The organism is Pseudomonas sp. SCPG-7, from assembly GCF_002156405.1.
Classification (GTDB): Bacteria; Pseudomonadota; Gammaproteobacteria; order Pseudomonadales; family Pseudomonadaceae; genus Aquipseudomonas; species Aquipseudomonas parakoreensis.
The window spans coordinates 1-57,671 of sequence record NZ_MVOO01000011.1 but is presented as its reverse complement, the minus strand read 5'-3'; the positions used below and the strand labels follow the sequence as shown (position 1 = coordinate 57,671).

Genomic DNA, 57,671 nt, shown 5'->3' with positions numbered 1-57,671 from the left:
CCCCGTGTCGATGCCGGATGAAATGCTGCACTCTCGTGTCACCCGATATCACTATCTGTCAGGCAACAGAACCGCGACAGAAACCTACCGCGATTTGTTCGCATCGAAACCCTTTTGCATTGGTGGCATCGTACCCAATCAGATCGAGAGGCTCGCCCACAGACTGCCGGGGCAATCGGAGAGCAATCTCGCAGAGCTGATCAGTAGCAATACCACTTTTCCTGCTTACCGGCCTTTTCTTGGGGTTAAGCAGGGTCCGGAGAACAACGTAGGTCCGCTGGGTTATGACGGGGTGGTACGGGTGCCCCGCAGAGAGGAGTCCACCCATGGCAAGGCTAAGCTTTGTCCTACCTGCGTTCAGGAGGATTTGATTGATCGGGGTTCTGCCTACTGGCATCGATCTCACCAAATACCCGGTGTTGCCGTCTGTTGGCGTCATGGCGACACATTGATCCATGCCTGCCCCGAGTGCTCTCGCCCGTTCTACCGAAAATTGAAGCTACTTCCCAATCTGACTGAGCCATGCGCATGCGGTTGGAGCCCCTTAAACAGCGCAGCGACTCACAAGGGCTCAAAACTGGAACAGAAAGTCGCCCTGTTCGCACACGATATCTTGCAACGCAATATTCCTCCGATAGGCAGTACGGTATTAAGTTCTTGCTACGTCCGCCAATGCAAGAAACGCGGATATATTTTCGGAAAAAATGCAGGTATCGCAAAACTATTCGACAGCATCCAAAGCGCTTACGGTGATGAGCTTTTGTCGCAGATTGATCCAGCCTATAACACCGGGAAACATGAGCAATGGATCCGGCTCAAATCAGACAAAGGTCAGCTAAATATGCCGCTCGCGAGGCATTTGATCATTGCTCTTCATTTGTTTTCCAGTGCAGATGACTTTGAAGAGGCTCTGAAGAATGAGTCTATTCTGCTGAGTGCCTCTGTTTCTCCGCGAGCGTCCAAAGTTGAAGAATCGCATCCTAGCCAAAAAACTAGGTATCGCCAAAAAATTGAGTTGCTTTTAGCGCTACGTAACGACGCCGATGTCGAGTACCTCTGGAAGAAGGCGTACAAACCTACGCAATGGATTCTAGAACATGATAACGCATGGTTAATGGCAAAACTCCGTGCACCTAAAAAAATTGCAGTTACGGTCGAAAAGTCTGTCGACTCAAGAGACGGCGCGTATGCGGCCCTTATCGAAGCGGGCGTAGATGAGCTATATAAAGTTACGAAAGATCCGAAGAGAGTGAATATTCGGAATTTGCAATCGCTACTCCCAGGTTCGTTACCTCATGAGCTGGATCTACGCAAGCAGAGGTTTCCCCTTACTTATCAACAGATAAAGATTCATCAAGAGTCAGTATGGCATTTCCGTCTAAGAACTTTGATATGGACTGTCTCTGAACTCATCCGGATGAAGCTCCCGGTGAATTACTCGACGGTAAGATTGACTTCAGCGGTAGCAAGCAAGGTTTTCCTGGTATTTTCCAGTTTCTTCGAGTGGGATCTGACAAGCCTGGAAAAAACCGGAGTCGACGCGGAGGCCTTGCTCAGATCTACCGGCGTATCGAGGAATTGGGAGGGGCCACCGGTTCCAATAAGCTATTGAGGTCATCTGTGTTCCGTCAGCGTCTGCCAACCTTTGGTGATAACAAAAATGCCATCTGGCTTGAAAGCGTAAACGCGGAGTAGGGTTCACCTTTCACATTAGTAACCTTCGCGGCAGCTTTCTGAAAGCTTTCACTTGTTACTCTTTAACTCAGAAAATTGAGCTTAGGAGAAAATCATGAAAGCAATGACAGCAGTGAAAGCGTTTTGCGCCGCTTCGGTTTTGACCTTATCTTCATTAGCCATGGCTGAAGGAGGCGGTGACCGCGTGTATGGTCGGATGATGCAAGAAAACCAACAGGCGATGGAGCAATATGCCTTAAGAAATGGTAAGGCCGTCCCTGAAGTTGTTCATTATGAATATGGTATGAACCTCGATATTCAGAAGGTGATCAGTGTCACACAGGCCAACAAAAACTGTAGTGTTGCGCCTTCGCGCATGACCTATGAAGATTCGGCGGGCAAGCTTAATACCGTGGAATACAAGATTATGGGTACCGACTGCCCACATGGGAGTTAGCCCCTTAAGGTCATGTCTACATCAAATCATTCATTTACGCTTTTTAAGCATGCTTGCTGGTCGCTGACATAGAAGTAATTTTCAGGTCACGCTGAAGTTATCTTTTGTATGAAATTATGTCTGTCGGCACGTAGAGGGAATCCCTATGTGCCGGTGGCTTTTTATAATGATAAAAATATTTCATAAAGAAACTCTGCCAAGCAAAAGCCTGGAGTGTTAAATGAACAATAAAAGCTTTTATGGTCTTTCTCTCATTGCCCTTGGCATGAGCATGGGGCAAGTTGCAGTGGCCGTTGAGCAAAAACCTGAGGGGTTCATTGAAGGGAGCTCCCTTAGTCTTCTCAATCGTAATCTCTACTTCAATCGTGACAATCGAAAGGGCCAGTCAAGTCCCACAGGCAATGGTTACGCTGAAGAATGGGCTCATGGGATTATCGGGCGATTTGAGTCTGGCTTCACCCAAGGCACCGTCGGGTTCGGCATAGATGCATTTGCAATGGTAGGACTCAAGCTTGATTCGGGTGATGGGCGCTCGGGGGCTCGAAGCTCAGTGGATGTCATGCCCTACAACAGCAAAGGCCAACCTGAAGACTCTTACTCAAAAGTAGGCGGAGCCGCGAAGGCTCGCTTTATGGATACGGTGGTCAAAGTAGGAGATGTCTTTCCATCCACGCCTGTCGTGGCATATGGCGATTCTCGACTGCTGCCAGAGAGCTTTAAGGGGGCAACGTTCACCAACACCACCATTAAAGACCTGACCATTCAGGGGGGGCGGCTGCATGCGATGAGCCAACCCAACTCCAGCAGCATGCGTGACGGCTTTTCGACTTTCTATGCCGGTGCTGTTGATGCTCCATGGATTGCTTACCTTGGGGGCGATTACACCGTTAATGAGCATGTTGGTGTGAGTCTTTACGCCAGCCAATTTAAGGATGTTTGGAGTCAGTATTACGCAGGCACTTCCCTGAGCTACCCGCTCTCAGAGAGCGTCGCGTTGATCGGTGGATTTAATTACTACCGCGCGGTCGACGAGGGTAAAAAACTCCTGGACAGCTTTGATAACAATATCTGGAGTGGCAAAGCCGGGGTTAAATTCGGCGTCCACACGGTGACCGTTGGCTATCAGCGCAGCAACGGCAATGACGACTTTGATTACCTGCGCCAATCGGACTCGATTTTTCTGGATAACTCCATCCAGTACAGCGACTTCAACTCACCGAAAGAGCAATCCTTGCAGCTTCGCTACGACCTGGATATGCAAGCGTTCGGCATCCCAGGCCTTAGCTTCATGACCCGCTACGCGAAGGGGTGGGACGCTGATTATTCCAACGCGAACAGCGTGTATATGCGTCGCGGAGCAGATGGAGCGCCATTGCAAGACCAAAAGCGTTGGGAGCGAGACATTGAGGCTAAGTACATCATCCAGTCAGGCTCTCTGAAGGACATGTCGCTGCGTGTTCGCCAAGCAACCACGCGTGCTACCGATTTCGAATCTGATTTGGATGAGGTCCGACTGATTGTCGAGTACCCACTGCAACTGCTTTAACGAGCGCTAACCTGCGGCACCAATTGTTCGACTACCAGGTACACCCCGTCTCCTTGTTTCTCCTTTGGTTTGGGAGGCGGCTTAGGCGCCCTAGTGGCGCCTTTTTTTGTGTGGATTGACATAAGTGCGGGACGTCCTGTTGTCAGTACCTGTGTTCGCCCCGCTTGGCAAACCTGCTGTCTAGGAGCTTTTGATCCGTTGACAGGCAATCTCCATTCATAACTGAGACTGAAGGTGCAGAGTCATCGTCGATATTCACTTCGACTGCGTGCGCATCGTTTAGCTGAGGGCGTTATAGAGTGGGGCTGGGGGGAACAGCAGGAGAGACGGCCAACAGTAGCTCATTGTCTTTGCGTGTTACTTGAGCGCGGAATGGACAGTATGTGTCCCGCTGCATGGCTATGTCGCTAACCACGCAGGGACAGGATTGAGGGGCCAGATTAGTTTCCGGGGTATTCAGCAATGACCTGGTCTGCGCCTGCTTTGGACAAACCGATTACCTGGTAAGCATCATGTTTTCCGTTGACTTCCATGCCCGGGGATCCAGCCGGCATGCCAGGAACGGCGATCCCGAGAAGGTCGTCACGTTTGCTCATCGCAATGATTTGCTCGGCGGGCACGTGACCTTCAACAAACTTTCCATTGATCATTGCTGTGTGGCAGGACGAGAGTCGTGGAGCAACACCGAGATCCTGCTTGACCGCGCTCATGTTGGTTTCTACATGATCAACGACGGTGAAGCCGTTAGCTTCAAGGTGCTGGATCCACTTCTTGCAGCATCCACAGTTAGCGTCACGATGGACGTCGATCGTCAGCGACTCTGCTGCATGACCAGCTGAACTGATAAACAGAGCCGCAAATGCAGCGAGGCGAAGTGCCCGACCGGGACGAAGAAAGTTATTTCGCATGGGTATGTTCCTTCCCATCAGCGTGGGTATGAGTTTTTGGCTGAGTGGCCGGAGTTGCAGGGGCGTCATGTGAAGCCTCCACAACCTGAGGATGGGCGTGTTCGGTACTTTCATCCTGAGAAGGCGCTTCGGCCGCCTCATGGGCATGAGCGCTGTTTCTCTCGCCATGATGGTCGCCTGCTTCGGCTATTTCTTCGCCTGTACCCGCATCATGATGCCCCGCGACAGCGCCTTTTTGGCCCTCATGCTGGCCTTCATGGTTATGCATTTTGCTCTCGCCGCCACCGTGTTGATGACCACCGCTGCTGGTTGCGAGAGCTTTGTATTGCTCTGCATCCATTGAAGGCAGCTGCTGGAGAAATGCGACCATTCCCCATATGTAGGGATCGGCCATGCTTTTACCCCAAGCGGGCATGCCTGTGGATTTGATTCCATGCTTGATGATCCAGAAAGCTGCGGCAGGGTTTCCATCAACGCCCAGTTTTGAAAGATTCGGAGGTGCGGGGTAAAGGCTATTACTTAACTCGGTTCCTTCAATACCCGGAGCGAGATGGCAACCGATGCACATAGAGTTGTAGTTGCCAGCACCTGCGCGGATTAGAGCTTCTTCGCTCAGGTCGGGGACTTTAATGTCGCGTGAGCGCACTTCGATCGAGCGATCCCGAGCGGTGGAAAGTAGCGCGTAAACGGGATCGGAGTGTGGTTCATCCGCCCCAACATTGATCACACCAAAATAAACCACGCCGGCACCTGTTATTGCGGCAACCACCCCGGCAGCAGTCAATGTTTTCAACGTTCTTTTCATGTCAGGCTCTTAAAACCACATCCGAATACCGGCGACAAATCGCGCCTCGTTCGCATGCTCTCCTTCATCGCTGGCCAGGTCTGCCGTATTGCCGTAGGAGCGGCTCCAGCTAACCCCAATGTAAGGGGCAAATTGGCGAACAATCTCATAACGCAATCGGAGCCCTACTTCGGTGTTTGCCAATCCAGACCCAATGCCGCGTTGAGGATCATTTTTTCCGTAAAAATTGGCTTCGGCCGTTGGCTGCAAGATCAGGCGATTGGTCAGCAGAATGTCGTAGTCGCCTTCCAATCTAGCAGCGGTTTGACCGTTCTCACCGATATAGGCAGTCGCTTCGGCTTCAAAGTTATAGAGGGCCATGCCCTGAATACCGAGCGCTCCCCAAGTTTGTGGTGATCCGGGCTTGAAGTCTTGTCGTACGCCGGTGACGACATCCCACCATGGACCGATGGAGTGCCCCCAAAGGGCTGAGAGTTCAGCGTTTTCCGTTACGCCATTGGTACGTTCGCCTTCCGAACGCAACCACAGTCGGTCAACGTCACCGCCGATCCATCCTTTTGCATCCCAGGCCAACGCACTACCGTTGTCAGCATCCTGGTACTCAAACTTATCCAGCAGCATGAAGGAGTTGACCTTCTTGTCGTGAACGCCATGACCAGCCACATCAGGGAACGCGGCTGCACGGTCAGCGTCGGTCAGTACAGGGATTGGAGTTCGGCTGGTGGTGGTAGCCCCTCCATCCATACTTTCCATACCGTCCATTGCTCCATTGTCCATGCTCATCTTGCTGTGATCCATTGCCCCCATCTTGCTATGGTCCATAGCTCCCATCGAGCCGCGATCCATCTTGGAGTGATCCATCTCTTCTGCCGCCTGGGCCATGAAAGAGAAAGCAGGACTGGTAGAGACTGCCAGTGCCATCAACGTTGGACGTAAAAACTTACTGGTCATGATCTCAATCTGCCTTTTTGGTTTTTTGGTCATGACCCATCGACTCATGGCTCATCTTGCTGTGATCCATTGATCCGTGATCGGGCTTTGATTCTTTTGTCGCAGTTGCAGGCTTGCTCGTTGGCTCCGCAGGAGTAGCAGGTGAATGAACACTACTATCCTCGACTGCCAGCGCCACGGACGAGAGTCCACCCATCAAGCCGACGGCAAAGAGGCAACCGACCAGCGATTTACGATTTAGGTATGTGCTCACAGATCGTCTCCTTTACTCATCAACCCGTACTTCACGGAACATGCCCATTTCCATATGGAAAAGCAGGTGGCAGTGATAGGCCCAGCGACCTAAGGCATCGGCGGTGACTCGATAGCTGCGCTTGGTACCTGGTGGCATGTCGATTGTGTGCTTGCGCACCATGAACTTGCCGTTTTCATCTTCAAGGTCGCTCCACATTCCGTGAAGGTGAATGGGGTGCGTCATCATGGTGTCGTTTACCAAGGTGATGCGAAGACGCTCCCCATACTTGAGACGAAGGGGCTCAGCGTCAGAAAATTTGATGCCGTTGAAGGACCAGGAAAACTTTTCCATGTGACCGGTCAGATGTAGCTCAATGGTGCGATTGGGCTCGCGGCCATCAGGGTCCTCGAAAGTGCTTTTCAGGTCTGAATAGGTGAGGACTCGACGACCATTGTTCCGCAAACCGATGCCTGGATCGTTTAGCTTTGGCGTCGGGGTCATGGCTTGCATATCAACCAAGGGGTTGTTGGTTTCGGAGGCTGGGTGAGTCTGCATTTCTCCACCCATACCGCCCATGCCAGCCATCTTGCTGTGGTCCATACCGGCCATGTTGGACATATCGCCTTTGTCCATGCCCGCCATCTTGCTATGGTCCATGCCAGCCATGTTGGCCATGTCGCCTTTGTCCATACCAGCCATCTTGCTGTGATCCATACCAGCCATGCTAGTCATATCACCGCCGTCCATGCCGGTCATCCCGGTCATGTCACTTTGGTCCATGCCCGCCATCTTGCTGTGATCCATGCCAGCCATGCCGGACATGTCGCCGCTGCCCATACCAGCCATGCTGCCATGGTCCATACCAGCCATACCGCCCATTCCCATGTCATCCATGGACAAAAGAGGCCTAGGGTCGATCGCAGGCACTTGTGCCTTTAATCCTTCGCGAACTGCGAGGGTTCCGCGTGCATACCCGGTTCTGTCCATAGACTGGGCGAAGATGGTGTAAGCCTCTTCACTGGCGGGCTCAACTATCACGTCATACGTTTCAGCTACGGCGATGCGGAATTCGTCGACGCTGACCGGTTTGACGTGTTGGCCGTCGGCGGCCACAACGGTCATTTTCAAGCCAGGAATTCGAACGTCGAAATAGCTCATCGCCGAGCCGTTAATAAAACGAAGGCGCAGCTTCTCACCTGGTTTGAAAATACCGGTCCAGTTACCGTTGGGCGCCTGGCCATTCATGAGGTAGGTGTAAGTATCTCCACTGACGTCTGCGAGGTCAGTGGGGTTCATTTTCATTTCTGCCCACATCTTTCGGTCGGCTACGGTAGATGACCAGCCTTGCTTGCTGACATCGTCGATGAAATCGCCAACGGTACGTTTGTGGTGGTTGTAGTAGTCAGATTGCTTCTTAAGCTTCGCCATGACGCGACTAGGATCTTCATCGGTCCAGTCAGTCAACATCACCACGTAGTCGCGGTTGTATTGAAAAGGTTCAGGTTCTTTCGAGTCGATAACGATTGGCCCGTAAACGCCTGCCTGCTCCTGTAAGCCCGAGTGGCTGTGATACCAATACGTACCGTTCTGATGGATCTTGAATTTGTACTCGTACATACCGTCGGGTGCGATGCCATGGAAGCTTAATCCGGGTACGCCGTCCATATTGGCCGGCAGGATGATCCCGTGCCAATGGATGGAAGTGTCCTGGTCCAAACGATTTTTCACACGCAGTGTGACTGTCTCTCCTTCGCGCCAACGCAGCAAGGGTCCTGGCAATGATCCATTGATGGTCATGGCCGTGCGCGGCGAGCCGGTGATGTTTACAGGGGTTTCACCAATAAACAGATCAAATTCGTTGCCGGTGAGGACGCTCGGCAAGCCTGGACTGGTCACTGCCCATACAGGAGTGCGCCACAGACCAAGGCCGCCAAGGATGCCACCGGCGGCCAGGCCTTTAACGAATGTCCGTCTAGAGGTTTTGGAATGCATGCCGTTTATTTCCAATCAGTCAAAAGGGAGCCGTTCAAAACAACCCGTGAGTTGGCAAGATGAGCTTCGCTTACCGTTAAAAAGACGAATTTTTACAGCAAGCGAGCTCAGAAATTGCCACATCTAAACCACCTTAGTGATTACATTTCTGTCAGGTTGGCCGCGTGCCTAATCGTTCAGCAGTTTTTATGATCCATCGCTTTCGCTTTGCTCTCAGCGACAGGCGGTTGAGAGCTCTGCGTTTGAGCTACCTGGTACGATTCCATCGAATTATTTTTGGCCAATTCCATACGTGCGAAAGTCCGATCACCACCGCCCTCAGCCATAGCCAAAGATGAAATGCTCAGAGCAGCGATGACGAACAAGGATTTGATAGTGTTCATTTGGGGTTTCCTCAGATCAGTACTGGCCGCCCCTGAATCCAATCGTGCATTGATTCGTAGCGGGTGAGCATTAGGCTCAATAGGACTATAAGGGTCTCCCGCTGTCGGGAAGCTTAGGCCAATATTACAGTTGCGTCAGGTTGTGATATTTCTCTTGAAGAACATCGTATTTAGTCCTTAAGGTCTCGGTCTTCCAGCGCGCATCGATATTACTCACCAATAATATCAACGGGCGAACCTTTGTAGGTTTTCGTTACTCAAGGTGACTATGTCTTTGAACCTCTATTGGTCGGAGATGTGAATCCGGAGGTATCGCGTAGTAAATAAGTGAGCTTGTTGAGGATTATTGCTTGAGTATTAGTTTCGAAAAAGCGGTCGGCGTAGCGGAAAGAGCTTTGAATCTTCGTAGCCAAAGAGCCGAAATCCTGAGTAACAACATCGCAAATGCTGATACGCCGAACTACAAGGCCCGAGATTTAGATTTTTCTACTGTGCTCGCCCGCGAAATAGAAAAAACACCTGCCACTCTATTTTCTTTGGAAACAACAAATGTAAAACACATTGCCGGAATAGAATCCGTAAGCGATATTTATGGAATTAGTTTGCTTTACAGTACACCGGCTCAACCTGCCATTGACCAAAATACTGTCGATCAGCAGGTTGAGGTCGCAAAGTACACAGAAAATGGAATACGTTTCGACGCCGCTTTTACTCGGTTGAATGGAGCATTCAAAGGTTTGCTCAAAGCTCTGCGAGGTGATTAGTAGCGCAGGGGCTTGCGAGCGGTAATTGTGGTCGACGCTGCTATGGTATCCCTGAATGTTCACCAAGTGGATCCCCCCTGCAACGGGCGTCTGACCAGGGGCAGCTGTCAGCGCTTCAAGCGCTGATCTGGCAAGGAAAACCTACCGCCTCGACAGCTTTACGAATCTGCTCTGGGCTTTCGCTGCTTTCAACTCTCACCTTACCGGCTGACCGATCCACGGAAACCGTAGCTTCGTTATCCATTGACTGAATCGCCTTGGTGATTTTGCTGACGCAACTGCCGCAACCAATGCCGGAAACATTTAAAACGAACATGGTTTTTTACCTCTCAAGCTGAGCGGTTTCTTTTCGCCGCACCAACAGCATCGACGTTGACACGATGGCAAGGTCAACAGTTATCTGTTTCGGGTTGTGACCGTCATTGTGATGGGTAGTTGGGCAGACTTGACCACTCGTTTGCATTTGACCTGACCAACCATTTGCAGCGTATTCGACTTTGGCCATCGCCGGCAGAGAACGGTTAGAGGCGGACATTACAGCTCCTCTCGCTCCTCGCTCGCACTTGAGGCCTCTTTTCTGCCAGGGACTGTAGATGCTCTCTCCGCTCTATGATCTTGCATAGGCATAGGGGGTATGCCTATCATGCGCAATACATAGGTAGGGGGGGTATCCCATGGGCCATATTGCAGCAAACAAAGAAAATCTTCTCAAACGCGTAAAACGCATAGCCGGACAAATCCAAGCCGTTGAACGAGCATTGGAATCGGATCTCGATTGCGCAAAAACATTACACCTTGTTGCTGCCACTCGCGGAGCAATCAACGGCTTAATGGAGGAAATCATCGAGGACCACGCGCGGGAGCATGTCGCGAACCCTGCGCTCAGCGAAGAAGAGCGTAACAGGGGCGTCGAAGAGCTTCTTGAAGCCATTCGCCGTTACGCTAAGTGAACGCATCTAGGTACACACTCATGAGCAACACCAACATCAATTACACACACGACCACGTGTTCCTTGGCTCAGCGCACGACGAAAATGCCAAGCGTACGCTTTGGGTTGTGGCACTGACGGTGCTGATGATGGTCGGCGAGATCACCGCCGGCTATATTACGGGTTCGATGGCGTTACTGGCCGATGGCTTCCACATGGCAACCCATGCCGGCGCATTAGGCATCGCGGCGGCCGCTTACGGATATGCAAAACGCCATGCTTCCAGCGAGCGCTACAGTTTCGGTACCGGAAAGGTTGGAGACTTGGGCGGATTCGCCTCGGCACTGGTTCTCGGTATGGTCTCCCTGGGAATTGGCATTGAGTCTGTCATGCGCCTCTTGCAGCCAACGGAAGTTCAGTTCGGCACCGCTACGCTCATCGCGATTACCGGTTTGATTGTCAACATTGTCAGTGCGTTGTTGCTGGGCCACGGGCACAGTCATGAGCACGACCATGATGATCATGCCCATGCCCATGCCCATGCCCATGCCCGTCACGGGAACGACAACAACCTGAAATCTGCGTACGTCCACGTTATCGCGGACGCGCTCACTTCAGTTCTGGCCATTGCGGCACTGCTCGCCGGGCGTTATCTCGGTTGGGTTTGGCTGGATCCGGTCATGGGTATCATCGGCGCCATTGTTATCGCGCGTTGGGCCTGGACCTTGATGGGGGGCACCGCAGGTGTGCTGCTGGATCAGACAGATGCGCACGTTGCCGAGGAAATCCGCGAACTGGTTGAGAAGCCGGGGGATGCCATCATCACTGACTTGCATGTCTGGCGGATTGGGCCGCAAGCCCATGCGGCCATCGTCAGCGTCGTTGGTAAGGCCACTGCGAACGCCGACAGCATTCGTGAACGTCTCAAGCCGGTTCACGAAGTCAGCCATCTGACGGTCGAGTTTCGACCGGCCTGATTCAGAGCCTGCCCTCCATTGTCTCCAAAGGAACCCGCAATGCCACCAGGGAAACGCGAACTGGCGCGGATAGAACGCCGGTTGATTACCAGGCTCACCGAAGCGTGTGAAACAGCAAAAGGTGAAATCAAAGGCTTTATCTGGCTCACCCATACCGCTGACCTCAACGCGCTGGCTGAAACCCTGAAGGTCATCTGGGTATTCGAAACCTTGGCGGATAGAAAGCTCGCCTTGTTTGACGCGAAGGCGCGCATCTTTGAGCTGACGGCTATCGCGTTGAAGGAGGCCGACATCGTCCTGACCCCTTCAGACCACAGCGTCCACTTCGACTCTGAGGAGGAGTGTCAGCGAACTCACGGAGGTTACTGGAACACCCGCCTGACTCAATACGTGTGTCCAAAGGTGGCTGACAATGGCTAAAGAAATCGAGAATCCCTGCATCTCAGTTTGTCAACTCAGTGGTGATCTGTGTATGAGCTGTGGGCGAAGCAAGGAAGACATCAGAAAATGGAAACGCATGAAGCGGCCTGAAAAAATGGCCGCTGTGCAAAGGGCGAGTGTGCGCTTGAAGGACTGAAGAAAACACATGGGTAGTCCCTTGCCCAGATTTACCGCTTTGGGTCGTTATGAGCCCCTCAGCTTTGATGTCTGGTTGGTCAAATTCTCAATCACAGATCAGTCAAATGCGAATGACTGGTCAGGTTCTATGCAAACGCATGGCAAGTGCGCTGCAATTTTGAAGTTCAGTCAATTCGGGTATTCCTCAGTCTCAATGCATTGAAAACTACAGATGCAGAACTGACGCTCATGGCTATGGCAGCGATCATTGGCGACAAGAGGTGTCCCGTCAGTGGATAGAGCAAGCCTGCGGCAAGGGGGATACCCATCGAGTTGTAAAGAAAGGCGAAACCCAAGTTTTGCCGCATGTTTTTTACTGTTGCGACCGAAAGAGCCCTTGCTCGCAAAATCCCCATCAGGTCGCCTTTTACTAGCGTGAGTTGCGCGCTATTCATCGCAACGTCAGTCCCTGTCCCCATGGCAATGCCCACATCTGCTCGCGCCAGGGCTGGTGCATCGTTGATACCGTCACCGGCCATGGCGACCTTCCGGCCGTTTTGCTGAAGGTCTGCGACCAGACGCTCCTTGTCCTGAGGTTTCACTTCACCGTGGACTTCTTCAATCCCCATCTCCCTGGCGACAGCCCGAGCGGTGGTGAGCCCGTCGCCAGTAGCCATGATGATTTTGATGTCATCAGCCTTGAGCTTGGTGACTGCTTCTTTGGAGGTCGGCTTAATCGGATCTGATACTGCCAACAACCCTGCCAATACCCCGTCGACTGCGAGGTAGATGATGCTGATGCCGTCAAGTCGCAACAACTCTGCACGCTTTTGTAGGGGCTTGGTGCTGACACCTGCGGCTTCCATCAACGCGGTGTTCCCCAGTTGGATCTTCTTGCCATCAACGATGCCACTGACCCCGATACCTGAACCAGACTCAAAGGATCCTGGCTTGGTGAGCTTAATGTTCTCGGTTCGGGCGTGATCGACGATTGCATGAGCCAAGGGATGTTCGCTGCCCTGATCAAGGCTGGCAGCAAGCTGAAGAACATCGTGGGGATTGAAACTGGGTGTGGCCTCCACACTGTGAAACACTGGCCGTCCCTCTGTCAGGGTGCCTGTCTTATCGACAATCAGTGTGTCGATCTTGCATAGGTTTTCGATGGCACTGGCATCCCTGAACAGCACGCCCATGCTGGCTGCTTTACCTGTCGAAACCATGATCGACATGGGCGTAGCAAGACCCAACGCACAGGGGCAAGCGATGATCAGCACGGCGACAGCGTTGATCAGACCAAACACCCAGCTGGGCTCAGGGCCAAAAAGCCCCCAACCAACAAATGTCAGTATCGCAATCGCGATAACACCCATCACAAAGTAGCCGGCAATCGAGTCGGCCATTCGTTGCATTGGTGCTTTGGATCGCTGAGCCCGAGCGACCATCTGTACGATCTGTGACAGCATGGTCTCGGCGCCGACCTTCTGCGCCTCCATTACTAAGCTCCCATGTGTATTGAGCGTGGCACCGATCAGACTATCTCCAGCTCTCTTCATTACCGGCACTGGTTCGCCAGTAAGCATGGACTCATCCACCGCACTTTCACCTTCCAGTACTGAGCCATCAACTGGAACCTTTTCACCGGGTCTGACCCGTAGATGGTCTCCAAGGTGGACATGGGTGAGAGGAATGTCTTCTTCCTGTCCATCGGTATTGATCCGGCGTGCTGTCTTGGGCGACAGGCCGAGAAGGGACTTGATGGCGGCGGAGGTTTGCGATCGTGCTTTGAGCTCAAGAATCTGCCCAAGCAAGGTGAGTGAGATGATGACCGCTGCGGCTTCGAAGTAGACGCCGATGCGTCCATCTTGCATGAAGGTGGCCGGAAAGCTTTGAGGTAAGAGCGTTGCCATGACGCTGTAAAGGTATGCTGCGGCGGTACCCAACCCAATCAGTGTCCACATATTTGGGCTGCGATTTCTAATAGATGCTATGCCTCTGACAAAAAAAGGCCAACCTGCCCACAAGGTCACCGGTGTCGCCAGAGCCAGCTCGATCCAGTTTTGGATCGGGCCATGGAAAAGTTGTAACGTGTGTCCCGCCATGGCGAGCAAGGTCACTATCACGGTTAATGGCAGCGACCACCAAAAGCGGCGGGCGAAATCCCGGAGTTCAGGATTTTCTTCTTCATCGAGCGCGGGTATGACCGGCTCTAATGTCATGCCACATTTAGGGCAGTTGCCGGGTCCGGGCTGGCGTATTTCCGGGTGCATCGGACAGGTAAACTCAGTGCCTGTTTGTACCGCAGGCTCTGGAGTGGTGACGCGGGACTCGGCGCTCGAAACATTACTGCTGAAGCGTTCAGGATCAGCTCGAAACTTCTCCTGGCATTTCAGGCTACAGAATTGATACTTCTGTCCCTGATAAGACTCACCAAATTTACTTGATGAAGTGACTGCCATTCCGCACACCGGGTCACGTAGATCATCGTCATTTAGCGGAGCAGCATGGGCGTGACTGTGGTCGTGGTGGCTCGATATGTTAGGCATGTCTATTTCCCTTCTTTGTCCTTGTGGGTTGCTGCCTGATCGCCATGGCTATGTCCGCCATGGCTATGTCCAAAAAAATGCATTAATGGACAGATCAACAGAATCAGATAAGGCCAAAATGGATAAACGTGGCTGAAATGCTCCCGCAACACGTAGAAGGCACCAATCGCAATGAGCATGATTAGGACAACGCCTGTTTTGCGCCTCCAATATGGTGCGGTGGTGTTTCCATCCAGGCGCTGATGGTTACTCATGATCTAAGCCTCACTGTGTACTCTGCAACAGAGCGTAGCCAACTCCTGTGTCGAAGCGGTGGGAGAAGCCGGCTTAGGCTTATTTCAGGTCAAACTGACCGACCATTCCCGATTGGTAATGTCCGGGCACTTTGCAGGCAAACTGAAGGCCTGTGCTGTTGTTGAAGGTCCAGATCAGCTCTTGGGTTGCGCCAGGCTCAATCAGGACGCTGTTCGGGTCGTTGTGCTCCATTCCGACCATCTTCATTCCACCCATGCTGTGGCTCATACCGCTCATCGTTTTTCCGGTACCGGTGGGGTTAAGCGTCCCGTTCTGGAACATGCTTGCCATTTCTTTTTGGTGTGCTGCATGAGCAGAGGCTTTGCCGATGTTGAACTCGTGCAGCAGCGAACCATCATTGCGAAGGACAAATCGAATGGTTTCACCAGGCTTAACGTCGATGCTTTCAGGTTTGAAGAAAATATCGCCCATCTCGACCTCCACCGTACGAGTAACCTGAGAGGCGACTCCAGGCTGGCCGATGTCCTCTTTCCCATGCCCTGCGCTGGCCATAGCCGTAGCACCGAAGAGGAGAGTGATTGCTGCGATGACAGGGGTAACGAGCTTAGCTTTCATAGTGACCTCGAGAGTAAGAGGAGTGGGAGCACTGGCTATGCTAAAGACATGGAGCTGCCAGTTAACTGACCTGAACACTACATTTCTGTCAGTTTTCAAAAAAGCACGGCGTCCAAATGACGCCGTATTTAACGTTACTGTTCAAAAAGCCCATTGGAAGCCGGTTTTCACTGATGATTCTCTGAAAGCATCAATTTGTGCTCGCGCTGCATTTGGTTCAAAACGTCATCGACGATTTTGTCGTGCTTTTCCATCCAGGCGAGGTGCTGCTGAGGAGACATTGAGGCGTCTGGATGATCTTTATGGAGTTGGCTCATGAGCTCTCCCAGCATCTTCATATGCTCAGTCATGTGGACATGACGCTGACCTTCAGGAGCGTTTTCAGCTTGTATCAGGACAGCTTCTGCCTTGTTGCGCAGACCCTCCATACGCTCTATAACCCGGTCTCCGCCACTTTCAGCCCATACAGAAGCTGAGACGAGTATTGAGCTCACAAAAAACAGAATTTTCAGGCGATTCATGGGGCAACTCCTTATGGAATTGTTTTCCGGCTCCTAAACGTTTCATGCTGAAGAGTCGGTCGAGCACTAGGAAGTACTCATGCTTGAACCCTAGACAGCGCTCGCTGACATCTACCTGAAGCCAATATTACTTTTCTGTCAGTTGCTGGTTGGCTGCCGGTTTTCGTTGCAGACTCCGCTTCATCACTATCAGAGAACGACCTCATGAGACTTCTTGTCGCTGAAGACGAACCAAAAATAGGTATCTATTTGCAGCAAGGACTCACCGAGGCGGGGTTCAATGTTGATCGTTTTACTAATGGAAAAGAGGCGCTTCAGCACGCTTTGAGCGAAGCGTATGACCTGTTGATTCTCGACGTCATGATGCCTGGATTGGATGGCTGGGAAGTTCTGCAGAAGGTTCGCGCTTCCGGGAAAGACGTCCCCGTACTCTTTCTCACAGCGAGAGACCGCGTTGAAGATCGAGTTAAAGGACTTGAACTCGGCGCAGATGACTACCTGATCAAACCCTTCGCATTTTCTGAATTGCTTGCTCGAGTCAGAACGTTGCTGCGTCGCGGTAACAGCGCGCCTTCGCAAACCTACATGAAATTGGCTGATCTGGAGGTGGACCTACTCAAGCGTCGGGCCATTCGTGCAGGTAAGCGCATCGACCTTACGGCCAAAGAGTTTGCGTTGCTTGAGCTGTTGCTGCGACGTCGTGGGGAGGTGCTGCCAAAGTCACTTATCGCTTCCCAGGTTTGGGATATGAACTTCGATAGCGACACCAACGTTATCGAGGTTGCGGTTAGACGGTTGAGGGCCAAGATAGATGACGACTTTGAGGTCAAGTTGATTCATACCTCGAGGGGAATGGGTTACATGCTAGACGCGCCTGATTCGGAGTCGGAATGAATCGGATGTCCCTGACAACTCGCATGAGTCTGATGTTCATGCTCGCGGTAACGGCCGTGCTTACGGTCGCCGGACTTAGTTTCAACAACCTCAGTCGGCATCACTTTAAGATGCTGGATCAGCAGGCATTGAACGAAAAGCTCCACTCGACCCAGAGAATTTTGTCCGGGTTGAACACCATCGATCAATTCAGCGAATTTAAGCCTGAGCTGGAAGCGCTGCTGGGTGCTCACCGGGATTTGACGGCCCTAATAATCGATGGTGAAGGCAAGCTGCTGTTCGCAGATCCCGGTCCGGTAGATATTCCGAAGGAGTTCCGCACAACCACAAACAACAACGTCTGGGAGTGGCGGGAGCAAGAGCAGATGTTCCGTGGCGTGACAGCACAAGCCGTTGTGACGGGGCAAGACAAGCCGTTGACAGTCATTTTGATCTTTGACGTTACTCAGCATATGTCCTTTTTCGAGACGCTTGAGCGCTGGTTTTGGATAGGGCTGGTAATTAGCGCGCTGGTCAGTGCGGCGCTTGGCTGGATGGTAGCAAGCAGTGGCATGCGGCCTATTCGCCAGGTCACGCGGGTCGCCGCCTCTATGTCAGCAAAATCACTAAAAGAGCGCATCCCTTTAGCGCCTGTTCCTAAAGAACTTCAGCAAATGGTGCTGTCCTTTAACGCAATGCTGTCCAGACTCGACGATGCATTTGTCCGGTTATCGAATTTTTCCGCAGACATTGCCCACGAACTACGGACTCCTGTAAGCAACTTGATGACCCACACCGAAGTCGTGCTTTCAAGAAAAAGGGATATAGAAGACTACGAAGACAACCTGTACTCAAATCTTGATGACTTGAAGCGTATGAGTCGGATGATTGATGACATGCTATTTCTGGCGAAGTCAGACAATGGTCTGATCACCCACGAGAACAAACCAATAGATTTGGTGGAAGTCGTGGAGAAACTGCTTGAATACTACCGTCTTTTGGCAGATGAGCGAGGGATAGAACTGAAGGTTTCAGGAAGGGGCAGCGTCCGAGGCGATGTCCTTATGCTCCACAGAGCTATATCTAACCTGCTCTCTAATGCGCTTCGCTACACCTCGGAAGGGAAGATGATCAGTGTCGAAATCCTCCAGAAGGAGATGTCGGTATTGGTCGTCGTGGAGAACCAGGGTGAACCCATTGCCCCCGAACATCTTGAAAAGCTCTTCGATCGTTTTTATCGCGTGGACCCAGCGCGCAGGGAAGGAAGCCCAAGCAACGCAGGGCTAGGTTTGTCGATTACCCGATCAATTATTGAGGCGCATGATGGCAAAATCTGGTGTACGTCATGTGACGGTAAAACGGCCTTTCATCTCGAGTTTCCTAGTGTTGACTTGCAGGTCAGCTGAGCAATGCCGCATTTGTGATCAACGGCGTTAGCGCGACTTGGGCCTGCATCCAGTTTCGTAATTTTTTGAATGAGTGAATACCCCAGTATTTGCGGCGTGCGGTCTCGTTTCTAAGACTTGCGACCTTCGCCAATTCGATCCCAAACAGCGTGTCAAGCTGACTGAAATGTAATCGAACAGTTTGCGTTCGTGTGGCATCGTGTTCTTGCACTGTGACGTTGGGGCTTAGCGAGATTTTCGTGTTCAACCTGCACTAGAGATGGAAGCTCCGAGTTAACCATCAGTGGTTTTAAATTGAAAATTACAAACTAGTTCTTCCCAAACAAACCTCAAATCAACAGCTCTTGCTGTGAGGAGTCTTGCATGTCATTCCTTAAAACTACGACCGTAGCTGTTGCACTTACTGCTGGTTTGCTTCTGAGTGCCGTAGCTCAAGCACATCCAAAGCTCCTTTCTTCCACTCCGGCGGAAGGCTCGGATGCGGCGGCCCCTTCGAAAATTGAACTGCACTTTTCCGAGAATCTCACCACTCAGTTTTCCGGTGCAAAACTGATCATGACTGATATGCCTGGCATGCCGAACTCTCCAATGGGTGTAAAGGCCGCCGTCGCTGCTGGCGGTGATCCGAAAACGATGGTGATTACGCCGGCTGCACCTCTGACGACCGGTACCTACAAAGTTGAATGGCGTGCAGTCTCCTCGGACACCCACCCGATCACCGGCAACTTTTCCTTCAAAGTGAAATGATCCATGAGCGACTCAATAAATATTGTGGTTCGCTTTGCTCTCTATTTTGACCTGATGTTGTTATTTGGATTGGCCATATTTGGCTTGTACAGTCTCAGGGGAAAAGAAAGGGTATCGGGCACGGTCTTGAATTTTGAGTCGCTTCTTTACGGTACTTCTGTTGCAGGTGTAGCTCTGTCCCTTGCCTCGATGTTGTTGCTTGCGAAAGCAATGAGCGGTGTATCGGAGCTTATGGAGCTACATCACCACATTTTTGAAATGGTCATCATGGGCACCGACGTTGGGTTGACCTGGATGGTCCGAATAGCCGCCTTGGTTGGGGCAATTATGGGCGTCGCGTTGAACAAACGATTTCCGACACCCAGCCTCTGGATCGTCACCGTGTGTGGAGCAATCGCGTTGGCCACGCTAGCCTGGACAGGGCACGGTGCCATGGACGAAGGCAGCCGCCGCTACTGGCATTTTCTGAGCGATATTTTCCATTTATTAGCGGCAGGTGGCTGGTTGGGTGCTCTAGCGGCCTTCGCTCTACTGCTGCGGTTGAAATCGCTGAAGGGCGAGGAGGAAGCACGAATTCTTGCCCGCGTGCTGACTGGCTTTGAGTCGGCCGGCGGTGTGATTGTTGCGATCATAAGCGTAACGGGAGTCGTGAATTACCTTTTCATCGTCGGTCCAAACCTTGATGAGGTCATGCTGAGTACCTATGGTCAGCTGCTGTTTTTGAAGATCCTGCTCTTTGCCGGGATGATCGTTTTAGCCACACTGAACCGCTTTCACTTAAGCCCGCAGTTGGAGCGCTCAGTTCGCAATGGTCAATACTCTGTAGCGGTTAATGCCTTGCGCCGCAGCATGAAATTCGAATTCCTGATGGCAATCCTCATCATCTGTCTGGTCGCATGGTTAGGCACGCTAAGTCCTGAAATGGAAATGAGCGCGCAATAGAGGTTTCTGGCAGCTAACCAAGAAGCCGGGAACGGGATTGTTAGCACCATTTCTACTGGCTACACTTCAGTCCATGACACGCTATGTACGGTTTTGCCTGATATTCCTGATTAGCTTGGCGCTTCCCCTCAGTGGGATGGCGGGTGTTCAGGCGCCGACAGAGCCGTGTCCCATGCAAACCATGGGCATGGCGATGATGGACGGCATGGGCCAAGACTGCTGCCATGACATGAAAAGTCCCACCGAGCATGGTAAACCCTGCAAGCCGGGCCAGGAGTGTAAGACCGGCGGCATGCTGCAAGTCTCTATCATCAAGCCTCTGGTCCCCCTATCTAGCCCCCTCGAAGCGTCCATCTCCATAGACTCCCATCCTGTCCAAACCCCTTCAGGGGTATGGCGACCGCCCCGCATTTGATTCCTGTACCACACTGAGCCTCATTCCGCGTTAGCGGGATGGCATATCTGCGTGCATGTCTGATGAAGCGCGCAGTGGATCATCACAGGAATCGTGAACATGAACTCCAAGTGCTATTGCACAGGGTGGTCCCTCGTGGCCGGCCTGGCGGCAAGCGTACTGGCATTGCCGAGTCTCGCTGCCGCATTGACACTCGATGAAGCTTTGCAGCTGGCTGAAAACAATGCGCCGTCGCTGACTGCACAAGACGCGAAAATTCAGGCTGCCAGTAGTGCGGCCATCCCCGCTGGTGAACTACCCGATCCCAAGTTGCTGCTAGGCGTACAGAACTACCCCATTGGGGGGCCGGATCGCTGGAGCATCGACCAAGACTTCATGACTATGCGAATGGTCGGAGTCAGTCAGGAGATGCCCAGCAGCGCTAAGCGCAAAGCCCGAATCGAGGTCGCTGATGCGGCCATTGAACGCGCCGCCGCTGAGCGCCGGGTCGAACGTCTAAAGGTTCGTCAGGCCACGGCGTTGGCCTGGATCAACAGCTACTCGGTTGAGCGTAAAGACACTCTGTTTCAGGACCTCTACAAAGAAAACCGTCTGCTGGCCGATACCGTCCGGGCACAAATTGCCGGTGGCCGCGCTCAACCTGCTGATGCAGTAACGCCCAAACAGGAAGCGGCACAACTGGAAGAGCAGCAGGACGATCTGATTCGTCAGAGAGCGCAGGCCCGAGCTGCCCTGAAGCGCTGGATTGGACCAGCCGCCAATGACAAACCTGTGGGCAGCTTGCCTGAATGGCCTGTCGAAGCCTCTGACTACTCTCATAAGCTGCAACATCACCCAGAATTGGCAGCTTTTGCGCCAATGACCCGCGAAGCGCAAGCCAAGGTCCGTGAAGCCGAAGCGGAAAAACAGTCGGATTGGAGCTGGGAAGTCGACTATCAGAATCGCGGCCGACAGTTCGGCGACATGGTCAGCGTGCAATTTTCCTGGGATCTACCACTGTTTCCTGACTCTCGGCAAAACCCCAAAATTGCGGCCAAGCACGCTGAACTCAACCAGCTAGAGGCCGAGCGGGAAGCCCTGTCACGCAAGCATACCCAGCAACTGGAGGACGAGCTGGCCGATTATGAACGCTTGAATCGTGCCGTTCGCCGAACCCTGGACAGTCTGCTGCCTCTGGCCAAGGAGAAGGTCGAGCTCAGCATGGCCAGCTACCGCGCCGGCAAAGGCGATTTGAACTCCGTCGTGGCTGCTCGGCGCGAGCTTATCGAAGCCCGTCTCAAGCAGATTGATGTTGAAGAGCAGCGTGCTCTCACCAGCGCTCGCCTGTATTTCGCCTATGGGGAGTCCGCTCAATGATCTCTAGAACACGGAAAGGGGTATTTGTTGTCAGCATCTCAGTTGCTTTGGGGGTTGCCGGTGGTTACTGGTTGGCCCAACCGAGGGTGAGCTCGGTACCGGATGCAGCACCGGAGCAGAAGCCTGAGTCATCAGTCGATCGCAAAGTTCTGTATTGGTACGACCCCATGTACCCACAACAGAAATTCGATAAGCCGGGTAAGTCGCCCTTCATGGACATGCAAATGGTCCCTCAGTACGCGGATAGCAAGGGGGACAGTGACACTGTTCGCATTGATCCAAGCCTGACCCAGAACCTCGGTGTGCGACTGGCTACCGTCAGTCGAGGTGTGTTTGCTTCGAGTCTGGACGTTGTCGGAGTGTTGGCTTTCAACGAACGGGACGTCGCCGTCATTCAAGCCCGTACGGCGGGTTTCGTCGAGCGCGTGTATGCCCATGCTCCTGGCGACGTGATCAAAGCCAATGCCGCCATGGCGGATATCCTTGTACCTGAGTGGGCTGCGGCTCAGGAGGAATTTCTCGCACTCAAGCGCAGTGGCGATACAGGCTTGCTGGCAGTGGCTCGCCAGCGCTTGCGGCTCACCGGGATGCCGGCGGCATCAATTGCTCAAGTAGAGCGCAGTGGCAAAGTCCAACCAAACCTGACCCCCACCAGCCCTATTAGTGGTGTGCTGCAAGAGCTCAATGTGCGCGAGGGTATGACGGTGGCCGCCGGCGAGACACTGGCACGCGTTAATGGTTTGAGTAGCGTCTGGCTGGCCTTGGCCGTTCCGGAGACTGAATCTGGATCGATCCTCATGGGGCAAACGGCAGAGGCGCATTTGCCCGCGTTCCCTGGGGTTGTGCTCAAGGGCGTCGTCAGCGCGATTCTTCCGGAAACCAATCCGGATAGCCGCACCCTTCGCGTACGCGTCGAGTTACCCAACCCAGAAGGCCGTCTCAGGCCGGGTATGACCGCACGAGTGAGCCTCAATCGTTCAACGGAGCAAAGTGTGTTGTGGGTGCCGAGCGAGGCCGTCATTCGCACCGGTCGACGTGCTCTGGTGATGCTTGCTGAAGACGCTGGCCGCTATCGTCCTGTTGAAGTGTTGATCGGGCAGGAAAACGATGACAAGACGGCGATCTTGAAAGGTCTGGAAGAGGGCCAGAAGGTGGTTACCTCTGGCCAGTTCCTGCTCGACTCGGAGGCCAGTCTCAAGGGCATCGTTGCAAGCTCGGAGGAAGAGTCACCACCCAGCGCAGCAGTCTCCAGTTTTCATGAGGCGGATGGGCAGATCGTTGAGATCAACGACAAAGAAGTCACACTCGCCCATGGTCCCTTCAAAACGTTGGGCATGCCTGGCATGACGATGACGTTCCCACTCGCTACTCCGGCGCTGATGCTGGGCCTCAAAACGGGCGATAAGGTTCGGGTTGCGGTGAGTCAGACCGACGATGGCCTGCGTGTTGAGCGTCTAGACAAATCGGGGAGCCAGCCATGATCGCCGCCCTGATTCGCTGGTCAGTGGCCAACCGATTCCTGGTGCTACTGGCGACACTTTTTGTCACGGCTTGGGGCATCTGGTCGGTGCAGAGCACGCCCATTGATGCGCTGCCGGATCTCTCCGATGTTCAGGTGATCATCCGCACCCCGTATCCGGGACAGGCACCGCAGATTGTCGAGAACCAGGTGACCTATCCGTTGGCCACCACCATGCTTTCGGTGCCTGGCGCCAAGACCGTGCGCGGCTACTCCTTCTTTGGTGACAGCTTTGTCTATGTGCTGTTCGAAGACGGTACTGACTTGTATTGGGCCCGCTCGCGGGTGTTGGAGTACCTGAGCCAAATACAAAGTCGCTTGCCGGCCAGCGCCAAACCGGCGTTGGGGCCAGATGCGACAGGCGTTGGCTGGATTTTCCAGTACGCGCTGGTAGATCGCAGTGGCGGACACGATCTGGCGCAACTTCGTGCACTTCAGGACTGGTTCCTCAAGTTCGAACTCAAGACTCTGCCCAATGTTGCCGAGGTGGCCACCGTGGGTGGGATGGTCAAGCAGTACCAGGTGCAGCTTGATCCACTCAAATTGGCCAGCCTCGGTATCACGCAGGCCGAGGTGACCGAAACGATCGGCAAGGCCAATCAGGAAACCGGCGGCGCCGTCCTAGAGATGGCAGAGACCGAGTTCATTGTGCGGGCTTCCGGCTACTTGAAAACGCTCAATGATTTTCGGGCGATCCCACTCAAGCTGGGATCGGGCGGTGTGCCGGTGACCCTTAGCGATGTCGCCACGATCCAGTTGGGTCCGGAAATGCGGCGTGGTATCACCGAACTCGACGGCGAAGGCGAGACGGTTGGCGGTGTGGTAATTCTGCGCAGCGGCAAGAATGCTCGCGAAACCATTGCGGCGGTCAAGACCAAACTCGACGAGTTGAAAAGCAGCTTGCCGGCGGGGGTGGAAATCGTCACCACCTACGACCGCAGCAAGCTGATCGACCGCGCCGTGGAAAATCTCAGCCACAAGCTAATCGAAGAGTTCATCGTCGTCGCGTTGGTCTGCGGGATCTTTCTCTGGCACCTGCGTTCATCTCTGGTGGCAATCATCTCCCTGCCGGTGGGGGTACTGATTGCCTTCATCGTGATGCGCTATCAAGGGATCAACGCCAACATCATGTCCCTGGGCGGGATTGCCATCGCCGTCGGCGCCATGGTCGACGCTGCCGTGGTGATGATTGAAAACGCGCACAAGAAGGTTGAGGCCTGGCACGCGGCCAATCCTGGGGAGGAACTGAAAGGTGAACGTCATTGGCACGTGATGACTGAAGCGGCGGCGGAGGTAGGACCAGCACTGTTCTTCTGTTTGTTGATCATCACGCTGTCGTTCATTCCGGTGTTCACCCTGCAAGCGCAAGAGGGGCGGCTATTCGGCCCGCTGGCTTTCACCAAGACCTACGCCATGGCCGCGGCGGCGGGATTGTCAGTGACCTTGGTGCCGGTGTTGATGGGCTACTGGATTCGGGGACGAATTCCCAGTGAACAACAGAACCCGTTGAACCGCTGGCTCATCCGGATCTACCAGCCGGCTCTGGATGCAGTCTTGCGACGACCGAAGATCACGCTGCTGGTCGCGTTGCTGGTTTTTATCAGCGCATTATGGCCAATGTCGCGCTTGGGTGGCGAGTTTCTTCCACCGTTGGACGAGGGCGACCTGCTCTATATGCCTTCGGCTCTGCCGGGATTGTCGGCGCAGAAAGCGTCGCAACTGCTGCAACAGACCGACCGCCTGATCAAGACCGTGCCGGAGGTCGAACATGTCTTTGGTAAAGCCGGTCGTGCTGAAACTGCCACCGACCCGGCGCCGTTGGAGATGTTCGAAACCACCATCCAGTTCAAGCCGCAGGAGCATTGGCGTCCAGGCATGACTCAGGAAAAGCTAGTGGAAGAGCTGGATCGAGTGGTGCGAGTTCCTGGGCTGACCAATATCTGGATACCGCCGATTCGCAACCGTATCGACATGCTGGCTACGGGGATCAAGAGTCCTGTTGGGGTGAAAGTTGCCGGCACCAATCTGACGGAGATTGATGCCGCGACTCAGGCGGTCGAGCGAGTGGCTAAGGGCGTACCCGGTGTCAGTTCGGCTTTGGCCGAGCGATTAACCGGTGGGCGTTACATCGACGTGGATATCGACCGAAAAGCCGCCGCCCGCTACGGACTGAATATCGCCGATGTGCAGTCGATCGTGGCCGGCGCTATCGGCGGTGAAAATGTCGGCGAGACCATTGAAGGGCTTGCACGCTTCCCAATCAACGTCCGCTACCCTCGGGAGTGGCGGGATTCGCTCGGTGCTTTGGAGCAGTTACCGATCTACACCCCACTAGGCAGCCAGATCACCCTTGGCACCGTGGCGAAGATCAAGGTCAACGACGGGCCGCCAATGCTCAAGAGTGAGAACGCACGGCCTTCAGGCTGGGTGTACATCGACGTGCATGGCCGGGACATTGCCTCCGTGGTGGCCGATCTACGCCGGGTCGTCAGTGAGCAGGTAAAGTTGCAGCCCGGCATGAGCTTAAGCTACTCAGGTCAGTTCGAGTTTCTTGAAAGGGCCAACGCACGACTCAAACTGGTGGTGCCTGCCACGCTGTTGATCATCTTCGTGTTGCTCTACCTGACATTTGCACGCCTTGATGAGGCTTTGCTGATTATGGCCACGCTGCCATTCGCTCTCACGGGCGGGGCATGGTTTCTCTATCTGTTGGGATTCAACCTGTCGGTCGCCACCGGGGTCGGCTTTATCGCCTTGGCCGGTGTTTCTGCAGAATTTGGCGTGATCATGCTGCTCTACCTGAAAAATGCCTGGGCCGAGCGTCAAGACCTCGGTGACAACACAGAACACGGGTTAATGGCCGCGATTCGTGAAGGCGCTGTGCAGCGCGTTCGACCCAAGGCCATGACCGTTGCGGTGGTTATCGCTGGTTTGTTGCCAATACTTTTGGGAAGCGGTACCGGCAGCGAGGTGATGAGCCGCATTGCCGCCCCGATGATTGGAGGTATGGTTACGGCGCCCTTGCTATCGCTGTTTGTGATCCCGGCGGCCTATCACCTCATGCGTCGTCGACACTTGTCCGTTGAGCCTGGCAAGCACTGACGCGTAAAAATGCATACAAAAGGGGCTGCGCTTGCAGCCTCGTTTGAACTGCACAGCCCGTTTTCATCAGTCCTACGCGCGGTATGTATCGAAATTAGCAAGTTTATGTCTTTTGCATAAACTCGCTAATTTCGATACATACGCTGTGGTCAGTGCCGTTACCCACCAGCACTTGCCAGAAAAACGAACGCTGCCCTACTGTGTTTCGATGAGCCACAAACAGCATCCTGCTCAAAGCCGACTCAGCATTCGTCACCCTCAGATCACTCTTGAAATCGAGGCGAATGACCTTAATATGATCTTATCTTGCCATCATCGTTTTCAATCATGGATGTTTCTCTGGGGTAGGTCGGAATGGCAGAACAAGAAGACGCTAAGCCCGCGAGCGGGCGCTTTAACACGAATGATGAGACGAAGCGGATCGTATGGACACAGACCGCTGGTCATTGTGAACTGTGCGGCACGGATCTGACGTTCGATTATCGTGCCGGCAAGCCAATGAAATGGGGCGAAGTGGCGCATATCCTGCCCGCCAGTCCCAAAGGCCCTCGGGGACGCGCGGATCATGATGCTGAGGCGCACACAAACAATACCGCTAATCTGATGCTCCTGTGCCCAGGCTGTCATGACAAAATTGATCGTGACGCAGACGGTTATCCTGAAAATGATTTGAGTGGTTTACACCAAGCATACCTAGAGCGCATCCGAATCGCCGCAACGACCCCTGATGGTGGCAGAGCGATTCCTCTCATTGTCCAGAGTCAGCATTTCCAGACGATCAACGATATTCCCGTTCGCGATCTGTTGACTGCGATGTCTGCGGAGGGATTAACCGCCTTCGATCAAGGCATCAAAATTACCTTCCCTGCGCCTGGACCGCGCGGCAGGGACGCTGCCTATTGGCAGAACGTCAAAGACAGCATCCAGTATGAGCTGGAGCAGCAACTCAAGCGTCGCGGCGGCACCTACGGCGACTCGCCCGCACTAGCAGTAGTAGGCTTGGCCGATATCCCAGCTTTGATGATGTTGGGCCAGAGCATCGGCGATCGTTCCAAACGCTTAATCTTCTCTTTTCACCGCGAGCATCTTTTGCGCTGGCCCGATCAGTCTGCTGAGCCGCCCAGTTTTCTGTTTACGCCTCCACCCAACGGCGATGGTCCACTGGCGTTGGTGCTCTCCATTTCTGCGCAAGTTCCAGTTCGCGACGTGACCGACGCTCTACCCGGTGCACGTATTGCAGAGCTGTCGATCCCTGAACCAAGCTACGCGATGGTACAGAACCGTCGGGTGATCCATGCCTTTCGCGACGCGCTCCAAATACGACTGAGCCAGCTTGAGGCTCTGACTCCTTATCCTATCCACGTCTTCGCCGCCATTCCTGCGGCACTAGCCATCGAGTTTGGCGCGTTGCTCACAACGCAGCATCAACATACGTACCTGATCTTCGACCGGGACAAAGAAAACCAACATCGGTTTACGCAAACACTGCAATTGGGTCCCTCGGCCCAGGAGGCTATGTAATGCTTTTGAGCAACGAACAGACCAAGCGCAGCAGTTGGGAATATTTTCTGCTTCGCGCCGCGCGGGAAATCTCGCTGACGGAAGCGCAGTACGAAAAAATCAATGATCGCTACTCCCAGCTGGAAAAAATCCTCTCGGCTTCTGACAATCCGCTGCTCGCTGAGGCTCATATTTTCGTCCAGGGCTCAATGCGGCTGAAGACGACCATTAAGCCAATTGCCGGCGCGCCTGCGGATCTGGACACCATTGATGCGGATGCGATTATCTGGCTCCCCCACGCTCAGGGCGCTGGTGCAAAGGAAGTTCTAGAGGCGATTGAGCAGCGTTTCAGGGAAGGCTCCCGCGTTCAGGAAGAAGTTAAGCAACTACGTCGTGGTATTCGGATCGTTTATGCCGACGAAAATCCAGGTTTCCACATTGATGTCACACCTGCACGCGCGATCAACGGAAATGGCGAAGCAAACGGCGAGGGTAAGCTGGAGGTTCCGGATCGGGTCACAGGGTGGAAAGCAAGCAGCCCTATTCCTTACTCGAATTGGTTGCAGGTCGCTTCCGCCCAGGAAATCTTTCTGGAAAGCTTGGTGATTGCCAAAAGCCAGAGAATGCTTGATGCCGCGACACAAGATCCTTTGCCGCACTATCAGGATTACATCGATCAAGATCCCCTGCGCGCGACCATAAAGCTGCTGAAGCGGCATCGCGATGAATGGGCTATCAAGACAAAAAGCGCTGATACTCGCCCAATTTCTGCGGTCATTACGACCCTGGCCACTCACGCATACCTGGATGTCGTGAAAGAGTCCCAGTCAAAGCCATTGGCACCGCTCGATGCAATTTTGGAAATCGTTCGCAGAATACCGCAGCACATTGCGTATAGAGGTAGCGATTGCTTTGTCTGCAACCCTGCCGATAACGGCGAAAACTTTGCAGAGAAGTGGAATCGACCGGGTGAGGGACAAGGCTATCGTCAAGCATTTTCCAAATGGCATGCGGACGCCAGTGCTTCTGTGTCATTAGGTTTGGAAAGTTTTGAATCCAATGATTCTTTTGCCGAGGCAGTGAAAAAGAACTTCGGTATTGCGCCGGCGTTCATCACAACAGTAAACAATGAAATCCCTGCGAATTGGACGATGCCTGGCCGACCGGATGGCACTACTCGAAACTCTGCTTCGATGGGTTCGCTCTTCGGAGGGGCCAGCGGTGGCGGAACCTCTCAGTCGAGCGTAAAGCCAGTTGGACGCCTTGGCTGATCCTCTTAAGACGCCATTGCAGCGCGGAATCGCCGCACTGCGAGATACCCTAGGTCAGGATGCAGCTGATGCATTGCTCCAGCCCGCACCCATGCGGGCTGACGAAGCGGCGTGCTTTCACTTCCCCTTGCCCATCGATTACACGGGGCAGGAGCGGCGACTGCGTATTGGTTTCCCCTCCAACTTTCCCCGTGGGCTCTTGCGGCTGAACGTCGAACCTTCTCCATGGCTGGTTTGGCCGCATGCCACTAAGTCGGGGCTTTGCCTTCATGGCTTTCAGGAACGCCCCATTATGGGCTCCCCGGAGGTCGTGGTAGAGGACAGCCTTGCTCGCTTGGCCCAGATCGTTTCGTTGTCCAAGATGGGATCAAGTCAGGCAGCGCGCGATATCGAATTTCAGAATGAGATCACTACCTACTGGTCTTTTCAGCACGGACAGTCGTACCAGAACCTTTTACTTTTGGATCGACCTCAGGCTGCCTCGCAGTTGTTTGCTCTCAGCGATCCGCGCCGGGCTGTGCCATCCGGTCAGGAAACGGTTTGGCTAGCATCGAACATAGCTGCACTCAAAGGGCATTACCGACGGGTTGTCGGGCGCTCCGCTGTCATTCGCGCGGCCGAAACTCCTGGTTTTTACGTTAAGCTTCAGACTTATCCGGATATCCGCACCCCGGATCCAGAAGATTTATTGCTGTGGCTCACGCCACACCTTCAACCAGACGATGCCGAGCAATTGCTGGCATGGTTTGAGCTGCATGGAACGTTGGCGAGTCGATGGATTGTCCTGGAGCTTCCTGGGGGGACGGATGCTCCAACTTATTGCCTCAATGTGCGCTCGCTTGGCGTACAGCAAGAGCGGGGGGCAAAGTTTGGCTTGCGCACAGCGCGCCGCCGGCCAGCCATCGCAAATGCACATCCTCCGGCACTTGTCCGCGCAACTGCCCTAGACGTGCTTGATCGTGCGTCCATTCTGTCCCGCGATATAAGCGGCACTGCAAAGCACCTTGAAAATGCTCGGGTCGTTTGTGTTGGCGTTGGCTCGTTAGGCAGTGCGGTGGCAATACAACTGGCACGCTCCGGTGTCGGCCACCTTACCCTCATCGACCCTGACACTCTGGTGTCAGCCAATCTGGGTAGGCACGTTCTGGGAGCGGATAGCCTAGGGAGGCTGAAAGCCTCAGCGTTGAGGGACAAGATTCTGTTAGATCTTCCGACTACAGAATGCACCGCTTATTCGACTTTCGCCGAAGTAGTTATGAGCAGCAAACCAGAAGTGTTCGATAACGCAGATCTTGTGGTGATTACGACAGCGGACTGGCAGTCGGAGGTCACTGTATGGCGAGCCAAATCCAGCGGCGTTTCTTGGGGACTTTTACAAGCCTGGAGCGAACCGTATACCCAGGTAGGCCACGCGCTATTCGCACCAGCCGGTACCTTTGATGGCCGTCATTTATTCACGGACATCGGCGATTTTCTTCATAAGTTTACCGAGTGGCCGGGAGGAGGTGTGGTTCCACTGCCCGCTTGTGGGGAGAGCTTTATTCCAGGCGGATCGCTGGGGATGACCAATATCGCCTCTATGGTGTCGCACACGGCTTTACGTGCATTGACCTGCAACATCACCACTGCATCTTGGGTCAGCAGTATCTACAGGCCTGAAGATGTGCCGAGCCTAGGAGGCCAATACCATGGGCCCAAACTTCCAGAGGGGGCGCAGCAACTCCTACTCGAGCGCGGATGGCCGGAACATAAGGATGAAATGGTATGACGGATATCGCTTGGCGCTGGAGATGGGCGGAGGTGGATTCCGAGCTATTGGTGTCGCAAGCTGTCGCGGACATCTTGGATAGTCATCGGCAGGGCCTCTTTGGCGTGGAGCGAGGGGGACAGTTATTCGTCAACCCGGTTAATCCGAAAGGGTTGCTGCTGGCCTTGGCCACGTTGCCTCATCGCGCCGATCGGTCAGGCTGGTCTTGGCTAGAGTTGGATGCGGAGCGGTGCCGTCAGGAGATCCAAGCTGCCAACGAACAAGGGTTACGTCTGGTGGGCTATTGGCATACGCATCCCCAATCTGTTCCGGTGATTTCTCCGGCAGACATAGGAAGTTTCTCCAGATTTGCTGCGCGTTACACGCAGGATCTACCGCACCCAATAGCCGTTATCGTTGGCAAGTCCGAAAAACCAGAAGGCATCAAGGCTTGGTCGTTCAGGGGCGGCAGATATGTTGAAGCAACTTGGCTTAGATAAGCTTCAAGTCAGTGCCATGGGAGGCGTCAGCGGTTACCCTTACCCGCCAGCATTAGCGCGAAGAGCTCTGCCTGAAAGCGAGCATCATCCAATGCGTTATGGTTCGGTTCGCTGAGTGGCTTCAGCGCAGCGGTCATCTTGGATGATTTTGTTTCCTGCCAGCTGCAACCTACAGCTCCCATGAAGTAGGCCTTCATGTCGATAGCGGTAAAACCAAAGGGGTTGGTTTCCAAGTATTTGTGGAAGTAGTAGTTGACGAATGACCAGTCAAACGGTGCATTGAGTCCTACGAAAATGACCTTCTGCCCCGTTTGGCAGGATGATTTCAGCCATTCACCAAATGTCAGCATCGCCTGTTGCGGAGTGAGTCCTTCGCGCTCCAGCTTCTCCAGACTCAGCCCCGATACTGCCAGTGCTTCTGGGTCGTGTTTTGGACTGTCAGGTCGTAGTTCAAGATAGATGGACGTGGCAGGTTGATCTACAAGGCAAGCTCCAATGGAAAGCAGGCTGTATTCGCCTGGTATAGGTCCAGAAGTCTCGACGTCGACGGAAACATAAAGCTCATCAGGGTTCATGTCATATCCTTTTCGTGTAGTTGCCAGATCACGCTCAAGCTCGTAACCATGTGACGGTGGAAAGGCGGCAAAGCCATTGCCCCATTTTTTGCTGTTGCACTCGCTATCCGGCGTTCGAGCAGCGGCAGTGCATGTCTACTGGAGGAGTGCACGTTCCTTTGGTCAGCTCTGCGCCCGAGCATAATGATGTGTGTCATTCTCTAGTCGCGGATGAGGGCCGGACAATCATGAGCGAGCATTGGATAGTCAAGTGCCAGAATACTGAGGACGGTACTGGCGACATCATCATTGACCTACCTCCAGAGTTGCTTGACCAAATGGGGTTAGGTGTTGGTGATCATTTAGAGCTAACGATAGCGAATGGCACATTAGTGCTGACGCCCATGAACAGTGCAATATCAGTACGGCCGATGTTTGCTGGAGTCCTGCGTGAGGATGCCTATCATGCTTACCGCAAGCGGTTGGCTGCGTATCTCCATATCCCTTCCAACGCTTCGGATCAAGACATTCACGACATGATAGTAGCTGGCTTTTCGGCCGGCCTGATTTCATCGCTTTGTGCTGATGGCACCGTAAATCCGCAAGAACGCGACATAATCATTCACCCCAAAACGCTCAAAACAAAATTGGCAAGCGATCAGCTTTTAACGTCGGATGAGAGCGATCGCCTGTTCCGGTTCGCACACATTACCGCCATGGCCGAGATCATGTTCGGGGACGAAGGGAAGGCCAAACAATGGCTTTCCAAACCCAAAGCCCGTTTTTTGGGAAAAAGCCCACTGGCAATGGTCACTACGTCTCACGGCACACATCTAGTTGAAGAAATGCTGATTCAGGTGTCTGAAGGCATGTCATTTTAATCCTGCCACAGTTAACAGTGTGGACGGAAATAACGGGCAGCAGCATGCCCACTTCTATGACTATCACTGAATCTGAGAGTCAATCACTATGATCAACGCAAACGCTCTAGCCGGTATAGGCATCAAAGCCCAAGCGTTGGTTCATCCCTCAACGGCGTGCGTTACGTCATTGCACCTGCGACTCTTGATACCGCCAAGACGGAGTCGAAACCACCACATAGTCGATATAAATGATCAGTTCATTCAACAGGACTCCCGCCAAAATTGTGGGGTGGCCGGTTAGCATCCTTAACGGGGATTGGACATCGACTCGATAATACGGCACTGCTCGATCACGCCGCCCTCGCAACAAGCAATCAAACGCTCCAACTCCAACTCCACCTCCAAGCCTTGCAGGTCTCGGATGCGCATTCGAACCTGCTCTAACTGCCCCTCGATTTTTGCGTCCACCCTGGCGCAGGAAGCGTCGCGGTTATCCGCAAAGCCCAGCAACTCTCGAACATCGTCAAGGCTGAAGCCCAGTGTGCGGCTACGTCGGATGAACAATAGACGGTCGCGCTCCTCGTCGGTGTAGAAGCGATAGCCTGATGCTGAACGCCCTGCAGAAGGCAGGAGGCCGACCTGCTCGTAATAGCGGATGGTCACCGCTTTGGTATCAGTCGCCTTCGCCAGATCACCGACTGTGTATTTGGTCGAACTCATTTCGCTTGACCTTATAGTTGCTAGAATCTTCATTCTACGCGCCTTAGGCGATAAGCAAATCTGCGTGCGCTCAATAGAAAAGTGGACTGAATCCTATGGAAGCCCCCTTAAAACAACATCAATCCGGAGCTTGGGCGCTGTTGCTCTGTGCCTGGTTGCTTGCTCTGGTATCAACAATCGCCGTGCTATTCGTTGGTGAAGTCATGGGGCAACTGCCCTGTGTGCTCTGTTGGTTTCAACGAGCCTTCATGTTTCCACTCGTCCTGGTATTGGGCGTCGCCTGCTGTTTATCGGACACCGGTGTTTGGCGCTATGCACTGCCATTAGCAGTCATGGGTTGGCTCATCGCTCTGTATCACAACCTGCTTTATTTCGGACTGATTCCTGAAAGCATCAAACCTTGCGGGGCCGGCCCTTCCTGCTCCGGTGCCGACATGACCATCCTCAGTGGTGTTCCGCTGCCACTTTTATCGCTGGGCGTGTTCAGCCTGCTGATCATTTTTCTCGTTCTTATCCGTCGGAGATTTACCGTATGAGCAGACGCGCCGTCGTCCTCTCCATCAGCGTGCTAGCCATCGTAGGCTTTGCCGTCGCAGCATTTTTCTACAATCGTGCTGCCACTGTGCCCCAGGCTACAGCACCTGTACCGCAAACCAGCGCGCTAGTGCGGTTTAACTCACCAAGCTTCGGCCCTGCCGACGCCCCGGTGACAATCGTAGAATTCTTCGATCCATCTTGTGAAAGCTGCCGTGCCTTCTACCCCATCGTCAAAAAGATGATGTCACAACACCCAGGCGATGTTCGCTTAGTGCTGCGCTATGTGAAGCTTCACGTAGGGTCTGAAGAAGCCATACGTCTGCTCGAGGCTTCACGTAAGCAGGGTGTTTTTGTGCCGGTACTTGAAGCTGTCCTCGCTGCTCAACCGCAGTGGCATGACGATGCGAAAGCATCAGCAGCTTGGGACGTAGCGGCCCAAGCGGGCTTGGACGTGGCTAAGGCTCGTGAGGACATGATGTCGCCGGAGATCACCGCCACGATAGAAAGAGATGCCGCTGATGCCAAAACTGTAGGTGTGAAGGGAACACCGACATTTTTCGTTAACGGTAAACCCCTGACTAACTTCGGCGCTCAACAGCTCTACGATCTGATTTGGAGCGAAATCAACCAAGCTCGTTAATAAGGGCGCGTGCGGAATGCGGAATGAAAAAAGCTCACCGGGCTCGACAATCCGCTTGACCTTATAGTGGCTATAGGGTGTTCACTCTTCACAATAAATTGTGGAGAGTGCCTTTATGAAAAGCTGTTGCGGTGATGAACAAACACCGAAAAGTGACGCCGCCGTTGAGGTATTTGACCCGGCAGCACCGACCGGCTGCTGTGCACCTGCCGCGACTATGTGTAATACAACTACAGCACAGTCCAACAGTAGTTGCTGCTCCGCGAAAACTTTGGACGTCAGCTCAGCGCCTTCTTCAGTAAAGGGCGCGGGTTGCTGCTCCCCCGGCTCCGATATCAGTAAATCGAACTGCGCTGTCGTAGCACCGCCATCTGCCCTGTACAGCCTTGCCGAGCCGAGTCAGCCTGCTGCTACGGTTGATAATGACCTTTTTATCGATGCTTGCTGCCCACCATCTGCTGCGGGTAGTCCCAAAGTCGGCATCGAAAACGTGTCTCCCACCAATACCGACGAAGCGACTCGTTTCAGCAGTTTCAGGATTGGGCAGATGTGCTGTCCTTCCGAGCAGACCATGATCGAGGACAAGCTCGCGAAGATGAGCGGCATTCAAAAGCTCGAGTTCAACATGATGAACCGCACGATGGCTGTCTGGCACGAGCTACCCGACACCTTGGGTATCGAGGCAGCAGTGCTATCGCTGGGCATGCACGCCGAACCTTTGACGGCTAATGGCAATGCAACCAGCGCAGATACGCCAGAAGTCCTTCCCCAGGCGGAATCACCTAAGAGCACATGGTGGCCATTAGCGCTTTCCGGTGTCGCTGCCGTGGGTGCTGAAGTCCTGCACTTCACTAACTCCGCGCCTGAATGGGTGATAGCGGTCATAGCCTTGTTCGCCATCGTGCTCTGCGGGCCTACGACCTACAAGAAGGGTTTGATCTCGATCAAACACCTCAACCTGAACATCAACGCGCTGATGAGCATCGCGGTTACCGGAGCGGTGTTGATCGGACAGTGGCCAGAAGCCGCGATGGTCATGTTTCTCTTCACCGTTGCGGAAATGGTCGAAGCGAAATCGCTGGATCGTGCGCGCAATGCGATCAAGGGGCTGATGGACTTGACCCCTGAACGAGCTACCGTGCGCCAACCCAACGGTAGTTGGCTGGAAGTCGATGTAAAAACGGTCGAGATTGGGGCCTTGGTTCGTGTCCGCCCCGGCGAACGAATTGGCCTGGATGGTAAAGTCTCTTCTGGTAACTCTACTGTTAACCAAGCGCCCATCACGGGCGAGAGCTTGCCCATCGAAAAAGATGTCGATGATCCTGTCTATGCCGGCTCCATTAACGAATCCGGCTCCTTCGAGTATCGAGTGACAGCTGAGGCCAACAATACGACCCTTGCTCGAATCATTCACGCGGTTGAAGAAGCCCAAAGTTCGCGAGCTCCAACCCAGCGGTTCGTTGATAAGTTTGCCAAAATTTATACGCCAGGGGTGTTCTTTTTCGCCGTCGCGATTGCGGTATTCCCACCACTGTTTATGGGCGGATTGTGGACTGACTGGATCTATCGTGCACTGGTGCTTCTGGTGGTTGCTTGCCCTTGTGCGCTGGTCATTTCCACTCCGGTGTCCATCGTCAGTGGTCTGGCGGCAGCGGCTCGCAAAGGCATTTTGGTTAAAGGCGGCATCTACCTGGAAATAGGCGCCAAGCTGAGTTTCGTCGCGCTCGATAAAACCGGCACCATTACCCATGGGAAACCGGTTCAGACAGACTACATTCCGGTAGCCGAAGACTCAGAGGTACATCCTCAGATTGTTGCCGCCAGCCTCAGTGCACGCTCGGATCACCCCGTATCACAGGCAATTGCCAAGTACGAAGGCTCGGACGCATCAACGTTCCTGCAAGTGGAGAGTTTTGAGGCCCTTCCCGGTCGCGGGGTAAAGGGGATGATTGAAGGCCAGCTCTTCTACCTGGGCAATCACCGACTGATCCAGGAGTTGGGGCTCGGTACTTCGCAGTTGGACGAATCTCTGACTAGCCTGGAGCGCCAAGGCAAAACAGTCGTAGCCTTGACCAGCGCCAGTCAGGTTTTTGCGTTGTTTGCTGTAGCCGATACCGTAAAGGACTCAAGCCAGACAGCGATCAAGGAGCTGCATGCATTGGGTATCAAGACCATGATGCTTACAGGCGACAATTCGTACACGGCTGATGCGATTGCCAAACGAGTTGGGATAGATGAGGCGCGGGGAAACTTGTTGCCCAGCGACAAGTTTTCAGTAATTGATCAATTGAAGGGCCGTAAGCACGTGGTGGGGATGGTCGGTGATGGGATAAACGATGCACCTGCATTGGCCAAGTCTCAGATCGGATTCGCCATGGCCGCGGCTGGCACGGGAACCGCTATTGAAACGGCTGACGTTGCTTTAATGGATGATGATCTGCGCAAGATTCCGGCCTTCGTCCGCCTGTCACGCGAGACAGCTGTGATTCTTAAGCAAAACATTTTGTTCGCCTTAGGTATTAAGGCCATTTTCCTTGTGTTCACCCTCATGGGTTTGGCCACCATGTGGATGGCTGTTTTTGCAGACGTTGGAGTGAGCATACTTGTCGTGCTCAATGGACTTCGATTGCTAAAGAAGTAGATCGCGAGGTGAGGATGAAAGATAAAAGCGTCTTCGCCCGGCCAAGCAACTTTGTGGATGGCTCTTTTCGCCGATATGGGGACGAGCCCGCTTGTGGTATTCAATGGACCACAACTATTGCGGTATTGATTCGAAAGCTACATTGTCAAAATTGATTACTCACATAAGGAATTAAATATGCAATGTCCTATCTGCAAAGATATAGCTTTAGTAATGACTGAGCGCCAGAGCATAGAAATTGACTATTGCCCGCAATGCCGCGGTGTCTGGCTTGACCGAGGTGAACTCGACAAGATTATTGAGCGTAGTCAGCGACAAGAGACCGTTAGATTGCTTCCACAGAACCTCACATCACCTGTCCAAAGTTCGACGCCAGCAGAACAACCTGGTTACAACCAGTACGGGAATAAGCATGGTCATGGAGATCGAGGGAGCCACAGCGGTGGATGGAAAGAAGGTGGCCATCAAAGTCAAAGTGGGCATCAGGGACAACCGAGTCGCAAAAAATCGTTTTTGCAGGAACTATTTGATTAAGATGGCGATTTCTCGCTTATGATCTGAATACTACATCAAACCAGTATCCACCTTTGAATGATTGGTTTGATGATATGGAACGGTTTGGGTGCTAGTAGGTCTTTATATTCTACAGTCCACTCGTTGGATCTTCATTAGGCTACATTTGGGGAAAAATCATGAGTTCAGGGCACAGTCACGGTCAAGTACGTGCGGGTCATGAAAAGATGTTATGGATCGCACTCGCCCTGACGACAAGTTTTATGATTGCTGAGGTCATCGGAGCCTTTGTCACGGGCAGCCTAGCCTTACTGTCGGATGCTGCGCATATGCTGACAGACGTTGTGGCTTTGGCAATATCCTTGCTGGCTATTCATATTGCCAAACGCTCTGCTGACAGGAAGCGCACGTTCGGGTATGCACGATTCGAAATACTTGCAGCCACATTCAATGCTGTCTTGTTGTTTTTAGTCGCTATATACATTGTCTATGAAGCGTATCTTCGACTTAACGCCCCCGCAGAAATTCAGTCGACGGGCATGTTAGTAATTGCAGTGATGGGACTGATAGTTAACCTCATTTCAATGCGTCTGTTGAGTGCCGCTAGTGGGGAAAGTCTCAATGTGAAGGGCGCTTATTTAGAGGTTTGGAGCGATATGGTGGGGTCTATTGGCGTCATCATTGCAGCGCTTGTAATCCGCTTCACCGGTTGGAGTTGGGTTGATTCACTTGTTGCAGCAGGTATCGGATTCTGGGTGCTGCCTAGGACTTGGTCACTGCTCAAGGAAAGCATGAATATATTACTGCAGGGCGTTCCAGAGGGCATCGATATTCAAAAGGTGGAGGCGAAAATATACGGAATCGTAGGAGTAAAAAATGTGCACGATTTGCATATATGGGCTTTAACCAGTGGTAAGAGTGTAATGAGCGTTCACCTGGTCGCTGACTATACCTCCCGCAGTGAACAAGATATTTTAACTGAAGTCACGTCGCTTATGAGTGAAGAGTTTCAGATCAGTCATACTACTGTACAAATGGAAAAAGCAGATTTCCATAGCCAATTAGTTGACGATTATGAAGGCAAGGTCCACTAATTGAGTTCCATTTTTAAGACAAGTTGTTATTTCGGGGATCCACCCCAGAGGGCTAGTTAAAATGAAAAAAATTATTTTAAATTGTGCTCTGCTGATAATGCTTTTGTCTCTAACAGTAGAGCCGGTTTTGTCGAGCCCGGCTAGACCAGAAAAGGTATTCGGGTGGATTGAAGAAGGGATACTTTTACCAGAAAATATCGCCGTGAAAATAAAGTTGGATACTGGGGCTCTTACGTCATCCATGGATGCGAAGGACTTAAAAAGATTCCAAAAAGATGGAGAAGAATGGATTCGGTTTAACGTTAAAGTCAAAGACACCAAAACTAAGAAGGTGAGTAGCGCACTCTTCGAACGACGGATTGAACGAAATGTAAAAGTTAGAGGTGCCGGCGGCGCTGAACATCGTCCAGTCGTCATGATGACGATGTGCATAGGAGATAAAATTTATAAAGAGGAATTTTCTCTGAAAGATCGAGGCGAGATGAACTATCCCGTACTGATAGGACGCCGAACATTGGAAGCTTTGGGAGCGGTCGATGTTTCGCGCAAATTCACCGAGGAACCCCACTGCAGTTAATTTTAAATATATTTATATTATAGTTTTAGAGTTACTTTATTTGCAAAGCACCTGGAAGGCATACTCGTATTGAGTGTTGCAAAGGCCGACTGAATCGCCAAATAAAAAGACGGACAGTCGGTCGCAGTTTTTTTAGATGCTTGAAAACTTACCATTCTAATATGAATGGCTCTGAGTGGAGTGTGCGTTAATTTTAATGATGATCATTAGACTTCATTCTTGCCACTAGTTGGCTGCTATTACTGCTGCTGGCCAGTCATTGAAGTAAGTTTTAATGAGGCCAAGGCTTTGGATTGACATGCGCTAAACAGATCAAGCTCAGGTCGATATACCGAAGTTTGGATATTCATCAATCCTAATATCGAATGGAATAAGTTGTCATGGGATAGTGATGCGCCTCGCTGTTCCCTCAAGCATTGAACGTCTAGTTTTTGACGAGATTGCATGTTTTTGGAGATCCAGAGAACCATGGGAATGCTAGTCTGCTCTTTGGGCGCCATAGCATAAGGCAGTCCGTGCAAGTATATCCCGTTCTCGCCGAGAGACTCACCGTGATCAGAGACGTAAAGCATAGCCGTATCAAAGCGCTCAGCGTTGCGCTTTAGCAAGTCAATCGTTTGTCCAAGTACATAGTCTGTATAGACGATACTGTTATCATAGGCACTGACTATGCTCTCGCGCGTACATCGCTCTAGTTGGTTATTATCACAAACGGGACCAAATCGCTCGAATTCGCGTGGGTAGCGCTTGTAGTAGGATGGGCCGTGACTACCTTTCATGTGGAGAACCACGACTGAATCACCCTGTTGTTGATCCAAGTAAGCTTGCAGGTCTTGCAATAAGACTTCGTCGTAACACTCGCCTGCTCTGCATAATCCTGATGTTTTCTGATTGTTCAATTTCTCATTTTTTACTCGGTCACAAATACCTTTACAACCCGAATTGTTATCTCTCCAAAGTACCGATACTCCGGCCCGCTGCAACACGTCTAATAAGCCTTCTCTCCGTAACGCCATACCGTCTTTATAGCCTTGTTTACCCGCATCCAAGAACATGCAAGGTAAGGAGATTGCCGTAGCTGTTCCACATGAACTGACATTGGTAAAACTTAAGACACCACGCCGAGTCAATTCCGGATTGGTATCGCGTGTGTAGCCATTAAGCGAGAAGTTCGCGGACCTAGCGGTTTCACCCACAATTAACAACGTCAGGCGTGATTTTTTTACACTCGCAGTAGTTTCTCCTTGGCGGGCATCAGCACCAATGATTTTTAGTTCTGTGGGCTGTGCTAGCTGGCGACGCATATACCCATGGATTGCCGAAACCACATTCGAAGGAACTAACATCAATCTGAGTTCGCGATGGTTACGTACGAGCGATGCATAAGATTGGTAAAGCGTAAATACGATGATTGCCAAACAGGTAAGTGCTACCGCCAGCCCCATCAATCGATGAGCAAGCGCGCGGGTGCGCGATCGTTGTATCAAACGGACTCGGGTGATAAGCAGCACCGGTAGAACACCAAAACCCAGCATCCATCGCAGTAACTCCCAGTTCAGCAGGTCCGTGGTCTCAGAGATGTCTGTTTGAATAACATTCGTTAGCATGCTGTAGTCAATTACAATGCCGTAGCTATTCATAAAGTAACTCGCTGCTGCCGCAACCAACAGAACAATGGCTAGCACAGGCTTTATGAAGCGTCCCCAAGCCATCGCGCTGAGTAACACGTACAGCCACATCAACACGAACCAAGGCAGGCTAAGCACAAATAAGATGCTTCCGTCTTGTAGGCCTCCCACGCTTTTCCAAACAACTCGCCAAAATGGCCAGTTACTGAACAACAGAAGCCAAGTTGAAACTGCAATAATTAATTGATTGCTACTGAGTATAATTTTCGTACTCAGAATTGGTATTTTTTTATTCATGGGTATCTCGGAATATCTCGACATGATCGTGCGCGCAAACTGTCACTGGACTGCCGCTACGTTTTAGGGAAGAAAAAATCAGCAACAGAGCGATGTAATTCATGGATGCACCAGTGACCCTCAACGCTTTCCTCGGTTGGTTGAAGCTCCACGATTAGCCAAACCGCCAAAACGCCAAAACCGATGAGGATTTTTTTCATGAGATGCCCCCCAAGTAAGTGTTGTACTGATAGATCCGCTCGACTTGACTTAAAAAACAATTTTTTTTGGAGCGAAATGATGGTGGTTGGGTCGCGGGGGTATGGTTTTCTTGCTGACGTTGCGCATCTGTCTTAGTATCGAAGGCATAGGTGATGAAATTGTTTAGATCACTATTCTGATAGGCGCGACTAGTTGTCTAAAAAGGAATTCTAGTTGCGGATGAGAGACCAAAGCGGTCTTGATGCGCTTACCAAGTTCACCACTTTCGAATGCCGATAATCCTCATTGCGCGAAACATCGCCGTACTCGCATAACGCACACTCCTCGGAGTCAGGCGACGCCTTGCAGTTGATTTCAAATATTCGTTGAAAGCTTTGGCAGCCGTTTTTAGTACGGCATCGGGGTTCAAACTCTGTTAAAGCCTGGCTGCGCTATTCTGTATTTCCCGCTCGGCGTCTGCGAGTCTTGGCTCATTTGATAATACGGGTTGGTGACTGTTCCTCGTCTTACATTGGCTGGCTCATGCGCGGTCGTCATCAATGATTCCCGAGGCAGGGAATCAGCCGACCACAACATTTTTCTAATGCGAGATGGCATCACAAAATTTTCGCCCCCAAGGCGCGCCGTTTTCATCGTTTAACAGTAGGGACATCTGCAGCGTCTAGAGTGTTTAGATATATTGCATGCTCAATGTACTGCATAAGAGTTATCGCGAGGGTGACTGAAGAATTACAAATTTGTAATAAGACCATCTATCGTCATCAAGTAGTCTAAAATCTATTTGCCGTATGGTCGTGTGTCTCAATTCACTCATTTAACAGAAACTGAAAAAATGCGCGATATTCTGTAATGGCTTAACTCATCCAGTTGAGATGCTAAAGTGAACCGGTGAGTAAAGTTGCCTAAATGAGTGTTGTGGTATTTTCAATTAGTATCGAGACTTTATAATAAATGCGTATCTTGATAATAGAAGACGATCCGAAAACCGCTCATTATTTGCGCCAGGGTCTGACTGAAAGCGGCTTTATCGTTGATTGCATACAAAACGGAATCGATGGCATAAACTTAGTCTCCCAACAGGCTTATGACCTTGTAGTACTAGACGTAAACCCCCCGCAAAGTGACGACTGGGATCTACTTGTAAGTATTCGCGAGGTAATTATTACCCCGATCATGATGCTTACCGAGAAAGGTAGTGTTGAGGATAAAGTCTTGGGTTTTGATCTAGGCGCTGACGATTACATGGTCAAACCAATTGAGTTTCCTGAGTTGTTAGCTAGAGTCCGTACTTTAATGCGTCGAACTGGGTCGTCGGCATCGCTAAATGTGCTTCGCGTTGGCGATTTGGAGCTCGATCTGGGTAGGCACAGGGCCTTTCGCGCTAACCAGCGAATTGACCTGACTAACAAGGAGTTCGCCTTGCTACACTTTTTGATGTGTCAATCAGGCACGACGCTATCGCGCACGCAGATTAAGTCTTCTGTCTGGGGTCTGAGTAGTGATTGCGACACGAACGTTGTTCAAGTAGCAATGAGGAGGCTTCGAGCTAAAATTGATGATCCTTTTGACGACAAGCTTATCCATACATTGCGAGGTGCTGGATATGTCCTTGAGTCGCGTGCCCATTAACCCCGTTTAGCCATTCTTATTTTGATATTGTGCGAAATAATTGGATTGCACTAAATTAAACGCGCTGAAAATATTGATTATAGAAAGGCAGTTATGTAATCTCTAAAATTGTCTCAGGAAGCGGAATGGTTCTGCAGTAGGTATTTAATTTTGCACCAAGCGCTTAAGATAACGTTAAAATCTAGATTGCACGAAAGTCTATACGATTTGCAGTTTAGAATAAACATGCTGAATTTAGCTTAATTCCGAAGTAGGGGGTTGCGACGCTATATCTGCAAAACCACACACTCTCGAGTGATTATCCATGAAGGCATGATCAACCTGCGTAATAGGTGGGTGTCACAAAGATCGGTACCAATAGATGTTCACGTTGGATTGCTCTTGGGCACTAGTAATGTATCTTGACGAAGGTTATATTTTGCACAGGGCTATTAAATCTTCACTATCCATTGGTGAGTCATCGGTTTCATCTCTGGCTGAGCAAAAAGAGTAATGTTGTCTTTGGGTTTTTAAGCATCGATCCCCACTTATATATTACCTAGTGATCTGACTCGTGCAGCCAAGCTGTTTTATATTGCTTTTGATTAAATTAAATCCTAACTAAAAACCTCCCCCGGTCTTTGAGAGTTTAAGTTACTAGTTGAAATGTTCTTCGGGAATGTAATTCTGAAGGTTGTCGGATGCCCTGGTATACTAAAGACATCTGCTGTTCCATGATGGAGGCTCATGATAGATCGGACAATAGCCAATCCTAATCCAGTGCCACCTTCAGCTCGTGAGCGACTATTATCCACTCGATAGAAACGATCGAAGATATTAAGCAAGTGATGGCGTTCAATTCCCACTCCGGGATTGCTTATTGAAAGGGAGACTTCTTCGGTTCGCGTTTCAATGGAAATAACAACCGACTCTTCTATCGGGCAGTGACGAATGGCGTTTGATAAAAGATTCGAAATGGCGCGCTGAATCATGAGTCGATCGCCTGAAACTTTGCCCTGACCACTGACGGTTATGCCGACGCACTTTTCTTCAGCCGAAAGAGAAAAAAGATCAATTACTTTTAAAGCTTCGTCTTCCAGCAAAATGTTTTCGAATGGTACAAGTGCGGCTGGGTGACTTACTTGGGCTAAAAAAAGCATATCAGATATAATTCTAGTGACTCGCCCCAACTCTTCGGTGCAAGACTCTAGTACAGACTTATACTCCTTTACTGAGCGATCACGAGAAAGAGTTACCTGTGCTTTCCCCATAAGGTTCGTAATCGGTGACCGCAACTCATGCGCCAAATCATCTGAAAACTGAGTGAGTTGTTGGACTCCGCTATCAAGTCGGTGAAGCATGAAATTTATGCCATGAGCTAGCTCACTGATCTCTTGGGGCATATTGACAACGGAGAGTCGGTGACTGAGATCTTGGGTTGATACCATTCCCGCAACTTCACAGAATTCCCGGAGTGGGGACAATCCGCGTTGCACTATCGCCCAAGCACTGATACCAATAAGGATCAACAACAGCGGAACCGCTACGATGGTTGAACTCAAATAAGAGCTTAACAGTGATTCATCATTCGAGCGGTCCATAGTCAGCAAGACTGATACGAATTCACCATCTTTTAGCCTCATGAGTTTCGCTGCTGTGAGGATGTGATTTTCGCTTTCCTGTGCCGAGGAGTAGTAAGAAATCTTAGTGCTATCGGTTGCTCCGATTTTGCTCCTAGAAACTACGGTTATATCTGCTCCAAAACTCAGGACAGGGACACTCAGATTTTCATCATCAAAAATAGTGAGATTAAGATTGTCATGCCCTAGCACTTGATCTAATAGTGCGTGTGGCTTTAGGCTCATGTTGCTAGTACTGATATCCATCAGTAAACTGTGCTCAATTTGATTCATTTTCTTTTCTAAGCTGTTTTTTGCACGCAAATCAAGCTCGTGGGTAAGCGCTAAATAGGCCAGAATCGCTAAAGAAACTACTAGTACTGCTCCCATTATACTTACTGTCAAACCCAATCGCATTGACAGGCTGACTTGCTTCATTTTCTCTCCTCCAGTACATAACCTACGCCGCGGAGCGTATGGATTAATTTAGTTTCAAATGGGTCATCTATTTTAGCTCTGAGCCTACGTATCGAAACTTCGACAACATTGGTGTCGCAATCAAAATTCATGTCCCAAACCAATGAAATGATCTGAGTACGAGATAACACCTCTCCAGATTGACGCATTAATAGATGGAGCAGTGCGAATTCTTTCGTCGTCAAATCTATGCGTTGTTTTCCGCGAAATGCGCGATGCCTTCCTTGATCAAGTTCAAGATCAGCAACTTTTAACACTTCTTGAATTGGTATGTGTTCGCTACGACGCATTAGAGTGCGTACTCTTGCCAGCAACTCTGGAAATTCAAATGGCTTGACAAGATAGTCATCAGCCCCCAGATCCAATCCTCTAATTTTATCTTCTAAGCGTCCTCTTGCAGTAAGCATCATTACCCTAGTACTGCTAGACCGCCGAATATTTTCAAGAACGTCCCATCCGTGCATTTCAGGAAGATTTACGTCAAGTAATACCAGATCATAAGCTTGCTGCCGTGCCAGATGGAGTCCATCAGCTCCTGTCGATGCGCAATCTACAATATAGCCACTTTCAGTTAGACCCTGATGTAAGTATTCAGCAGTCTTTGGCTCGTCCTCTATCACAAGAATACGCATAGGAATTAACCCTTCTTAAAGTGGTTCGTAATGGCTCTTTTCGTAGAATCTGTTTAAAGTTAACCATCTGTTTAAACGTTGGATTCTGGTTGCATTTTTAATTTTCTGGGATCATAGAGTTTAAAACTAACAAGGTTTCGTGCGACCCTCGTCACCCTGTAGTACAAGAGCCGCCTCCCGTTTTTGTCTAGGGATGTCGCTTGGTGCGAGCACTTATTGCCCTAATCCTAATGCATTAAGTGAGGCTTATTCGTTAGATAACGTATTTGTAATTCTTCAGTCACCTTGTTGATAGGTGTACGGAATTATATTTGCCTCATGGGAAATTCTTTTTGTATAAAGGTTTTGGGGAATGATGGAATTACTTCGGTTTAGAAAGTTTATTGCTCACCCAATCACGCATAAAACCATGCTACAAGCAGGTCTTATTTCGATCCTTGCTCTTTTGAATGCTCCTTTGTTAGCCGCAAACGCTCAAATGCTCACAATGGATCAAGCGCTTGAAACTGCATTTTCCAACAACCCAGACCTAGCGGCCGCTCAATGGGAGACAGGTATTGCTCAGGGAGAGCGACAGCAGGCTGGATTGATTCCAAACCCTGAGGTTTCCTGGGAGGCTGAAGATACTCGGCGAAACTCGCGCACCACGACGGTAATGATCAGCCAGCCGATAGAGCTTGGCGGTAAGCGTGGAGCTAGGATTGAAGTGGCCAATAGAGCTCAGGACGCAGCGGGGATTGAGTTGGAGCGCAAGCGTAACGTTCTGCGTGCCGATGTCATTCAGGCTTTTTATAGTTCCTCAACGGCTCAGCAAAGACTGCTGCTGTCACGTCAATCACTTGAGCTCGCCGAGCGCGGTTTGCGTGCAGCGCAAGGTCGCATCAAGAGTGGCAAATCCTCACCCGTTGAAGGTACGCGCGCAGAGGTTCAGCTATCAGAAGTGCGCCTAGAGTTGAGGCGGGCTGAGCGGGATGAGGCCAGTGCCTACCAGAGACTCGCTCAGGTCATGGGGGCGCCTTTGCCTGCATTTGTGTCCGTGGGTGATCCAAATCGGTCGATGCCAACCGTGCCCGATTCGTCGCTGCTGTTTAGCCGAATTGGTGAAACTGCAGAGCTACGATTAGCAAAACTGCAAATAGATCAGCGGGAAGCCTCTCTTGGTCTTGAGAAGGCTCGTCGAATTCCGGACCTGACCGTGAGTATCGGGAGTCAATACGACGAGCGTGAGCGCGAGCGGGTGAATGTCGTAGGGCTATCTATGCCCATCCCGTTGTTTAACCGTAACCAAGGCAACGTACTGGCCGCAGCCCGCCGTGCCGATCAATCTCGCGACCTTCGGAATGCCAGTGAGTTACGACTGCGCACAGAGATCCAAACCACCTTAGATCAGTGGCTGACTGCTAACACTGAAGTGGCGTCGTTCAATCAAACCATCCTGCCTGCAGCGCAAAGTGCCGTCGATACCGCTACCCGAGGTTTCGAAATGGGTAAGTTTAACTTTCTCGACGTGCTCGATGCTCAGCGCACATTGATTAGCGCTCGCACGCAATACATCCAAGCCATCGCCGAGGCGACAGACGCCTGGGTGCGTATCGAGCGAATTTTCGGTGATGTTGCCATTCTCACTCGTACCCCGTGAATTTCATATAACGCTTTTTTTACCGCTGCTCAGTATCGCAATACCACGTTAATCCGTGAATGCCGACTGGGTTGCGCAGGGAGTCTCCATGGATAAAAAACTAATCCTCGTCTCGGCACTAACCTTGGCAATAGGTATAGGCATCGGTTCGTTTTGGATGACAAGCCCATCGGTGCCTTCAGCTGAAGCTCAGACTCAGGAGGGCAAAGGCTATGACGATCACGGCGATGAAACTGCTGACGGAAAACCGGCCGAGGGCGAACACGCAGAAGGCGAAGCTGAAGAGGGTCATTTGACTCTGAGCGAAGAGCAGATCAGCTCTGCCGGCATCCAACTGGTTGAAGCGAAAGCGCAGAGCATCAGCCTTTCATTGCCCTTTCCTGGAGAAATCCGTTTTGATGAAGACCGCACTGCGCACGTGGTGCCCCGCGTACCTGGTGTCGTTGAGTCGGTTCATGCCAATCTTGGTCAACCAGTGAAAAAAGGTCAGTTGCTGGCCGTAATCGCTAGCCAACAAATTTCTGATCAGCGCAGTGAACAAGCCGCTGCGCAACGTCGTCTTGAGTTGGCGCGTACTACCTACGAGCGAGAGCGACAGTTATGGCAGGACAAAATCTCTGCAGAACAGGACTTCCTGCAAGCCCGCCAGGCTTTGCAAGAAGCTGAAATTGCTCTCAGCAATGCTCGGCAAAAAATTAGCGTACTGAGTGGTAGCTCGGTCGCCAGCGGGGGTAATCGATATGAATTGCGTGCGCCGTTTGACGGGGTTGTAGTCGAGAAACATTTGGCCCTCGGTGAAGTTGTCAGCGAAACCACCAATGCCTTTACGCTCTCCGACTTGTCGCGTGTGTGGGTGACCTTTGGAGTCTCACCAAAGGATTTGAACAAGGTACTCGTAGGCAAATCGGTCAAGGTCAGTGCGCCGGAGTTGAATGCTGAAGTCACTGGAACCGTGGCCTATGTCGGCAGTTTGTTGGGCGAGCAAACCCGTACAGCCACGGTCCGCGTGACATTGGAAAATCCACAAGGTGCATGGCGTCCGGGGCTATTTGTGACCGTGCAGGTTGACACCGGTACTCGGCAGACAAAGGTCGCTGTACCAGAGGCGGCTCTTCAGACGGTCGAGGACAAGCAAACTGTTTTCGTTCGAACGGAGGACGGGTTTAGAGCTCAGCCAGTGGAGACAGGTGGTCGTTCGGCGGGTCTGGTCGAGATCAAGGAAGGCCTGGAGCCCGGAGCTCAAATCGCCGCCGCCGGTAGTTTCATTTTGAAATCAGAATTGGGTAAAGCCTCGGCTGAACACGCCCACTGATCCGCCATTTCCACGAGAAGGTTCTCATGTTCGAACGCCTGATCCAATTTGCCATCGAGCAGCGCATTATCGTACTGCTCGCGGTTTTCCTCATGGCCGGCCTCGGTATAGCAAGCTATCAGAAGCTGCCGATCGACGCGGTTCCCGATATCACCAACGTCCAGGTGCAAATCAACACGGGGGCAGCAGGTTTTTCACCACTGGAAACCGAACAACGCATCACGTTCCCCATCGAAACAGCAATGGCTGGTTTACCGGCTCTAGAACAAACTCGTTCGCTGTCACGCTCGGGTTTGTCGCAAGTTACTGTTATTTTCAAAGAGGGCACGGACCTCTTCTTCGCTCGGCAATTGGTCAACGAACGATTACAGGTGGCCAAAGAGCAACTGCCAGAAGGTGTGGAAGCTGTCATGGGACCGATCTCAACCGGTCTTGGTGAGATTTTCCTGTGGACGGTCGAGGCTGAAGAGGGGGCTGTCAAGGAGGACGGCAGTCCCTATACGCCGACCGACCTGAGGGTGATTCAAGACTGGATCATCAAGCCTCAACTGCGCAATGTTCCTGGGGTCGCCGAAATCAATACCATTGGCGGGTTTGCCAAGGAGTATCAGATTGCGCCCGATCCAAAACGCTTGGCCGCTTACAAGCTCACGCTGACTGACCTTGTTACAGCGCTGGAGCGCAACAACGCTAACGTCGGTGCCGGTTACATCGAGCACAGCGGCGAACAGTTACTGATTCGTGCACCTGGTCAAGTAGCAACCACCGACGATATCGCCAATATCGTCATGGCCAATGTCGACGGTACGCCAATACGTGTGAAGAATGTTGCAACCGTGGATATCGGCCGTGAATTGCGCACGGGAGCAGCGACCGAAAACGGTCGTGAAGTGGTGCTCGGCACAGTGTTCATGCTAATCGGCGAGAACAGCCGCACCGTGGCGCAGGCCGTTGCCAACAAGCTTGAGCAAATCAACCGTTCACTGCCAAAAGGGGTTGTAGCAGTCACTGTCTATGACCGTACCAATCTTGTGGACAAGGCGATTGCCACGGTAAAAAAGAACCTGATCGAAGGTGCAATCCTAGTGATTGCGATTCTATTCCTGTTCTTGGGAAATATACGTGCAGCGCTGATCACTGCCATGGTTATCCCGCTCGCTATGTTGTTCACATTCACCGGCATGTTTACCAATAAAGTTAGCGCCAACCTGATGAGCCTTGGGGCTTTGGACTTTGGCATCATCGTCGACGGTGCGGTGGTAATTGTTGAAAACGCCATCAGGCGTTTGGCCCATGCGCAGCAACACCACGGGCGCATCCTCACTCGCTCTGAACGTTTTCACGAAGTATTCGCTGCTGCCAAGGAAGCACGCCGACCATTAATTTTCGGTCAGTTGATCATTATGGTCGTGTACCTACCGATTTTTGCGCTTACTGGCGTCGAAGGAAAAATGTTCCACCCGATGGCCTTCACCGTAGTGATCGCCTTACTGGGGGCGATGTTGTTGTCAGTAACTTTTGTCCCTGCTGCGATTGCGATGTTCGTGACCGGCAAGGTCAAGGAAGAAGAAAACGTCATCATGCGTGGCGCCCGCCGGATGTATGCTCCAGCTTTGGACTGGGTCATGGGCCATCGATCGTTGGCATTCGCCATGGCATTAGGCGTGATCACAATATGCGGTGTGGTCGCAAGTCGGATGGGTAGTGAGTTTGTGCCGAGTCTCAGCGAAGGCGATTTCGCGTTGCAAGCATTGCGTGTCCCAGGTACCAGCCTGACGCAATCGGTAGAGATGCAGCAACGCCTTGAAACCCTGGTATTGGCAAAAGTACCGGAGGTCAAACGGATGTTTGGTCGTACAGGTACTGCCGAAATTGCCTCCGATCCAATGCCTCCAAACATTTCTGACAGCTATGTGATGCTCAAGCCGAAGAGTCAATGGCCTGATCCGAATAAATCAAGGGAGGCATTGATAGACGATATTCAAAAAGCTGCAGCTGCGATGCCCGGAAGCAACTATGAGCTTTCTCAGCCTATTCAACTGCGTTTCAACGAGTTGATTTCAGGCGTACGTAGTGATGTGGCGGTCAAGGTATTCGGTGATGACATGGCGGTGCTCAACGGCACCGCTGCAAAAATCGCCGCATCAATGCTGAAGATCAATGGTGCCTCCGAGGTCAAAGTTGAGCAAACGTCGGGACTGCCGGTACTGACCATCAACATCGACCGCGACAAAGCCGCCCGTTACGGACTCAACGTAGGCGACGTGCAAGACACCATTGCGGTGGCAGTTGGCGGTCGACAAGCCGGTACGATGTATGAGGGAGACCGCCGATTTGACATGGTGGTGCGTTTATCCGACGCGATGCGTAAGGATCTCGAGGGATTGTCCACATTGCTAATCCCGGTACCGGCGTTGCTCAACACCAATGCTGACCAGATCGGATTCATAGCTCTTTCAGAGGTGGCGACCCTCGATCTAGTGTTGGGACCTAACCAGGTCAGCCGAGAAAACGGCAAGCGTCTGGTGATCGTCAGCGCCAACGTGCGTGGGCGTGATATCGGCTCTTTTGTACAGGAGGCCAGTAGCGCCATTGATAAGGAAGTGCAAATCCCATCCGGTTACTGGACCACTTGGGGAGGGCAGTTCGAGCAGCTCCAATCCGCTGCCAAGCGACTACAGATTGTAGTGCCGGTTGCCCTGCTTCTGGTGTTCGCACTCTTGTTCATGATGTTCAACAACCTCAAGGATGGCCTACTGGTGTTTACTGGTATTCCGTTCGCATTGACAGGGGGTGTCATGGCTTTATGGCTGAGAGACATCCCGCTATCGATCTCGGCAGGTGTTGGTTTCATCGCGTTGTCGGGAGTGGCGGTGCTAAACGGTCTGGTGATGATCGCTTTCATACGTAATCTACGCGAGGAAGGACATTCTTTAAGTTCCGCAATTAATGAAGGGGCTCTCACACGTTTACGTCCGGTGTTGATGACAGCTCTCGTGGCCTCTCTTGGGTTTATTCCGATGGCACTGGCAACCGGAACGGGGGCAGAGGTTCAAAGACCCCTAGCTACCGTAGTAATCGGGGGAATCCTATCCTCAACTGTGTTGACTCTGCTGATACTGCCTGCTCTTTATCAATGGGTGCACCGCCGAGACGAGGAAGAAACCAAAGACGACAAAATAGCATCCATATAATTTAGTTTTCTCAAAGCCTCCTATCGAGATTCGATGGGGGGCTTTTTTATGTGCGCAACATAACGAATCTGTAATCTAGGCGCCACCGTGTTGATAGGTTCGAATTGATACCCTAAGAGTGTCAACTAGATGAGGTGTCAGTATGAAAATTGCTCAAATTTTTGCTCTTGCGAGTGCTTTAGTCCTTTCTTCAGTTGCTTTAGCCGAAGGTGGCGGAGACAGAACCTTTGAGAAAATGATGGTCGCAAATGATCTAGCAATGGAGAAGTACGTGGCTAAAGAAGGAAAAATCGAGCCAGTAGTGTCAAGTGATGCTAAAGATGAGACTGATGAAATGTAAATGTAGCAGTACGCTGAATAAAAAAAACCGCTTCCGGTTTCCGGTTGCGGTTTTTTTTGGATGGCAGATTGGACATCGGTAATCCTGGCGCCACACCTACGCAATGTTCTAGTTGATATTCTGGTAACTGTTAATATATGAGGTACTCAATATGAAATTCATGAGCATTATTACTCTCGCTGGAACTCTGGCGTTATCCTCTCTTGTCTCTGCTGAAGGGGGAGGAGACAAAACCTTTGAGAAAATGATGGCGGCTAATGCTAAAGCTATGGAGCAGTATGCTATTAGCCAAGGGAAAAGCGCACCTGTAGCGAAACAATACGAGTACGGAATGAAGATGGATGTTGTGAAAGTGATCAGTGTGGTGCGGCCTGCAAAAGTCTGCGCGGTGGTGCCAGCCGCCATGACTTATGAAGATTCAAATGGGCAGCTAAATACGATTAGGTACACTGTGGCTGGAGAGTGTCGCAAACGTGGTGGCTAGTAGCTATCCTACTATCTGAACAATCTATAACGCTCGACTGATATGAAAAATAGGAATCGGGCGTTTTTTAGATTCGCTTCGAACAGGTATAAAAAAGACGTCCCGAGGGACGTCTTAAAAATTCACCCTTTTCCGAAGGAGCTTCTAAAGGTGAAATTGTAGCTTTAACTGAACAACAATGAGTTTCCAGATTTTCACAGGCTTGCTACTTGTCTGTAGAGATCTAACCAGATGCGCTAGCTAGATTCCTAATAACTCCCACTCACTATAAGCAATCCTAGTTAACGTGGAGATGATTGAAAAATTACAATTTTGAAATTTTCAATCAAAAATGGGACAATTTAGAAGAACCGAGAATTTTCCCGTTTAGGTATTACAGAATGGCGAGTGGGTACTCAACAATCACACGGACCTCATCCAGATCCGATTCAAAAGCGGTTGCGCGAGTATTCGCTTGCCGCAAGCGGAAAGACATATCTTTCAAGGAACCTGTCTGAACGACGTACTTCACCTCAATGTCGCGCTCCCAACGTTTCTGATCTGTCAACGGGTTCCCGTCTGCATCGCGCCTCATGTATGTTGCGTTAGCGTTGGAATAGTCAGCGTCGGTGCCGCGACCATAACGTGTCATAAACGACAGGCCTGGTACGCCGTACGAGCTCATGTCGAGGTCGTAGCGAACCATCCACGAACGTTCTTTTGGCGAGTTAAAATCGCTGTATTGGATCGAGTTGTCGAGAAAGATAGAGTCCGACTGACGCAGATAGTCGAAGTCGTCATTACCATTATTTCGCTGGTGAGAAAGTGCAAGTGAGTGCGCACCATACTTCACGCCAACTTTAGCGCTCCAAATATTGTTGTCGAATTCTCCCAGCAGTTTCTTTCCTTCATCAACGGCCTTGTAGTAATTCACGCCCCCGAATACAGAAAGCTGATCAGACAGTGAGTAATTCAATCCCGTGCCCGCATAGTATTGATTCCAAGCGTCTTTGAGGCGACTGGAATAGAGACTAACGATGATATTTTTGTTAACGTTGTAGTCGCCGCCGAAATAGCCTACCCAAGGTGAATTAACAGGCCCTGCATAGAATGTCGCGAAGTTGTCGCGCATATTGCTGGAGACTGGTTGGCTCATGGCGTGCAGGCGACCACCTTGAACAGTCAGTCCTTCAATGCTGGTATTGGTCGCGGTTACACCGCGGAAACTTTCGGGTAGTAGTCTTGAGTCGCCAGAAGCCACGACGGGGTTCGCTGGAAAAACATCACCAACTTTCACTACTGTGTCAAAAGCGCGAACCTTTGCTGCCCCACCGACTTTTGTGTACTCATCTCGAGCCTCACCATCGCCATTGACAGGCAGTACATCGAACGAACTACGACCACCATTTCGACCGTCACCCGTATCAAGCTTCAACCCAATCATCGCGAAAGCATCGACGCCCACACCGACAGTGCCTTGAGTAAAACCGGATTCAAATTTACTGATGATCGCGTGCGACCAAGTCTCTGAATAACCATTGCCTGTGGGGCTTGATTGCCCGTTACGATGGTCACGATTGAAGTAGAAATTTCGATTTAGCACGGAAAGACTACTATCTTCGATAAATCCCCCAGTCTTTTCCTCTGCGAATGCCATGGAAGGCCCAGAACTGACAACCAACGCTAAAGCGGCCATTGAGAATTTTGTATTGTTATCCATTAATCACTCCTTAGGTTTGGCAGAACTAGTAAGTTCTTCGGCTGGAATTATTGTTTACGGAAAGCGCGTTGCGCTTTCGTATCGTCGCCGACTTGTATCGTTGCAATTTGAAGATAACAGGGAGATGATTGAAGAATTACAATTCTGTAATGTCTGTATTTTTTTTCAAAAAAATATTTCTGCGGCACATACCCACCGATGAGTGGCTCCTATTTACAACGAATCTTCGCATGTGTCTCCTGACGGGCGGCATGATTTAAACTTGAAGCGCATGCGTAGGGTCCGACTGGTTTTTAAGTGCGAATCCGGCGGTGACGATTGCTCGCGTGTTCACCAATACATTCTCGGGGATACGGATGTCAGACGTAGCGCTGTTCATCATCGCGCAGTTTTTCGGTGGGTTAACGGCGCTGTTCCTGGCGAAGGTTCTCGGTGCTAAAGACGTTGTCGTGGATATCCCGCAGCCTAGTCCCCATGAGCAAAAGCTCACAATTCACTGAACGGTGCTCTCTACGGTTCGTGGATGCGGTAAGCCCGCTCAAGGCGTAGTTCACGTTCCTATCGCGACATCCTGAAGGGCTAGGCCTTAAGGTGGTTCAGCCTTTCAAACGCGATTTTTTAAAGGGGCAGTAAGGAAAGACATGAATTACAAAGTGAGGGTTGCTACACCATCTGATGCCCCTGCCATCCAGATTATCTATGCTCCAATGGTTTGAACTCAGTCATCTCGTTCGAGCTGATACCACCGACTGTTGATGAGATGGCATCAAGAATAACCGCAACACTACCGCCGCATCCCTATCTGGTAGCCGAGGTGGAGGGCAACGTCGTTGGATACGCTTACGCAAGCGAGCATCGAGCGAGAGAAGCCTATCGATGGTCGGCGGATGTCACCGTGTATGTTGATCCGGCTGTGCACCGAAAAGGGGTTGGTCGTGCGCTTTATCAGCAGCTTCTACCAGTTCTAGAGAAACAGGGGATTCATGCAGCCTATGCCGGCATTGCCTTACCCAACGCAGGAAGTATAGGTATCCATGAAGCACTCGGGTTCACCCACATCGGCACCTACCCAGAGGTTGGGTTCAAGCACGGCCAATGGCATAGCGTGGATTATTGGCGTAAACCGATTTGTGCTGTGACGCCGCCAATAGAAATCATCCCGTTCAGTGAGATAAAGGGAGAGTTGAGAAACCAGGTGTGAGGCGACCTGGCTACTATTCGTCGCCATCGGTACCAGGCTGTTCGCTGAGAGCTATGCTTATGGATGATTCACGTTCGAGTCAGTTTACCGACCGGCTGGAGGGATGAATGAATTTGGCGGCGTTTACCTCGCTGCTTTCCGCAGGCGAAAACATAAACGGGTGCCCACTCCCCGATTTAGATGCAGTGACATTCGCAGGTCTGCATTTTCCTTCCCGTGCATATTGCCTTGTTGCTGATTGGGTAATCTTGGATCTCGAAGTTACAACACGTCAACGAATAGCCATCACCGATAGAGGGCTTATCCCTGCCTTGGTTTACGCATTGACGGTTATCCAAGATAGAAAAGGTCGTTTTGCGCCTGGTGATTGGGTCAGATCAACGTTGGGGGTTTCCTTCACTCACAACTGCTTGTTTGAGACGAAAAATACGGTTTATGTGCTTATGGGAGCCGGCCGTAGGTTGCGCACAGATTTAGACATCGCACTGAGCTTGTGCTGAAGACCGCAGATTATGCTGCTCCCCTCCTGACCGCTTACTTCAGTTGTTGGTGTCACACTATGTTGGGAGCAGCCCGGCCCTGTATTTGAAGCGCAGCCCATCTGTGTCAATCTATGTTGCTGTTGTCTTTATCGCGAATCATCCTACAGACCCCGATTTACGCGATGGGTTGTGTCAAACTATGTTGTTGGTACCCAACCTGTCTGCAATAAATAAAGGTTGTCACAAGCAAATAAACGTTGTCACAGAAAAATAAAGGTTGTCACGGTTGCCTCCCTACGTCGGGGAAGCGACCGCAACCTCCAAACCGGTTCACAATCAGTAGTGAGGGTTGTGACGCCATGAGCTATGCGCCACAACTCGGCGGCATGGTTTCCTCCCTCTGCCCGTAATGCTCCTTTTAGGGCATTTTTACGTCACTTTAGGTAGTCCGGTTAGCCAGATGAGCCAGGTTAAATCGTCACGTCGCTACGCAACGTCCTCGCGGATCGTCACTCAGGAGAAGATAGAAAAAAGGATAGTTGCGGGCGACGGCCAGGGCGTCAGAGAGCGGTACGTTCCTTGGATAAAGGTACGGGCGTTCGCATCACGTGGGACTTCACACATCGTGCCAGGGGTTACAGTCCATCGGGCTCATCACTTACTGTCGAATGCCGAATACCACGACCTAGTCCTTCTTGAGCATGACCGCTCCATCATTGATATTCGCGAGCAATTCCCTCTGCTACCCACCGCGGAAACCCACGCACTCGCCTCGGGCCTGAATACTCGTCCCCCCAGTTTACCCGGGTACTTCAGTGCAACTGGTTTGCGCTTGAGCTCGGATGTAAAGAACGACGTTTGGAAATTTGGAAAGCACCAGTGCGCAAGAAGTTGCGCAGTTGTCCGTAATAAACCCCACCCAAAACTGCTACAGGCCCTGCCTATCAAGGCCTCCAGCCAAGTGCGCAAGAAGTTGCGCAGTACTGCGCAACTTCTTGCGCACTTTTCGACGAATTCAGTGGGAATTTTCGCCGTATCTGCGAAGAAAACTTACCAAGCCCCCGGTTTTTAAGGGTTTGAAAAAGTTGGCATGCTAATTGATGGCCATTGGCCGCCTCTTGGGTGATATCACCTATCGGCGCACCCAATGATTCAGCAAGGAGAGCATCCCATGGCAACACCCGCGTACATGTCGGTTACCGGCGAAAAACAAGGCCTGATCACTGCC

The 57,671-nt window shown here is 51.7% G+C and carries 52 protein-coding genes and 2 pseudogenes (1 of these 54 running past the window's edge); 36 read left to right on the top strand and 18 right to left on the bottom strand.

Annotation, left to right across the window (positions count from 1 at the left end):
- From B1722_RS19985 to B1722_RS19975, 3 genes are all read left to right on the top strand, one after another.
- On the top strand, positions 1-1,612 hold the 3' portion of the coding sequence (locus tag B1722_RS19985) for a TnsD family Tn7-like transposition protein (RefSeq protein WP_232966725.1). The gene continues 20 nt to the left of window position 1, outside the view; 1,612 of the gene's 1,632 nt are visible here — the last part of the coding sequence; the start codon falls outside the window, past its left edge; the stop codon is at positions 1,610-1,612.
- A gap of 186 nt (positions 1,613-1,798) precedes the next feature.
- Positions 1,799-2,131 (top strand): DUF2790 domain-containing protein, encoded by a 333-nt coding sequence (locus tag B1722_RS19980; protein ID WP_042561925.1) that lies wholly within the window; start codon positions 1,799-1,801, stop codon positions 2,129-2,131.
- Between the two features lie 220 nt (positions 2,132-2,351).
- Positions 2,352-3,677: an OprD family porin gene (locus B1722_RS19975; RefSeq protein WP_086794052.1), complete on the top strand. Its 1,326-nt coding sequence runs from the start codon at positions 2,352-2,354 to the stop codon at positions 3,675-3,677.
- A gap of 440 nt (positions 3,678-4,117) precedes the next feature.
- Here B1722_RS19975 and B1722_RS19970 read toward each other — a convergent pair whose 3' ends face one another.
- The 6 genes from B1722_RS19970 to B1722_RS19950 all read right to left on the bottom strand — a co-directional run bounded on the left by B1722_RS19970 (position 4,118) and on the right by B1722_RS19950 (position 8,951).
- Complete coding sequence (locus B1722_RS19970) at positions 4,118-4,585, bottom strand: DUF411 domain-containing protein (RefSeq protein WP_042561924.1); 468 nt, start codon at positions 4,583-4,585, stop codon at positions 4,118-4,120.
- Complete coding sequence (locus B1722_RS19965; RefSeq protein WP_080963326.1) at positions 4,575-5,390, bottom strand: cytochrome c; 816 nt, start codon at positions 5,388-5,390, stop codon at positions 4,575-4,577. The genes B1722_RS19970 and B1722_RS19965 overlap by 11 nt, the downstream gene beginning before the upstream one ends.
- Positions 5,391-5,399: 9 nt before the next feature.
- The gene (locus B1722_RS19960) at positions 5,400-6,374 is read right to left on the bottom strand and encodes a copper resistance protein B (RefSeq protein ID WP_042556880.1); all 975 of its coding nucleotides are present in this window, start codon (positions 6,372-6,374) and stop codon (positions 5,400-5,402) included.
- A complete protein-coding gene (locus tag B1722_RS29220; protein ID WP_176393382.1) occupies positions 6,346-6,594 on the bottom strand; it encodes a hypothetical protein in 249 nt (82 codons plus the stop codon). The genes B1722_RS19960 and B1722_RS29220 overlap by 29 nt, the downstream gene beginning before the upstream one ends.
- A gap of 12 nt (positions 6,595-6,606) precedes the next feature.
- Entirely contained in the window at positions 6,607-8,568 is a 1,962-nt protein-coding gene (locus B1722_RS19955) for a copper resistance system multicopper oxidase (RefSeq protein ID WP_042556879.1), read from the bottom strand.
- A 176-nt stretch (positions 8,569-8,744) separates the two neighbouring features.
- Positions 8,745-8,951 carry a co-regulatory protein PtrA N-terminal domain-containing protein gene (locus B1722_RS19950; RefSeq protein WP_042556878.1) on the bottom strand — a complete coding sequence of 69 codons (207 nt, stop codon included), beginning with the start codon at positions 8,949-8,951 and terminating at the stop codon, positions 8,745-8,747.
- Between the two features lie 350 nt (positions 8,952-9,301).
- Here B1722_RS19950 and flgB point away from each other — a divergent pair, with 350 nt between their 5' ends.
- Positions 9,302-9,715: a flagellar basal body rod protein FlgB gene (flgB, locus tag B1722_RS19945; RefSeq protein ID WP_042556877.1), complete on the top strand. Its 414-nt coding sequence runs from the start codon at positions 9,302-9,304 to the stop codon at positions 9,713-9,715.
- A gap of 115 nt (positions 9,716-9,830) precedes the next feature.
- Here flgB and B1722_RS19940 read toward each other — a convergent pair whose 3' ends face one another.
- Both B1722_RS19940 and B1722_RS29215 read right to left on the bottom strand, forming a co-directional pair.
- A complete protein-coding gene (locus B1722_RS19940; protein WP_080895979.1) occupies positions 9,831-10,031 on the bottom strand; it encodes a heavy-metal-associated domain-containing protein in 201 nt (66 codons plus the stop codon).
- Between the two features lie 6 nt (positions 10,032-10,037).
- Positions 10,038-10,250, bottom strand: a complete 213-nt coding sequence (locus tag B1722_RS29215) for a hypothetical protein (RefSeq protein ID WP_140396035.1) — start codon at positions 10,248-10,250, stop codon at positions 10,038-10,040.
- Between the two features lie 139 nt (positions 10,251-10,389).
- Between B1722_RS29215 and B1722_RS19935 the strand changes: the two genes are divergently transcribed.
- The 4 genes and pseudogenes from B1722_RS19935 (at position 10,390) to B1722_RS19920 (ending at position 12,215) form a co-directional block, all read left to right on the top strand.
- Positions 10,390-10,665, top strand: coding sequence for a metal/formaldehyde-sensitive transcriptional repressor (locus B1722_RS19935; RefSeq protein WP_042556876.1), 276 nt, complete (start codon positions 10,390-10,392; stop codon positions 10,663-10,665).
- A 20-nt stretch (positions 10,666-10,685) separates the two neighbouring features.
- Positions 10,686-11,621: a CDF family Co(II)/Ni(II) efflux transporter DmeF gene (gene dmeF, locus B1722_RS19930; protein WP_086794050.1), complete on the top strand. Its 936-nt coding sequence runs from the start codon at positions 10,686-10,688 to the stop codon at positions 11,619-11,621.
- Between the two features lie 39 nt (positions 11,622-11,660).
- Positions 11,661-12,041 carry a hypothetical protein gene (locus B1722_RS19925; RefSeq protein WP_042556874.1) on the top strand — a complete coding sequence of 127 codons (381 nt, stop codon included), beginning with the start codon at positions 11,661-11,663 and terminating at the stop codon, positions 12,039-12,041.
- Positions 12,034-12,215: pseudogene (locus B1722_RS19920) on the top strand (DUF1289 domain-containing protein). The gene B1722_RS19925 and the pseudogene B1722_RS19920 overlap by 8 nt, the downstream one beginning before the upstream one ends.
- A gap of 149 nt (positions 12,216-12,364) precedes the next feature.
- Here the strand turns inward: B1722_RS19920 and B1722_RS19915 are convergent.
- The 4 genes from B1722_RS19915 to B1722_RS19900 form a co-directional block, all read right to left on the bottom strand.
- Positions 12,365-14,722: a heavy metal translocating P-type ATPase gene (locus tag B1722_RS19915; protein ID WP_080895977.1), complete on the bottom strand. Its 2,358-nt coding sequence runs from the start codon at positions 14,720-14,722 to the stop codon at positions 12,365-12,367.
- A 2-nt stretch (positions 14,723-14,724) separates the two neighbouring features.
- On the bottom strand, positions 14,725-14,976 hold the full coding sequence (locus B1722_RS19910) for a DUF2933 domain-containing protein (protein WP_080895976.1): 252 nt from the start codon (positions 14,974-14,976) through the stop codon (positions 14,725-14,727).
- A gap of 79 nt (positions 14,977-15,055) precedes the next feature.
- Positions 15,056-15,592, bottom strand: coding sequence for a plastocyanin/azurin family copper-binding protein (locus B1722_RS19905; RefSeq protein WP_086794048.1), 537 nt, complete (start codon positions 15,590-15,592; stop codon positions 15,056-15,058).
- A 167-nt stretch (positions 15,593-15,759) separates the two neighbouring features.
- On the bottom strand, positions 15,760-16,113 hold the full coding sequence (locus B1722_RS19900; RefSeq protein WP_042556871.1) for a co-regulatory protein PtrA N-terminal domain-containing protein: 354 nt from the start codon (positions 16,111-16,113) through the stop codon (positions 15,760-15,762).
- A gap of 204 nt (positions 16,114-16,317) precedes the next feature.
- Between B1722_RS19900 and B1722_RS19895 the strand changes: the two genes are divergently transcribed.
- The 12 genes from B1722_RS19895 to B1722_RS19840 all read left to right on the top strand — a co-directional run bounded on the left by B1722_RS19895 (position 16,318) and on the right by B1722_RS19840 (position 31,491).
- The gene (locus B1722_RS19895) at positions 16,318-17,007 is read left to right on the top strand and encodes a heavy metal response regulator transcription factor (RefSeq protein ID WP_042556870.1); all 690 of its coding nucleotides are present in this window, start codon (positions 16,318-16,320) and stop codon (positions 17,005-17,007) included.
- Positions 17,004-18,392 carry a heavy metal sensor histidine kinase gene (locus tag B1722_RS19890; protein WP_086794046.1) on the top strand — a complete coding sequence of 463 codons (1,389 nt, stop codon included), beginning with the start codon at positions 17,004-17,006 and terminating at the stop codon, positions 18,390-18,392. The genes B1722_RS19895 and B1722_RS19890 overlap by 4 nt, the downstream gene beginning before the upstream one ends.
- A 363-nt stretch (positions 18,393-18,755) precedes the next feature.
- Positions 18,756-19,139, top strand: coding sequence for a copper homeostasis periplasmic binding protein CopC (gene copC / locus B1722_RS19885; protein WP_042556868.1), 384 nt, complete (start codon positions 18,756-18,758; stop codon positions 19,137-19,139).
- 3 nt (positions 19,140-19,142) lie between these two features.
- Positions 19,143-20,081, top strand: coding sequence for a copper homeostasis membrane protein CopD (copD, locus tag B1722_RS19880; RefSeq protein ID WP_042556867.1), 939 nt, complete (start codon positions 19,143-19,145; stop codon positions 20,079-20,081).
- A 73-nt stretch (positions 20,082-20,154) separates the two neighbouring features.
- Positions 20,155-20,496, top strand: a complete 342-nt coding sequence (locus B1722_RS29905) for a hypothetical protein (RefSeq protein ID WP_080896087.1) — start codon at positions 20,155-20,157, stop codon at positions 20,494-20,496.
- 99 nt (positions 20,497-20,595) lie between these two features.
- The gene (locus B1722_RS19870) at positions 20,596-21,852 is read left to right on the top strand and encodes a TolC family protein (protein ID WP_086794044.1); all 1,257 of its coding nucleotides are present in this window, start codon (positions 20,596-20,598) and stop codon (positions 21,850-21,852) included.
- Positions 21,849-23,333 (top strand): efflux RND transporter periplasmic adaptor subunit, encoded by a 1,485-nt coding sequence (locus B1722_RS19865; RefSeq protein WP_086794042.1) that lies wholly within the window; start codon positions 21,849-21,851, stop codon positions 23,331-23,333. The genes B1722_RS19870 and B1722_RS19865 overlap by 4 nt, the downstream gene beginning before the upstream one ends.
- Positions 23,330-26,473 (top strand): efflux RND transporter permease subunit, encoded by a 3,144-nt coding sequence (locus tag B1722_RS19860; protein ID WP_042556863.1) that lies wholly within the window; start codon positions 23,330-23,332, stop codon positions 26,471-26,473. Before B1722_RS19865 ends, B1722_RS19860 begins: the two co-directional genes overlap by 4 nt.
- A gap of 354 nt (positions 26,474-26,827) precedes the next feature.
- Complete coding sequence (locus B1722_RS19855) at positions 26,828-27,994, top strand: SAVED domain-containing protein (RefSeq protein WP_086794041.1); 1,167 nt, start codon at positions 26,828-26,830, stop codon at positions 27,992-27,994.
- Entirely contained in the window at positions 27,994-29,244 is a 1,251-nt protein-coding gene (locus B1722_RS19850) for a nucleotidyltransferase (protein ID WP_086794039.1), read from the top strand. Before B1722_RS19855 ends, B1722_RS19850 begins: the two co-directional genes overlap by 1 nt.
- Positions 29,228-31,012, top strand: coding sequence for a ThiF family adenylyltransferase (locus B1722_RS19845; protein WP_086794037.1), 1,785 nt, complete (start codon positions 29,228-29,230; stop codon positions 31,010-31,012). Before B1722_RS19850 ends, B1722_RS19845 begins: the two co-directional genes overlap by 17 nt.
- The gene (locus B1722_RS19840; RefSeq protein WP_042556859.1) at positions 31,009-31,491 is read left to right on the top strand and encodes a Mov34/MPN/PAD-1 family protein; all 483 of its coding nucleotides are present in this window, start codon (positions 31,009-31,011) and stop codon (positions 31,489-31,491) included. The genes B1722_RS19845 and B1722_RS19840 overlap by 4 nt, the downstream gene beginning before the upstream one ends.
- 26 nt (positions 31,492-31,517) lie before the next feature.
- Here B1722_RS19840 and B1722_RS19835 read toward each other — a convergent pair whose 3' ends face one another.
- The gene (locus tag B1722_RS19835; RefSeq protein WP_010565120.1) at positions 31,518-32,066 is read right to left on the bottom strand and encodes a 3'-5' exonuclease; all 549 of its coding nucleotides are present in this window, start codon (positions 32,064-32,066) and stop codon (positions 31,518-31,520) included.
- Positions 32,067-32,293: 227 nt separating this feature from the next.
- Here B1722_RS19835 and B1722_RS19830 point away from each other — a divergent pair, with 227 nt between their 5' ends.
- Positions 32,294-32,926, top strand: coding sequence for an antitoxin Xre/MbcA/ParS toxin-binding domain-containing protein (locus B1722_RS19830; RefSeq protein WP_080963325.1), 633 nt, complete (start codon positions 32,294-32,296; stop codon positions 32,924-32,926).
- Positions 32,927-33,214: 288 nt separating this feature from the next.
- Here the strand turns inward: B1722_RS19830 and B1722_RS19825 are convergent, their stop codons facing one another.
- Positions 33,215-33,628, bottom strand: coding sequence for a helix-turn-helix domain-containing protein (locus B1722_RS19825; protein ID WP_086794133.1), 414 nt, complete (start codon positions 33,626-33,628; stop codon positions 33,215-33,217).
- Positions 33,629-33,723: 95 nt separating this feature from the next.
- Between B1722_RS19825 and B1722_RS19820 the strand changes: the two genes are divergently transcribed.
- The 6 genes from B1722_RS19820 (at position 33,724) to B1722_RS19795 (ending at position 39,630) form a co-directional block, all read left to right on the top strand.
- Positions 33,724-34,164 carry a disulfide bond formation protein B gene (locus B1722_RS19820; protein ID WP_042561910.1) on the top strand — a complete coding sequence of 147 codons (441 nt, stop codon included), beginning with the start codon at positions 33,724-33,726 and terminating at the stop codon, positions 34,162-34,164.
- Positions 34,161-34,805, top strand: coding sequence for a thioredoxin domain-containing protein (locus tag B1722_RS19815; protein WP_042561909.1), 645 nt, complete (start codon positions 34,161-34,163; stop codon positions 34,803-34,805). Before B1722_RS19820 ends, B1722_RS19815 begins: the two co-directional genes overlap by 4 nt.
- A 547-nt stretch (positions 34,806-35,352) precedes the next feature.
- Complete coding sequence (locus tag B1722_RS19810; RefSeq protein WP_042561908.1) at positions 35,353-37,446, top strand: heavy metal translocating P-type ATPase; 2,094 nt, start codon at positions 35,353-35,355, stop codon at positions 37,444-37,446.
- 177 nt (positions 37,447-37,623) lie between these two features.
- A complete protein-coding gene (locus B1722_RS30170) occupies positions 37,624-37,980 on the top strand; it encodes a zf-TFIIB domain-containing protein (protein ID WP_080896081.1) in 357 nt (118 codons plus the stop codon).
- Positions 37,981-38,138: 158 nt separating this feature from the next.
- Complete coding sequence (locus tag B1722_RS19800) at positions 38,139-39,053, top strand: cation diffusion facilitator family transporter (RefSeq protein ID WP_042561907.1); 915 nt, start codon at positions 38,139-38,141, stop codon at positions 39,051-39,053.
- A 61-nt stretch (positions 39,054-39,114) separates the two neighbouring features.
- Positions 39,115-39,630: an ATP-dependent zinc protease gene (locus B1722_RS19795; protein WP_155401179.1), complete on the top strand. Its 516-nt coding sequence runs from the start codon at positions 39,115-39,117 to the stop codon at positions 39,628-39,630.
- Positions 39,631-39,869: 239 nt separating this feature from the next.
- Here the strand turns inward: B1722_RS19795 and B1722_RS19790 are convergent, their stop codons facing one another.
- On the bottom strand, positions 39,870-41,555 hold the full coding sequence (locus tag B1722_RS19790) for a phosphoethanolamine transferase (RefSeq protein ID WP_086794034.1): 1,686 nt from the start codon (positions 41,553-41,555) through the stop codon (positions 39,870-39,872).
- 1,152 nt (positions 41,556-42,707) lie between these two features.
- On the opposite strand from B1722_RS19790, the gene B1722_RS19785 reads away from it, so the two are divergent.
- Complete coding sequence (locus tag B1722_RS19785) at positions 42,708-43,385, top strand: heavy metal response regulator transcription factor (protein WP_042561905.1); 678 nt, start codon at positions 42,708-42,710, stop codon at positions 43,383-43,385.
- 596 nt (positions 43,386-43,981) lie between these two features.
- Here B1722_RS19785 and B1722_RS19780 read toward each other — a convergent pair.
- Positions 43,982-45,421, bottom strand: a complete 1,440-nt coding sequence (locus tag B1722_RS19780) for a heavy metal sensor histidine kinase (RefSeq protein WP_042561904.1) — start codon at positions 45,419-45,421, stop codon at positions 43,982-43,984.
- Complete coding sequence (locus tag B1722_RS19775) at positions 45,418-46,092, bottom strand: heavy metal response regulator transcription factor (protein WP_080896080.1); 675 nt, start codon at positions 46,090-46,092, stop codon at positions 45,418-45,420. The genes B1722_RS19780 and B1722_RS19775 overlap by 4 nt, the downstream gene beginning before the upstream one ends.
- Before the next feature lie 352 nt (positions 46,093-46,444).
- On the opposite strand from B1722_RS19775, the gene B1722_RS19770 reads away from it, so the two are divergent.
- The 5 genes from B1722_RS19770 (at position 46,445) to B1722_RS19750 (ending at position 53,061) form a co-directional block, all read left to right on the top strand.
- Positions 46,445-47,731, top strand: coding sequence for a TolC family protein (locus B1722_RS19770; RefSeq protein WP_140396034.1), 1,287 nt, complete (start codon positions 46,445-46,447; stop codon positions 47,729-47,731).
- A gap of 88 nt (positions 47,732-47,819) precedes the next feature.
- The gene (locus B1722_RS19765; protein ID WP_042561903.1) at positions 47,820-49,043 is read left to right on the top strand and encodes an efflux RND transporter periplasmic adaptor subunit; all 1,224 of its coding nucleotides are present in this window, start codon (positions 47,820-47,822) and stop codon (positions 49,041-49,043) included.
- Between the two features lie 26 nt (positions 49,044-49,069).
- Entirely contained in the window at positions 49,070-52,237 is a 3,168-nt protein-coding gene (locus B1722_RS19760; protein WP_042561902.1) for a CusA/CzcA family heavy metal efflux RND transporter, read from the top strand.
- Between the two features lie 142 nt (positions 52,238-52,379).
- Complete coding sequence (locus B1722_RS19755; RefSeq protein WP_042561901.1) at positions 52,380-52,577, top strand: co-regulatory protein PtrA N-terminal domain-containing protein; 198 nt, start codon at positions 52,380-52,382, stop codon at positions 52,575-52,577.
- Between the two features lie 151 nt (positions 52,578-52,728).
- Positions 52,729-53,061 (top strand): DUF2790 domain-containing protein, encoded by a 333-nt coding sequence (locus B1722_RS19750; RefSeq protein ID WP_042561900.1) that lies wholly within the window; start codon positions 52,729-52,731, stop codon positions 53,059-53,061.
- Between the two features lie 373 nt (positions 53,062-53,434).
- Here B1722_RS19750 and B1722_RS19745 read toward each other — a convergent pair whose 3' ends face one another.
- On the bottom strand, positions 53,435-54,760 hold the full coding sequence (locus B1722_RS19745; protein WP_042561899.1) for an OprD family porin: 1,326 nt from the start codon (positions 54,758-54,760) through the stop codon (positions 53,435-53,437).
- A 326-nt stretch (positions 54,761-55,086) separates the two neighbouring features.
- Here B1722_RS19745 and B1722_RS19740 point away from each other — a divergent pair, with 326 nt between their 5' ends.
- From B1722_RS19740 to B1722_RS29210, 3 genes and pseudogenes are all read left to right on the top strand, one after another.
- Positions 55,087-55,260: a hypothetical protein gene (locus B1722_RS19740; RefSeq protein WP_230679402.1), complete on the top strand. Its 174-nt coding sequence runs from the start codon at positions 55,087-55,089 to the stop codon at positions 55,258-55,260.
- 141 nt (positions 55,261-55,401) lie between these two features.
- A pseudogene (locus tag B1722_RS19735) lies at positions 55,402-55,961 on the top strand (arsinothricin resistance N-acetyltransferase ArsN1 family B).
- Positions 55,962-56,068: 107 nt separating this feature from the next.
- Complete coding sequence (locus tag B1722_RS29210; protein WP_140396033.1) at positions 56,069-56,461, top strand: hypothetical protein; 393 nt, start codon at positions 56,069-56,071, stop codon at positions 56,459-56,461.
- Positions 56,462-57,671: the final 1,210 nt, after the last annotated feature.

Excerpts from the sequence above, each read along its gene's own strand:
- B1722_RS19980 (WP_042561925.1), top strand. The coding sequence starts at position 1,799 with ATGACAGCAGTGAAAGCGTTTTGCGCCGCTTCGGTTTTGACCTTATCT.
- B1722_RS19975 (WP_086794052.1), top strand. The coding sequence starts at position 2,352 with ATGAACAATAAAAGCTTTTATGGTCTTTCTCTCATTGCCCTTGGCATG.
- B1722_RS19970 (WP_042561924.1), bottom strand. The coding sequence starts at position 4,585 with ATGCGAAATAACTTTCTTCGTCCCGGTCGGGCACTTCGCCTCGCTGCA.
- B1722_RS19965 (WP_080963326.1), bottom strand. The coding sequence starts at position 5,390 with ATGAAAAGAACGTTGAAAACATTGACTGCTGCCGGGGTGGTTGCCGCA.
- B1722_RS19960 (WP_042556880.1), bottom strand. The coding sequence starts at position 6,374 with ATGACCAAAAAACCAAAAAGGCAGATTGAGATCATGACCAGTAAGTTT.
- B1722_RS19955 (WP_042556879.1), bottom strand. The coding sequence starts at position 8,568 with ATGCATTCCAAAACCTCTAGACGGACATTCGTTAAAGGCCTGGCCGCC.
- B1722_RS19950 (WP_042556878.1), bottom strand. The coding sequence starts at position 8,951 with ATGAACACTATCAAATCCTTGTTCGTCATCGCTGCTCTGAGCATTTCA.
- B1722_RS19940 (WP_080895979.1), bottom strand. The coding sequence starts at position 10,031 with ATGTTCGTTTTAAATGTTTCCGGCATTGGTTGCGGCAGTTGCGTCAGC.
- B1722_RS29215 (WP_140396035.1), bottom strand. The coding sequence starts at position 10,250 with ATGTCCGCCTCTAACCGTTCTCTGCCGGCGATGGCCAAAGTCGAATAC.
- B1722_RS19935 (WP_042556876.1), top strand. The coding sequence starts at position 10,390 with ATGGGCCATATTGCAGCAAACAAAGAAAATCTTCTCAAACGCGTAAAA.
- dmeF (WP_086794050.1), top strand. The coding sequence starts at position 10,686 with ATGAGCAACACCAACATCAATTACACACACGACCACGTGTTCCTTGGC.
- B1722_RS19925 (WP_042556874.1), top strand. The coding sequence starts at position 11,661 with ATGCCACCAGGGAAACGCGAACTGGCGCGGATAGAACGCCGGTTGATT.
- B1722_RS19915 (WP_080895977.1), bottom strand. The coding sequence starts at position 14,722 with ATGCCTAACATATCGAGCCACCACGACCACAGTCACGCCCATGCTGCT.
- B1722_RS19910 (WP_080895976.1), bottom strand. The coding sequence starts at position 14,976 with ATGAGTAACCATCAGCGCCTGGATGGAAACACCACCGCACCATATTGG.
- B1722_RS19905 (WP_086794048.1), bottom strand. The coding sequence starts at position 15,592 with ATGAAAGCTAAGCTCGTTACCCCTGTCATCGCAGCAATCACTCTCCTC.
- B1722_RS19900 (WP_042556871.1), bottom strand. The coding sequence starts at position 16,113 with ATGAATCGCCTGAAAATTCTGTTTTTTGTGAGCTCAATACTCGTCTCA.
- B1722_RS19895 (WP_042556870.1), top strand. The coding sequence starts at position 16,318 with ATGAGACTTCTTGTCGCTGAAGACGAACCAAAAATAGGTATCTATTTG.
- B1722_RS19890 (WP_086794046.1), top strand. The coding sequence starts at position 17,004 with ATGAATCGGATGTCCCTGACAACTCGCATGAGTCTGATGTTCATGCTC.
- copC (WP_042556868.1), top strand. The coding sequence starts at position 18,756 with ATGTCATTCCTTAAAACTACGACCGTAGCTGTTGCACTTACTGCTGGT.
- copD (WP_042556867.1), top strand. The coding sequence starts at position 19,143 with ATGAGCGACTCAATAAATATTGTGGTTCGCTTTGCTCTCTATTTTGAC.
- B1722_RS29905 (WP_080896087.1), top strand. The coding sequence starts at position 20,155 with ATGACACGCTATGTACGGTTTTGCCTGATATTCCTGATTAGCTTGGCG.
- B1722_RS19870 (WP_086794044.1), top strand. The coding sequence starts at position 20,596 with ATGAACTCCAAGTGCTATTGCACAGGGTGGTCCCTCGTGGCCGGCCTG.
- B1722_RS19865 (WP_086794042.1), top strand. The coding sequence starts at position 21,849 with ATGATCTCTAGAACACGGAAAGGGGTATTTGTTGTCAGCATCTCAGTT.
- B1722_RS19860 (WP_042556863.1), top strand. The coding sequence starts at position 23,330 with ATGATCGCCGCCCTGATTCGCTGGTCAGTGGCCAACCGATTCCTGGTG.
- B1722_RS19855 (WP_086794041.1), top strand. The coding sequence starts at position 26,828 with ATGGCAGAACAAGAAGACGCTAAGCCCGCGAGCGGGCGCTTTAACACG.
- B1722_RS19850 (WP_086794039.1), top strand. The coding sequence starts at position 27,994 with ATGCTTTTGAGCAACGAACAGACCAAGCGCAGCAGTTGGGAATATTTT.
- B1722_RS19840 (WP_042556859.1), top strand. The coding sequence starts at position 31,009 with ATGACGGATATCGCTTGGCGCTGGAGATGGGCGGAGGTGGATTCCGAG.
- B1722_RS19835 (WP_010565120.1), bottom strand. The coding sequence starts at position 32,066 with ATGAACCCTGATGAGCTTTATGTTTCCGTCGACGTCGAGACTTCTGGA.
- B1722_RS19830 (WP_080963325.1), top strand. The coding sequence starts at position 32,294 with ATGAGCGAGCATTGGATAGTCAAGTGCCAGAATACTGAGGACGGTACT.
- B1722_RS19825 (WP_086794133.1), bottom strand. The coding sequence starts at position 33,628 with ATGAGTTCGACCAAATACACAGTCGGTGATCTGGCGAAGGCGACTGAT.
- B1722_RS19820 (WP_042561910.1), top strand. The coding sequence starts at position 33,724 with ATGGAAGCCCCCTTAAAACAACATCAATCCGGAGCTTGGGCGCTGTTG.
- B1722_RS19815 (WP_042561909.1), top strand. The coding sequence starts at position 34,161 with ATGAGCAGACGCGCCGTCGTCCTCTCCATCAGCGTGCTAGCCATCGTA.
- B1722_RS19810 (WP_042561908.1), top strand. The coding sequence starts at position 35,353 with ATGTGCTGTCCTTCCGAGCAGACCATGATCGAGGACAAGCTCGCGAAG.
- B1722_RS30170 (WP_080896081.1), top strand. The coding sequence starts at position 37,624 with ATGCAATGTCCTATCTGCAAAGATATAGCTTTAGTAATGACTGAGCGC.
- B1722_RS19800 (WP_042561907.1), top strand. The coding sequence starts at position 38,139 with ATGAGTTCAGGGCACAGTCACGGTCAAGTACGTGCGGGTCATGAAAAG.
- B1722_RS19795 (WP_155401179.1), top strand. The coding sequence starts at position 39,115 with ATGAAAAAAATTATTTTAAATTGTGCTCTGCTGATAATGCTTTTGTCT.
- B1722_RS19790 (WP_086794034.1), bottom strand. The coding sequence starts at position 41,555 with ATGAATAAAAAAATACCAATTCTGAGTACGAAAATTATACTCAGTAGC.
- B1722_RS19785 (WP_042561905.1), top strand. The coding sequence starts at position 42,708 with ATGCGTATCTTGATAATAGAAGACGATCCGAAAACCGCTCATTATTTG.
- B1722_RS19780 (WP_042561904.1), bottom strand. The coding sequence starts at position 45,421 with ATGAAGCAAGTCAGCCTGTCAATGCGATTGGGTTTGACAGTAAGTATA.
- B1722_RS19775 (WP_080896080.1), bottom strand. The coding sequence starts at position 46,092 with ATGCGTATTCTTGTGATAGAGGACGAGCCAAAGACTGCTGAATACTTA.
- B1722_RS19770 (WP_140396034.1), top strand. The coding sequence starts at position 46,445 with ATGATGGAATTACTTCGGTTTAGAAAGTTTATTGCTCACCCAATCACG.
- B1722_RS19765 (WP_042561903.1), top strand. The coding sequence starts at position 47,820 with ATGGATAAAAAACTAATCCTCGTCTCGGCACTAACCTTGGCAATAGGT.
- B1722_RS19760 (WP_042561902.1), top strand. The coding sequence starts at position 49,070 with ATGTTCGAACGCCTGATCCAATTTGCCATCGAGCAGCGCATTATCGTA.
- B1722_RS19755 (WP_042561901.1), top strand. The coding sequence starts at position 52,380 with ATGAAAATTGCTCAAATTTTTGCTCTTGCGAGTGCTTTAGTCCTTTCT.
- B1722_RS19750 (WP_042561900.1), top strand. The coding sequence starts at position 52,729 with ATGAAATTCATGAGCATTATTACTCTCGCTGGAACTCTGGCGTTATCC.
- B1722_RS19745 (WP_042561899.1), bottom strand. The coding sequence starts at position 54,760 with ATGGATAACAATACAAAATTCTCAATGGCCGCTTTAGCGTTGGTTGTC.
- B1722_RS29210 (WP_140396033.1), top strand. The coding sequence starts at position 56,069 with ATGAATTTGGCGGCGTTTACCTCGCTGCTTTCCGCAGGCGAAAACATA.